35 protein-coding genes (2 of these 35 cut by a window edge) are annotated in these 57671 nt (G+C 49.6%); 12 read left to right on the forward strand and 23 right to left on the reverse strand.

The window, feature by feature from the left end:
• The 3 genes from V5J77_RS22745 to V5J77_RS22755 form a co-directional block, all read left to right on the forward strand.
• Positions 1-1155 carry the 3' portion of an HSP90 family protein gene (locus V5J77_RS22745; protein ID WP_338553117.1) on the forward strand. It extends 660 nt beyond the left edge of the window, so only the last 1155 of its 1815 coding nucleotides appear in the window; its start codon lies off the left edge, out of view; the stop codon is at positions 1153-1155.
• A gap of 29 nt (positions 1156-1184) precedes the next feature.
• Positions 1185-2240 carry a hypothetical protein gene (locus tag V5J77_RS22750; RefSeq protein ID WP_338553118.1) on the forward strand — a complete coding sequence of 352 codons (1056 nt, stop codon included), beginning with the start codon at positions 1185-1187 and terminating at the stop codon, positions 2238-2240.
• 67 nt (positions 2241-2307) lie between these two features.
• A complete protein-coding gene (locus tag V5J77_RS22755; protein WP_338553119.1) occupies positions 2308-3366 on the forward strand; it encodes a hypothetical protein in 1059 nt (352 codons plus the stop codon).
• Positions 3367-3551: 185 nt separating this feature from the next.
• Here V5J77_RS22755 and V5J77_RS22760 read toward each other — a convergent pair whose 3' ends face one another.
• Positions 3552-5171, reverse strand: a complete 1620-nt coding sequence (locus V5J77_RS22760; RefSeq protein WP_338553120.1) for a copper amine oxidase N-terminal domain-containing protein — start codon at positions 5169-5171, stop codon at positions 3552-3554.
• Positions 5172-5723: 552 nt separating this feature from the next.
• Positions 5724-12398 (reverse strand): X2-like carbohydrate binding domain-containing protein, encoded by a 6675-nt coding sequence (locus V5J77_RS22765; protein WP_338553121.1) that lies wholly within the window; start codon positions 12396-12398, stop codon positions 5724-5726.
• Between the two features lie 469 nt (positions 12399-12867).
• On the opposite strand from V5J77_RS22765, the gene V5J77_RS22770 reads away from it, so the two are divergent.
• Positions 12868-14598, forward strand: a complete 1731-nt coding sequence (locus tag V5J77_RS22770; RefSeq protein WP_338553122.1) for a methyl-accepting chemotaxis protein — start codon at positions 12868-12870, stop codon at positions 14596-14598.
• A gap of 111 nt (positions 14599-14709) precedes the next feature.
• Here the strand turns inward: V5J77_RS22770 and V5J77_RS22775 are convergent, their stop codons facing one another.
• The 13 genes from V5J77_RS22775 to V5J77_RS22835 all read right to left on the reverse strand — a co-directional run bounded on the left by V5J77_RS22775 (position 14710) and on the right by V5J77_RS22835 (position 32952).
• A complete protein-coding gene (locus V5J77_RS22775; protein ID WP_338553123.1) occupies positions 14710-18432 on the reverse strand; it encodes an S-layer homology domain-containing protein in 3723 nt (1240 codons plus the stop codon).
• A gap of 252 nt (positions 18433-18684) precedes the next feature.
• Positions 18685-19782: a Gfo/Idh/MocA family oxidoreductase gene (locus V5J77_RS22780; protein WP_338553124.1), complete on the reverse strand. Its 1098-nt coding sequence runs from the start codon at positions 19780-19782 to the stop codon at positions 18685-18687.
• Positions 19783-19890: 108 nt separating this feature from the next.
• Entirely contained in the window at positions 19891-20760 is an 870-nt protein-coding gene (locus V5J77_RS22785; protein ID WP_338553125.1) for a TIM barrel protein, read from the reverse strand.
• A gap of 24 nt (positions 20761-20784) precedes the next feature.
• On the reverse strand, positions 20785-22320 hold the full coding sequence (locus tag V5J77_RS22790) for an ABC transporter substrate-binding protein (RefSeq protein WP_338553126.1): 1536 nt from the start codon (positions 22318-22320) through the stop codon (positions 20785-20787).
• 76 nt (positions 22321-22396) lie between these two features.
• Positions 22397-23290, reverse strand: a complete 894-nt coding sequence (locus V5J77_RS22795) for a carbohydrate ABC transporter permease (RefSeq protein WP_338553127.1) — start codon at positions 23288-23290, stop codon at positions 22397-22399.
• 12 nt (positions 23291-23302) lie between these two features.
• Positions 23303-24286: an ABC transporter permease subunit gene (locus tag V5J77_RS22800; RefSeq protein ID WP_338553128.1), complete on the reverse strand. Its 984-nt coding sequence runs from the start codon at positions 24284-24286 to the stop codon at positions 23303-23305.
• A gap of 256 nt (positions 24287-24542) precedes the next feature.
• A complete protein-coding gene (locus V5J77_RS22805) occupies positions 24543-25343 on the reverse strand; it encodes an aminoglycoside phosphotransferase family protein (protein ID WP_338553129.1) in 801 nt (266 codons plus the stop codon).
• A 412-nt stretch (positions 25344-25755) separates the two neighbouring features.
• Complete coding sequence (locus tag V5J77_RS22810; protein ID WP_338553130.1) at positions 25756-26271, reverse strand: hypothetical protein; 516 nt, start codon at positions 26269-26271, stop codon at positions 25756-25758.
• 146 nt (positions 26272-26417) lie between these two features.
• A complete protein-coding gene (locus V5J77_RS22815) occupies positions 26418-26936 on the reverse strand; it encodes a hypothetical protein (protein ID WP_338553131.1) in 519 nt (172 codons plus the stop codon).
• A gap of 25 nt (positions 26937-26961) precedes the next feature.
• Entirely contained in the window at positions 26962-29112 is a 2151-nt protein-coding gene (locus tag V5J77_RS22820) for an ABC transporter transmembrane domain-containing protein (RefSeq protein WP_338553132.1), read from the reverse strand.
• Positions 29113-29294: 182 nt separating this feature from the next.
• Positions 29295-30920, reverse strand: a complete 1626-nt coding sequence (locus V5J77_RS22825; RefSeq protein WP_338553133.1) for a helix-turn-helix domain-containing protein — start codon at positions 30918-30920, stop codon at positions 29295-29297.
• Complete coding sequence (locus tag V5J77_RS22830) at positions 30917-32662, reverse strand: histidine kinase (protein WP_338553134.1); 1746 nt, start codon at positions 32660-32662, stop codon at positions 30917-30919. Before V5J77_RS22830 ends, V5J77_RS22825 begins: the two co-directional genes overlap by 4 nt.
• Before the next feature lie 65 nt (positions 32663-32727).
• Positions 32728-32952: a hypothetical protein gene (locus V5J77_RS22835; protein ID WP_338553135.1), complete on the reverse strand. Its 225-nt coding sequence runs from the start codon at positions 32950-32952 to the stop codon at positions 32728-32730.
• A 232-nt stretch (positions 32953-33184) separates the two neighbouring features.
• On the opposite strand from V5J77_RS22835, the gene V5J77_RS22840 reads away from it, so the two are divergent.
• Both V5J77_RS22840 and V5J77_RS22845 read left to right on the forward strand, forming a co-directional pair.
• On the forward strand, positions 33185-34069 hold the full coding sequence (locus V5J77_RS22840) for a YihY/virulence factor BrkB family protein (RefSeq protein WP_338553136.1): 885 nt from the start codon (positions 33185-33187) through the stop codon (positions 34067-34069).
• A 123-nt stretch (positions 34070-34192) separates the two neighbouring features.
• Positions 34193-34429 carry a hypothetical protein gene (locus V5J77_RS22845; RefSeq protein ID WP_338553137.1) on the forward strand — a complete coding sequence of 79 codons (237 nt, stop codon included), beginning with the start codon at positions 34193-34195 and terminating at the stop codon, positions 34427-34429.
• A gap of 111 nt (positions 34430-34540) precedes the next feature.
• Here the strand turns inward: V5J77_RS22845 and V5J77_RS22850 are convergent, their stop codons facing one another.
• Positions 34541-35182, reverse strand: a complete 642-nt coding sequence (locus tag V5J77_RS22850) for an NAD(P)-dependent oxidoreductase (protein ID WP_338553138.1) — start codon at positions 35180-35182, stop codon at positions 34541-34543.
• 194 nt (positions 35183-35376) lie between these two features.
• Between V5J77_RS22850 and V5J77_RS22855 the strand changes: the two genes are divergently transcribed.
• Complete coding sequence (locus V5J77_RS22855; protein WP_338553139.1) at positions 35377-35790, forward strand: chemotaxis protein CheW; 414 nt, start codon at positions 35377-35379, stop codon at positions 35788-35790.
• Positions 35791-35855: 65 nt separating this feature from the next.
• On the opposite strand, the gene V5J77_RS22860 is transcribed toward V5J77_RS22855, so the two are convergent.
• The 5 genes from V5J77_RS22860 to V5J77_RS22880 form a co-directional block, all read right to left on the reverse strand.
• Complete coding sequence (locus tag V5J77_RS22860) at positions 35856-36941, reverse strand: ABC transporter substrate-binding protein (RefSeq protein WP_338553140.1); 1086 nt, start codon at positions 36939-36941, stop codon at positions 35856-35858.
• A 158-nt stretch (positions 36942-37099) separates the two neighbouring features.
• Positions 37100-38065, reverse strand: a complete 966-nt coding sequence (yjfF, locus tag V5J77_RS22865) for a galactofuranose ABC transporter, permease protein YjfF (RefSeq protein ID WP_338553141.1) — start codon at positions 38063-38065, stop codon at positions 37100-37102.
• Entirely contained in the window at positions 38058-39086 is a 1029-nt protein-coding gene (locus tag V5J77_RS22870) for an ABC transporter permease (protein WP_338553142.1), read from the reverse strand. The genes yjfF and V5J77_RS22870 overlap by 8 nt, the downstream gene beginning before the upstream one ends.
• Positions 39087-39092: 6 nt before the next feature.
• A complete protein-coding gene (locus V5J77_RS22875; RefSeq protein ID WP_338553143.1) occupies positions 39093-40613 on the reverse strand; it encodes a sugar ABC transporter ATP-binding protein in 1521 nt (506 codons plus the stop codon).
• A gap of 113 nt (positions 40614-40726) precedes the next feature.
• Positions 40727-41770 carry an ABC transporter substrate-binding protein gene (locus tag V5J77_RS22880; protein WP_338553144.1) on the reverse strand — a complete coding sequence of 348 codons (1044 nt, stop codon included), beginning with the start codon at positions 41768-41770 and terminating at the stop codon, positions 40727-40729.
• Positions 41771-42048: 278 nt separating this feature from the next.
• Here V5J77_RS22880 and V5J77_RS22885 point away from each other — a divergent pair, with 278 nt between their 5' ends.
• From V5J77_RS22885 to ybaK, 5 genes are all read left to right on the forward strand, one after another.
• Positions 42049-43878, forward strand: coding sequence for a sensor histidine kinase (locus tag V5J77_RS22885; protein ID WP_338553145.1), 1830 nt, complete (start codon positions 42049-42051; stop codon positions 43876-43878).
• A complete protein-coding gene (locus V5J77_RS22890; protein WP_338553146.1) occupies positions 43856-45514 on the forward strand; it encodes a response regulator in 1659 nt (552 codons plus the stop codon). The genes V5J77_RS22885 and V5J77_RS22890 overlap by 23 nt, the downstream gene beginning before the upstream one ends.
• Positions 45483-46559 (forward strand): substrate-binding domain-containing protein, encoded by a 1077-nt coding sequence (locus V5J77_RS22895; protein ID WP_338553147.1) that lies wholly within the window; start codon positions 45483-45485, stop codon positions 46557-46559. Before V5J77_RS22890 ends, V5J77_RS22895 begins: the two co-directional genes overlap by 32 nt.
• Before the next feature lie 266 nt (positions 46560-46825).
• Positions 46826-49963 carry an ATP-binding protein gene (locus V5J77_RS22900; protein WP_338553148.1) on the forward strand — a complete coding sequence of 1046 codons (3138 nt, stop codon included), beginning with the start codon at positions 46826-46828 and terminating at the stop codon, positions 49961-49963.
• A 132-nt stretch (positions 49964-50095) separates the two neighbouring features.
• Positions 50096-50569, forward strand: a complete 474-nt coding sequence (gene ybaK / locus V5J77_RS22905; protein ID WP_338553149.1) for a Cys-tRNA(Pro) deacylase — start codon at positions 50096-50098, stop codon at positions 50567-50569.
• Positions 50570-50633: 64 nt separating this feature from the next.
• Here ybaK and V5J77_RS22910 read toward each other — a convergent pair whose 3' ends face one another.
• Both V5J77_RS22910 and V5J77_RS22915 read right to left on the reverse strand, forming a co-directional pair.
• Entirely contained in the window at positions 50634-51131 is a 498-nt protein-coding gene (locus V5J77_RS22910; protein WP_338553150.1) for a DinB family protein, read from the reverse strand.
• Between the two features lie 270 nt (positions 51132-51401).
• Positions 51402-57671 carry the 3' portion of an immunoglobulin-like domain-containing protein gene (locus tag V5J77_RS22915; RefSeq protein WP_338553151.1) on the reverse strand. It continues 120 nt past the right edge of the window, so 6270 of the gene's 6390 nt are visible here — the last part of the coding sequence; its start codon lies off the right edge, out of view — the gene reads right to left on this strand; it ends in the stop codon at positions 51402-51404.

Raw genomic sequence — 57671 nt, forward strand, 5'->3', positions numbered from 1 at the left:
GCGCGTGGACGCCGCCGTGAGGTGCTTGCCTTTGGCGAAAAGCTGTTAGGCGAGCCGATGCAGGATTTCATTCCGCTTCAGACAGCGAATGGCAGAACGGGCGGCATCGCTTTTATTTTGCCGCATAGCGTGAATCTGAACGCCCGCCGCACCCATAAAGTGTATTTAAAGCAAATGCTCGTGTCCGACAAAGCGGAAAATATTTTACCGGAATGGGCCTTTTTCGTCAAATGCTTGATTTGGACCGATGAGCTTCAGCCGACGGCGTCCCGCGAGCATTTTTATGAGGATGAACGGCTAGAAACGGTGCGCGAGGAGCTTGGGCAAGCGATCCGCAATGAGCTTATGCGCATAGGCGACTACGAGCCTGACCGATTGAAACGCATCATTGAGCTGCATGCTTTGTCGATGAAGGCGCTAGCTGCGCAGGATGAGGATTTTCTGCAAACGATATATCGCTGGCTAACCTTCGAAAGCACATACGGAGAACGAACATTCGGTGAGCTGCTTGCCGATAATAAAAAATTATTTTATACCGCGTCTGTTGATGAATATCGTCAAATTACCCATGTTGCCGCAGCACAATCAATGCTCGTCCTCAATGGAGGCTATATTTATAACCATGAATTGCTTGAGCGCCTGTCGATGCTTCTTCCCGAGCTGGATATGGAAAGGCTGCTGCCGGAAGATGTATCGCTGTCCTTCGAGGATTTGACAAGCGAGGAGCGCAATCAATATTATGAGCGCATTCGTCTTGCCGACGGTGCTTTGCAGCGCTTCCGCTGTCAAATTCAGCTTAAACGCTTTGCCCCGGCAGAGCTTCCGGCTCTCTATACGCTATCGAAGGAATCGTCGTCGCTGCGCTCCTTGGAGAAAGCGAAGGAGAACAGCTCTGACCTGCTCGCTTCTGTACTCGGCAATCTGGGCACAAGCTTTACGGAGTCCGCTTATTCGACGCTTTATTTTAACTTAAACAATCCGCTCGTGCACAAAATATTCAACAGTGCCGACGGCCTAATGTTCACGACCGCTGTGGAAATGCTTTATACGAACGCCTTGCTGATGGGGCACTATCCCATGACTCGCCAGGAGCTCGGCGTGCTCGGCCAAGGGATGGTTAAATTTATGGATTGGGGACTTTCCTCGAACACATAGACGCAGGATGCACAAGGAGGAATCGAAAAATGGAGCATACTTTTGAGGATTTAATGGATCAGGCCTATGGTCTGCCCCCTGGAGCCGCTAAGCTGGAGGTGCTGGAGGCAGCAGTAAGAATGGCAGATGCAGAAGGCGATATTGAAAATGCCTATGAAGCGAGAGGCGAAATTGTGGAGACCGCTATTTTTCACGGGTATCCGCTAAAAGCGATTATCGCCTTCTCTTGGCAGCTAGGGCAATGCGACCAAGATCCTGAGGATTTCGATAGCAGCGATTTGATGTGGTCCTACAAATGGATCGTCGGCAACATTTCAAACTTTCCAGAAGTACCCATGACGCAAATTCAGGAGCTTGTCGAGGATTTAGGCAAACGCTATAAGGAGCACGGCTACAGCCGCCGCACTTATTTATATTACCGCTCTCGCCTTGCCTTAAGCCATGGACGGCTGGAGGAAGCAAAGGATTTTCTTGAGCAGATGATGAAGGTAGAACGGGACTATATGACCGATTGCATCGCCTGTGAACAAAATCATATCGTCGAGCTTTATGCGCAGCTAGGCGAGGATGAGCAAGCATTAAAGGCGGCAGAGCCGATTTTATCGGGCAAAATGACTTGTGCCGAGGTGCCTCATATTACGCTGCCGCATCTGCTTTTTCCTTTGCTGCGCCAAGGCTCCCACACGGAAGCTCAAAAGCTCCATACGAAGGGCTATCGTCTGGTTAAAGGTAAGCGCGATCTGCTTGATAGCGTCGCCCAGCATATTCATTATTTGACGGAAGTAAACCCAGCGAAGGCGGTCGAGGTCGTCGAGCTGCATTTGGCATTTATTTTAGACCATGAAAATCCTTATGAGGTAATGCGGTTTAATCTATTCACAGCGCGGCTGCTCAAGAAGCTAGTTAACGAAGGCTCTGATGTGAAGCTCCGTCTGCCAGCCTCCTTCCTCGCAGCGCATGCGGATATGAGCCTCCCAGCGCTTGCTGCTCACTTTGAAGCTCTCGCCCTATCGGCGGCACAACGCTTTGATACGCGCAATGGCAATGATTATTATAGTAAAAAAGCCGCTAGCTTGCTCATTTAAACCGACTAATGGAGCCGCTCGACCGTTTAACTGAGCAGCTACTCAACTAATAGACAGAGGAGCACCAATGAAAATGGAGTTTGAGGATTTGATGAACCAGGCGTATGCGCTCCCTTCCGGTGCAGCGCAGCTGGAGGTGCTGGAGGCTGCCGCACGGCTGGCCGATGCGGAGGGCGATATCGACAATGGTTTTGATGCACGTCACCATATCGTGAGAACGGCTTGTTTTCACGGTTTTCCGCTGAAAGCGATTATCGCCTTCTCTTGGCAGCTTGGCCAATATGATCATAGCCCTGAGGAATACAATGGCAGCACCTTGTTATGGCGATATAAGTGGATCGTCAGCATCATTTCGCATTTCGCTGAAATTCCGATGTCACAAATTCAGGAGCTGCTGGAGGATTTGGGCAGGCGTTACAAAGAGCATGGCTACAGCAATCGTACTTATTTATATTTTCGCTCCCGCCTCTCAGTAGATCTTGGCAGGCTTGATGAAGCCAAAGACTATCTTCAACAGTTTATAAAGGCGGAACGGGATCATATGAGCGATTGTATTGCCTGTGAGCAGCATTATATTGTTTGGCTTTATTCAAGGCTGGGCGAGGATGAGCAAGCATTAAAGGCGGCAGAGCCCATTCTATCGGGGAAAATGCAATGTACGGAGGTACCTCATATTACACTGGCGGAGCTGCTTCTGCCTATGCAACGCCTAAATCTCCATGAGGAAGCGAAAAAAGCGCATACGAAAGGCTATCGCCTTGTCAAAGGCAAACGCGATCTGCTGGAAAGCGTCGCCCAGCATATTGAATATTTGACGTTGACCCAGCCAGTGAAGGCTGTTGAGGCTGTCGAGCTGCATTTGCCGTTCATCCTCGACCATGAGAACCCTTATGAAATGATGCTATTTCATCTAAGTACAGCGCAGCTGCTGAAGAAGCTTGTTCAAGAAGGGCGGCAGGTTCAGCTTCGGCTTCCCGCCTCCTTCCTTGCTGCTCATGAAGATACCAGCCTTCCGGCGCTCGCCGCTCATTTTGAGAGTCTTGCCCTAGCAGCGGCTCAACGTTATGATGCTCGCAACGGCAATGATTATTATAGCAGCAAGGCAGCTGATAAGCTTCTCGTATAGGAAGTCAGATGCAACGATCAGATGCAACGATCAGATGCAACGATCAGATGCAGCGATTAGATGCAATATATAAGAATGTATACGTGTGATACTTATACATTCTTATATTTTAAAAAAATCCCCGCAAGCAGACACTTTTTTCAAGTGATCGGCTTGCGGGGATTTCGATTTGCAAGTCGTTTATCTTACATTGCTTTCGTCAACGTAATGGAGTGATCGGCTTTGTCCCATTGTACATTCCAGCCAAGCAGCTCCGTAATGAAGCGAAGAGGAACGACCGTTCTGTTGTCGGAGTTGACAAATACTTTAGCGCCAACGGATTTTTTCATGCCGTTTACTTCCATGAAGTCTTTGTTGATCCAAAATTTCAGCGTGTCACTGCCTGCTTTAATCGTGACCTGCTGCGCTTTTTTATCCCATTTCACGTCAGCGCCAATACCTTCGCTCAGGTAGCGAAGCGGAATATAAGTCATGCCCTTCCAGATGAATGGCTCTGTATCCATTTTCGTAACGGTGCCGTTAATGTTCAGGACGCTGCTGCCTACTTGCATCCAAACCTTTACCATCGTTGCAGGGTCAGTTGGTGTTGTAGGTGCGGCTGCTTCTTGGAACTTGTCGTTAAATTGCGTTACAATGGCATTGCCCAGCGCTTGACCTACACCGAACATCAGCTTGTAGCCTTCCCGGTTCGTTTTGTACGAGGCGGTGTAGTCACCAGCTGCATATTGCGTAAGCACTTGCTGGACTTGATTTTCATGCGCAGATAGGGCAGCTTGACCAGCCTCTTTAGGCAGATTGCCTGCTGTTGCTGAATCAAGGAATGCCGCAAACTCAGTCGTGAAGCCCGCGATACGCGCCTCAACTGCTGCTTTCGCTGCTGCATCATTGTTTTTAACAGCCGTTACAAAATCAGCTTGGGCATTTACGTGGTTCGTTACCCAAATTTTCTCAAATGCGGCTGCACCTTCCGCACCATAAATGGATGCGATCGCTGCTTTGAAATCGGCTGTGTTCATAGCTTCTGCCCAGATCAGAGCGTCTGAAGCAGCTCTTCCATCATACTGCTCTTGCATTTGCAGAGCGGATAGGGCAAAATGCTCGCCAGCTAATTGGTTTAGCGCAGATCTCAGATCAGCTGCCTTCGTGTCTGCCTTGGTGTTTTCGAACTTTGCGGGCATTTGAGCTACAATGGCGCTCGACAATACTTTGCTGATCCCGAACATTTCGGCGTAGCCTTTACGGTAAGCCTCATATGCCCCTTTGTAATCGCCAGCTACATAATCCTCGAATACTTCTTGGACGTGATCCTCATGGCTGCGAATCGCTTGCTTCGCTGCATCCGCTGGAAGCTTGCCTTCTGTTGCAGCGCCGAGGAAATTGCCGAACTCGTCTACAAAGCCGCTTACTTTATCCTCCGCCGTTTTAATCGCTGCTGCATCCTTTTTCTTCGTTGCTTTTACGAGATCGTCTGTGTACTGATTGTGTGCGCGGAAAATTCTTTCGAATTCAGCTGCGCCAGCATCGCCGTAAAGCGAAGCTATCGCTGGCTGCATATCCAAGGCGTTCTGGTCGAGAGCTTTGTAGGCAGCATCCGCATCCTTCGTACCGTCATAGGCTTTCGTCATTGCTGTTACCGCAAGGGTGAAATGCTCGGAGAGCAAATAATCAAGCCCTGCTCTCAGCTCGGCTGCCGGTGTGTTTACCGATGCCTTTGCAGCTGTTGATGTTGGTGCTGCTGCACCCGCCATTGTCGGCATTACTAGGGTCAAGCTTAACATAGGAACGATTAATTTTTTCATCTTCATCTTGCTTCACTCCTTAGCGTCGTTTTATGTGTTTTCGTTGTCCGCTTATTCTTTACATACACTAACACGCAGCTAGATTACATTTGGATCACTATGGGATCAAAAAAAGTTTTAAAACGTTTTTTGGGCGTATTGGCGGACACAGCAGCAGCTATTTCAAAAGATTAGCGGTTTTCGCACAGGCTGCGGACTCAGGAGCCGCTAATACGCTGTAATTGACCATTTTGACGGGATACGAAGGACAATAGTGGATCTCCTGTCCGCTTACGGCCTGAAAGCACAGTAAAAGCCCAAATAGCGGAAGCTGTGTCCCAAGCAAAAACGACTTCATCGTCCTTCCATGGCGATGAAGAGCTTTGCCTTAGAAATATAAGCCCATTTATAAGTGTAAAGCTTATAAATGCTTATATTTTCAAAAAAAAGCATTCCCTCCTGCTGTTATACAGCAAGAAGGAATGCTCTAAATAAGTGCTAGGCTCTGACCTGCCGCGGTGGGCGGAACATGCCTTTAACGATATAGAAGAAAGATATGGCTTTGTAGCTCTTAAAGCTTTAGATTAAACCGGAGGTTTTCAATAGGCGCTCGATAATTACTGCTACCTCTGCGCGCGTCATATTCGCTTTTGGTGCCAGCTGCGTGTCGCTTCTGCCTGTAACGATTTCGGCTTGCAGCACATCAGCAATACCCGCAGTTGCCCAAGCGGACGTTTTTGCAGCATCCTTATAGCGGCCTAGCAACTCTCCTGACTCTACTGCCGGGAGCGTGTCCTTCAATCCTGTGATCTTCATAGCTTTAGCAATAATCGCCATCGCCTGCTCACGGGTAATTTTGTCGTTCGGACGGAAGGAGCCGTCCTCAAACCCATTAATTAAACCATAGGCGCTCGCTGTTTGAACAGCAGAACCGTACCAATCAGCCGATTGGACATCGGTAAATGAGGCCGCACTATTTTCAAGCTTAAGCCCCAGCCCCCTCACGATAATTGCTGCAAACTCTGCACGCGTAATATCTTTGTTTGGACTGAATAGCTCATTGCCTGTTCCATTGATGACAAGACGCGAGCCCATATTATTGACCGAAGCCTTGGCCCAGTGATTGGCAACATCTTTAAATTCAAGCGGATGCCATACAATCGAATAAGCACTATTGGTCAAGCTGTTGATTTGGACAAAATATTGGCCCTTATCCTCTACAACCTTAGTCGGAACATGGCGAACCGTACCGTCCGGCTCGACTACGATGCCGGTTGTAATTTGATTCGGATCAATGCCAGCCGGCAAGGCGACAGTCCGTTCTACATATACACTAAACTTAGTAATAGGGAGAATCTGATTGTTGTATACCGCACTCACTGAAAAATCCAGTGAAGGTGCTGACAACGTAAATCCACCTTTGTCTGCTGACCCCTGCACAATTTTCATCATATTATCCGTTAAAGTACCGATCTCAATTCGAAGCGTAATATCATTCAGCGATACGGCTTGACCCAACTGTTTCGAGATCGCATCCACGTTGATTTGCTGTGCAGGCACCGTATAGGTTGCCCGATCAGTTTTGAGCTCAAGCACAGCTTGCTTTTGCTCCATATTTTTAATCATTTGTCCTGTCAGCTCGCCAATAACGATGTTTGAGCTATTGCCTAGCAGCGGAATCGTAATAACCGCACCTTGACCTTCTGCGGCGAGCTTCTGCTCCAGCAAAGCTTGATCGACTGTAATCGTAGTCGTAGTGCTGCCATTTACATTCGATGTAGCTGCACTTCCGATTCTCTCCAAACGCCCATTAATCCAGATGTCTACGCCTGTACCAGATGCTCCTGAGGCTGAGGAGGACGAAGAGCCTGGCTGTGTCGTTTCACCACTGCTTGTAGGAGCTAATGGCGTAACGGTATTGGATGAAACGGATGATACACTAGAGCCCGCACCATTAATCGCTTTTACCGTGAAGGAATAGCTCGTCCCGTTCGTGAGACCTGTAACGGTGATCGGACTATCCGAACCCGTCGCTACTGTGTGTCCTTCCGCATCTAGAATCTCATAGCCAGTAATAGCACTTCCACCGTTATCGGTTGGTGCTGTGAATGCGACAGTTGCTTGACCATTTCCAGCTGTGGCGGATACCGCTGTCGGCGCATTCGCAACCGTTATCGGTGTCACGGAACGCTCATTGGAGGCATCGCTCAGGTCGCTGGCAAAAACGGCTTTTACTACAAAATAGTAGGTAGTTCCATTCGTCAATCCCGTTGCTTCATAGCTGTATACCGACTGGCCGACGCTCGTAACTTCTGTATTGTAGCCCCCCGATTGCAGAGCCATATACACGTTGTAGCCATCTGCTCCATCTACTGGATTCCATTGCAGATTTGCCTTCGCATTATCTACATTAATAGCTTGCAAGACAGGTGCCTCGTAATTTGCAGGCGTTGTGTCGCTAATGGTTATCGCTAACGTCTGCGCTGCTCCTGCACTGAAATTAAACGATAAATTCGTCGTACCAACTGGCTGTTGGGCCAAATACGATTTACTGATCGTTACTACGTTGCCTACAATCGTATAGTCAACCATTGGCATCAGAGCTGACATACCATTCGTAATACCGCCCAATGTATTGCCGTTCAACGTCAACGTTACAGCTACATCCGCTTGCGCCGATGTTTCTTTATCGAAGCTCGCCGTCGTCTGGCTCAAGCTGCTATCCTGCGCCGCTGGAGCTGTGGAGTCGCTAATTGAAACCGCCAATGTCTGCGCTGCTCCCGCACTGAAATTAAACGATAAATTCGTCGTACCAACTGGCTGTTGAGCCAAATACGATTTACTGATCGTTACTACGTTGCCTACAACCGTGTAGTCTACCATTGGTGTCAGAGCTGACATACCATTCGTGATACCGCCCAATGTATTGCCGTTCAACGTCAACGTTACAGCTACATCCGCTTGCGCTGATGCTTCTTTATCGAAGCTCGCTGTCGTCTGGCTCAATTGGCTGTTTTGCGCCGTCGTGTCGCTCACCGTTACTGCCAACGTTTGCGCTGCTCCTGCGCTGAAATTAAACGCGAGGTTCGTCACGCCTACAGACTGCTGTGTCAAATACGCTTTGCTGATCGTTACCGTGTTGCCGACCACCGTATAATCTGTTCCCGCTGTCAGCGTCGCTCCTCCATTCGTGATGCTGCTCAGCGTATTGCCGTTCAGCGTCAACGTAACGGCTACATCTGCTTGCGCCGATGCTTCTTTATCGAAGCTCGCTGTCGTCTGGCTCAATTGGCTGTTTTGCGCCGTCGTGTCGCTCACCGTTACTGCCAGGGTTTGTGCTGCTCCTGCGCTGAAATTAAACGATAGGTTTGTCGTGCCTACAGACTGCTGCGCTAAATAGGCTTTACTGATTGTCACTACGTTGCCCACAACTGTGTAGTCCGTTCCCGCTGTTAGCGTCGCTCCTCCATTCGTGATGCTGCTCAGCGTATTGCCGTTCAGCGTCAACGTAACGGCTACATCTGCTTGCGCTGATGTTTCTTTATCGAAGCTCGCCGTCGTCTGGCTCAATTGGCTGTTTTGCGCCGTCGTGTCGCTTACCGTTACTGCCAATGTTTGCGCTGCTCCTGCGCTGAAATTAAACGCGAGGTTCGTCACGCCTACAGACTGCTGTGCCAAATACGATTTACTGATCGTTACCGTGTTGCCGACCACCGTATAATCTGTTCCCGCTGTTAGCGTCGCTCCTCCATTCGTGATGCTGCTCAGCGTATTGCCGTTCAGCGTCAACGTAACGGCTACATCCGACTGTGCGGATGTTTCTTTATCGAAGCTTGCTGTCGTCTGGCTCAATTGGCTGTTTTGCGGTGTTGTGTCGCTCACCGTTACTGCCAACGTTTGTGCTGCTCCTGCGCTGAAATTAAACGCGAGGTTCGTCACGCCTACAGACTGCTGTGCCAAATACGCTTTGCTGATCGTTACCGTGTTGCCGACCACCGTATAATCTGTTCCCGCTGTTAGCGTCGCTCCTCCATTCGTGATGCTGCTCAGCGTATTCCCGTTCAGCGTCAACGTTACGGCTACATCCGACTGTGCGGATGTTTCTTTATCGAAGCTCGCTGTCGTCTGGCTCAATTGGCTGTTTTGCGGTGTTGTGTCGCTCACCGTTACTGCCAACGTTTGCGCTGCTCCTGCGCTGAAATTAAACGCGAGGTTCGTCACGCCTACAGACTGCTGTGCCAAATACGCTTTGCTGATCGTTACCGTGTTGCCGACCACCGTATAATCTGTTCCCGCTGTCAGCGTCGCTCCTCCATTCGTGATGCTGCTCAGCGTATTGCCGTTCAGCGTCAACGTTACGGCTACATCCGACTGTGCGGATGTTTCTTTATCGAAGCTCGCTGTCGTCTGGCTCAATTGGCTGTTTTGCGGTGTCGTGTCGCTCACCGTTACTGCCAACGTTTGCGCTGCTCCTGCGCTGAAATTAAACGCGAGGTTCGTCACGCCTACAGACTGCTGTGCCAAATACGATTTACTGATCGTTACCGTGTTGCCGACCACCGTATAATCTGTTCCCGCTGTTAGCGTCGCTCCTCCATTCGTGATGCTGCTCAGCGTATTCCCGTTCAGCGTCAACGTTACGGCTACATCTGCTTGCGCTGATGTTTCTTTATCGAAGCTCGCTGTCGTCTGGCTCAATTGGCTGTTTTGCGGTGTCGTGTCGCTCACCGTTACTGCCAACGTTTGCGCTGCTCCTGCGCTGAAATTAAACGCGAGGTTCGTCACGCCTACAGACTGCTGTGCCAAATAGGCTTTGCTGATCGTTACCGTGTTGCCGACCACCGTATAATCTGTTCCCGCTGTTAGCGTCGCTCCTCCATTCGTGATGCTGCTCAGCGTATTCCCGTTCAGCGTCAACGTAACGGCTACATCTGCTTGCGCTGATGTTTCTTTATCGAAGCTCGCTGTTGTCTGGCTCAATTGGCTGTTTTGCGGTGTCGTGTCGCTCACCGTTACTGCCAACGTTTGCGCTGCTCCTGCGCTGAAATTAAACGCGAGGTTCGTCACGCCTACAGACTGCTGTGCCAAATACGATTTACTGATCGTTACCGTGTTGCCGACCACCGTATAATCTGTTCCCGCTGTTAGCGTCGCTCCTCCATTCGTGATGCTGCTCAGCGTATTCCCGTTCAGCGTCAACGTTACGGCTACATCCGACTGTGCAGATGTTTCTTTATCGAAGCTCGCTGAACCTGGTGAGATCGCCGAAGAAGCTGAAACTCCTGTCATCATGACCAGCTTGTTAGGCCCGGATACAACAACTTCATTATTGAGGTTCATTAATGCAGCTGCTCTCTTTGAACTATCTAGTGTAGAGGACGCCTGCCAAGTAGCCCCATCATCATTTGAATAAAAAATGTCCTCAGATTCATAACTGCTATCTGTAAAAAGCCCATAAAGCGTATTGCCTTTCTTTTCCATAAATGTCGAACCACCATATACGAAATAACCACCTGTTAAACCAGGAGCAGACCATGTCGCAAGATCCGCACTCGTACGGGTAAACATTTCATAGGTTGATGAATCGAACCCAAGCAAAATATATTTGCTGCCATCAAAAATTATATTGGTTACGAAATCGGTTGAATTAGGATAACTGCTATCGTGATTCGTCCAATTTATTCCATCAGTTGAGGTCAGGATTGCAATCTCAGTCACATTTCCACTGTTATCATTAGCATTTCCAAGAGCAACAAATTGATTATTAATATAAGCAACCGAGGCTAAATAGTTCAACGTATTGGTAGGCAAGGTCCGCTCAGTCCACGTAACACCGTCCGACGATGTCTCAATCACTGCTCTATTGGCAGAGGATAATTGACCAGCGGTCACAAACACGCCATTTCCATAAGCAACATCAGTTAAAGTTTCATTGCCAAGCAGGCCAGCTTGCAGGCTCCAGCTTGTACCGTTGCTGGAGGTAGCAAGCATTGTTGCACCGTGATAAGGTCCGGCAACTGCCACGTACTTGCCATTTCCGTGTGCGACTGCTGTAAAAGCATCTGCAAATCCTGATACACTTTGCTGCGTCCATGCAGAAAGATCATTGGAAGTCCAAATCCCTCCTTCTCTTCCCAATATTCCAACGGCAATATATTGGGTACCGTCATATATAATTTCATTAAAAGTCCCGCCCCATTTGTAGCTCCAATTCGAGCCCGTGTCCGAGACGCTTATCCCTTCACTGCCAAACAAAAAATATTTTCCATTTATATAGGAGGCATTCTGATCAACAAACTCTCGTTCAAAAGGCTGCTGGGTCCAAGTTGTCGCATCTGTAGATGTATAAACAGCGCCATACTTGCTTCCCTCACTGCCGAACAAATAATAATGCGTGCCATCATAAAAGCCTTGTCTCATTTGGCCGGTTGCATTTACTCCATCTTGCTTAGACGGGGCACCCAGTAAGGTGAAAGTAGAGAGATTGGTAGAGGTCCAGATGTGGCCGCTAATATCAATCATAAAATAACGGTCATTCATCCATTCCATAAAATTGGCTCCATCAGCGGGGGTTGAGGCAGGAGTCATTGGCCGAACGGAAGTCCACGTCGTGCCATTAGTCGTCGAATAAATTTTGCCTTCCTGACTCGACACAGCGAGGCGCGTCCCATTTTCTCCCACTGTTACTTGAGTGATGGATTTATTTGAAGGTAATCCAGTAGGCACAACCGTAGTCCAAGTCGTACCATTAGTAGAGGTAACAAACTTCCCTAGAGAGAGTCCATAAAAAGCTCCAGCCCCATTAAACGTAAAATATTCGACATTAGTAATGGTGGAAGAAACCCCTGAGGCCTGCTGTGTCCAATTCACGCCATCCGTGGAGCTCAAAATAACCCCATCAGTACCAACGGCAACAAAGACACCATTGCCATAAGCAACGCCATAAAAACTAAAGCTTGCTGGAGCAGATACTCCAGTATAATTAGAATCCGCCCTTGTTTTTACACTTTCCCAATGATCGGCATCTGTAGATTTAATAATTGCCCCATAAGTCCCAACAGCAACGTACACTCCGTTGCCATAAGCTCCAGCTGCCATGGAATTTGCAGGCAACGCTTCCAAGCTCTTCGTCGTGAAGGTGTCCGGCGTAGTGGCTGCATAAATAGAAGGGATACAAACTTGAATCATAAGGAGTAAAGCGAGCATAAAAATTCCTATTCGCGGCCATTTCGAAGTGTAATGCCTTTTTGTCATAGCTAAATGCCTCCAGAATTTTATTAAGTTGCTGTCTATGTCTTGCAAACCCTTTCAATACCCGATACGATATATACTGGCTTTTATAACCTGTCGAACCTCCCCTTTTATGCCTCATTTACACCGCCTTAGATGACGCCCCCAATAGCTTCTGTGCCAAAACTGAGTCTGAAAATGTCTAGCTGTAAATAAATTCGACAAATTATAACATATCCCTCCAATAAAATGACGAATTTAGACCTAAATTTTCATCAAAATGTGTCGAATCCTCAATCGAGCATAAACCGTAACTGGCAAGGCTTTAACAAAGAAAAGAACCTCGCATTTTTCATTTCTTATCCACCTCTTTCACCATACCGCTTCGACATATTTTTTTAAAAACACTGTATAAAATCGTTACGGAAATCGTAATTCACACCGATATATACTACATGTTAGGTTAACTTTTTAAAAAAGAGGGCGGGATTTTATGTTAAAACTACCTTTACGCTGGCGGCTTGCTCTGCTTGCTGCAATTCCGCTTATTGCGTATGTGTTGTCGAGCTTGTATTACCTAAACGGTCAGCAGCAAATGGTTCGTACGATGACAACACAGATTTATGACACATCCACTCAGGTCAGTTCACTTATTTTGAATGCAGACCGCGACATGTATCAAGCCTATCAAGCGTATTTAAAAGTGGAGTCCGGTACGTTAAACGCGACTGAAGTGGATGAAGCACGCAAAGATCTGGCCGATAATATTGCTCAGGTAGCCGAACGTGTTGGAAAAGCAACCGTTATTATTGAAGCGCAATCTTTGCAAACATTGGCTTATGGTGAGTCTGGCCGCACGATTGAGGACATTTTGGGGCAATTCCAGCCAAAATATGAATTTTGGTCCTCTGCTGCCGTACAGGCCGCTGCCGGAGATCAGCACCAGTTCCGCAATGCCGAAATTGACGACGCTTTTAAAGACAGCCGCTCCGGTATTAACGAGATTGTAGATAGCTTAGACATGCATGCGGAGCTGACGATTGCGGCAATCAACAAGCAAGTAGATCAAAATCGACTTGTTGCATTCATAACGATTACTTTAGTTACGCTTCTTCTAGTCATTGTTGTTATCATCACCGTCCGTCAAATTATGCGGACTGTCCGCATGATCGTTGCTAAATCCAATCAAGTGGCAGCAGGAGATTTAACGGTACAGCGCGATGAAAATCCTGGGAAGGACGAGCTTGGCCGGATTTCAGCAGCCGTCGATCATATGATTGACACGATGCGCAAGCTGATTGCCGGCATTTCGGAGTCTTCCGTCGAGGTAAGCGCAGCTTCCTCCCAGCTAACGGCTGCATCGCAGGAATCGACCGAGGCCGCAGAGCATACTGCGATTCGGATTCAAGAGGTTGCTCAAAGCTCAATGGTTCAAGCTAGAACGGCGCAGGAAACATCCCGTGCAATTGAAGAAATGGCGGTTGGCATTCAGCGTATTGCCGAAAATACAACTTCCATTGCCATACATTCCTCTGAAACGTCAGAGCAAACCGAGCAAAGCCAACAGGCGCTCGCTGCGCTCATCACACAGATGGAGGATGTTCGTTCCGTCATTACGAAGCTGTCGGAAAGCATTCAGTCTCTTGAGCATCGCTCGCAGCAAATCGGCAAAATCGCTCAAAATATTACCGCATTCGCCGGTCAAACGAATATTTTGTCGCTGAATGCCTCCATTGAGGCGGCACGGGCAGGAGAACAAGGCAAAGGCTTCGCCGTAGTTGCAGAGGAAATCCGCAAGCTGGCTGCGGCTTCGCTGGAATCAGCGGAAGGCATTAATACGCTCGTAGCTGGCACTCGCAGTGAGATTGCTAGTGCAGCGGGCTTTATGGCGACAACCGTTCAAGAGGTCGCAAATGGCGGCGGCCAGCTGAAGATTGTGCAGGAGAGGCTTGATGCTATCTCTATCGCGATTGAGCAAATTGCGAATCAGCTCCATGATAATTCAGCCATTGCAGAGCAATTATCCGCAGGCTCACAGCAAATTAGCGCTTCAACAGAATCAGCTGCAGCTGGCGCTGCCTCCAATTTAGAGAAAACAGATGATGTGGCGGCGGCAACGGAGGAACAGCTGGCACAGATGGAGCATATCGCGGCATCGGCACAAGCACTGAATCGCATTGTTAGCGATTTGGAAACAGCTATTTCCGCATTTAAAGTGAGCTGACAAAGGCATCAGGTATCGCCCTCCTCTCGTCGGCAAAGCTACCGTTTCGAGGGTAAAATAAAAGAGCAAGGCTTCCAAGGCGAAGCCAGGAAGCCTTGCTCTTCTCATTTTCTACTGCTCTTGCAGAAGCTTGGCGACAATCGTCGCTATTTCAGCACGATTAATTGATTGCTCCGGCTTGATAGAACCATCCTTATAACCGCTGATCAGACCATGCTCTGCCAAAGCTTGAACCGCTTCGGCTGCCCAAGCAGAGATGCTCTCGCTATCCTTGAAGCTGCCTTCGCCACTTGCCGTGCCAGCAGCAAGCTGCCCCTTAATCGCACGGTACAAAATTACAAAAGCCTCCTCGCGGGTAATTTCCTGATTCGGCTTAAAGCTGCCGTCAGCAAATCCGCTCACAATTCCTTCATTAACCAATGCATTTACCGAGCCTGCATACCAAGCTCCTTCCGACACATCGCTAAATTTCGATGAGCCGGCAGCCGTGTCCAGCTTCAGCAGACGGAAAATAATCGTCATAAATTCGGCGCGCTTCATCTTTTTGTCCGGCTGGAACGTACCGTCTGGATATCCTTTCATAATACCCTGAGCCGTAAGCTTGCCAATTGCCGCTCCTGCCCAATGATTGCTTACATCCGGGAATGCTGGCGGATTCGTTCCTGTTCCTGGATTCGTTCCCGGTTCTGTTCCTGTTCCTGGCGTAGTTCCTGAATTCGACCCATTGCTCGATCCGCTTCCCGAGCCCGAGCCTGAATTGCTGCCAGACCCCGAGCCTGGATTCGTTCCTGGGTTTGTCCCCGTATCCGTACCGCCACCGCTGCTTGCTTTAGCAGGAACGATAACAGAACGGACAATGACAGCGCTGGACTGATCCGATAACCGCGTCACTTCAAGCTCCAATTGAACCGTTGTTGCTTGCTCTGGCGGTGTAATCGTACCATCAGTACCAACCACCGCACTGTTAGAGGATTTGATCTTCACTGTGAAGCCTTCTGGAGCTTCCGGCAGCATCAGTTGTACCGCACCTTGCGCTGGTGCCGCTATTTCGCCCAGACGATTTGCCGCCTGAGCGGCCGTTTGCTCCTTAGCGACAATCATAATCCAGCTAATTTGCGGATCAGGAGCGCCATTAACCGCCCTGCGAACCGTCAGTGCAAGCTTCCCATCAGTTACATTCACGTCTTCGTAGCCAAGCACATCACGCGCAGCACTGAATGCATAGCTATTTGTTTTAATTTCATCATTAATAATAATATGTGCTTTGCGATTGCCAGAAGTATATTGCGACCATGGGTCGTAAAGACCTACAAATACATCATATTCGCCATTTGCAATATCAAAGCGATAGGACAAATCATCGCCCGATCCAGACTTTAAGTAACGCAGCGATGCGAATAGATCGCCGCTTTCTGTGCCAGAGCTCGATGTTACATCTCCCACATAACCCCAATTTTGACCATTATCCGGATCATATTTCTGGTCGATTGCTTCTTTATTAATAAGCGTATCTTCCATGTAGGAAATCATGTCGTTATAATCGGCTGTTGCCGCTCCTCCCGCATGAACGAAATAAGCGCTGCGATCAGGAACCACATAAATTTTATGTTCAATTGTTTTGCTGCTCGCCCCGCTAAGCGTGCCCTTTAGCGTCACAATGCCAGGCTTAGCGAATAGCTCCGGCGTTGCATTCCAAGTAATTGCAGCCGTCGTTTGCAAACCGCCAGACAACGTAATTTGCACTGTATCTGGCAGTGCGGGCACTTTGCCTATCGAGGTCTGCGAAGGCAAAGGCGTATCAATCGTAATACGTCCCATAGCGTTCAGCTCATCCAGCGTCCATTCATCGCGCCAGCGAAGCGCGATTTCATCATTTTGACCAAATTCGATTGGCAGCCAAATGTAACGCGAATTTTTCAAATCATTTTTGTCCCAGCGATCGCCCATGTAGAGGAATTTACCCGCTGCTGGATCAATCGGAAGAACGTGCGTGCTTTGCGAGGCAAACGTCGTACTGCTTCCTGGTGCTACATCGCGCATTGGCTTCCATTCACCGAAAATATTATCGGCAACCGTATATTTCCCAAGGTTCGGGTCCCATCCAGTAGCGCCAGAGGTGATCATATAATATTTGCCCTGATATTTGAACAGGGCAGGCGCTTCCCGCTGTCCTCCCGGAAATACCCGAACGTAATCGACACCATATTCGGCTTTGTACACGGTATCGCGCTCGACATTGCCGTCTTTATGCCAGCCGACAATATCGGTATATTCCTCGTTTAGCTTGGAAATGTACATCGTCATATTTTCCTCACTGGAATAGACGAGGTAAGCTGTGCCGTCATCATCCTTGAACAGCGTCATATCCCGCGCCATGCCCGGCTGGTTAGGCTGTCCATTGTAGGCAGCATCCGCAGGAGCACGATCCATTCGGTGGCTTTCGCCGTAAACGAACGGTCCTGTTGGCGAATCGCTCAGCGCATAGCCTGCCTCCGCCTTCGCATAGTTGGCTGTTGACGTTTCTGATGGGCCATCCGTATGCATCCACATCACGTATTTTCCAGTAGCATCATTGTAAATAACCTTTGGACGCTCGATAATGCGATCCGTCCCAATATCGTTCAAAATGCTGGCTTGATCCGTTCTGCCTGCATAAAGCTGAGAGATGAGCGGGTCATTCGTAAAATCATCCATCGACCCAATCGCAGTCAATGCCAGACCATGATCCTCCCAATTGTATAAGTCAGTTGAGGAGTAAACCCGAACGCCGCGGGCTGGCAAGTAGCCATTGGTCTTATCCTCACCATACCAATAATATTTTTGCGTATGCTCATCATAGATAATGCCGCCGCCATGCGCCTGAATAAGCGCACCGCTCGTATCATTCCACACCTTGCCTGGCTTAAACGACGTATTCGGCACATCCAGCGATAGCTGAGCAAGCGCCGTATTAAGCAAAGCGATAGCCGAGCGAATCTGCTCCTGCACCGCCGGATCTTGAATGTCTGTGCCATTTGCAGACAGCGTATCGAATACACTCTCCGCATTCGTAATTGCATCGTTCAGCACCTGTATGCTGTAGCGTGTGTATTTCGCATCAGCCGCTTCGATTTTCGCTTCGTCCAGCTTATCTCCGAGGTCGGACAAAGGAATCGTGACATTCAGACGGATAATAATATAGCTGATCATTGGATCATTATAATTGCTTAATCCCGCAGTAGCTGGCCCTTGAACGCGAACCTGCATTTCATTTCCTGTCAGCCTTAAATTGCGGTAAGTTACTTCCTTTACGGCATCATATTCTCCAATAGCCGTTTCACCGAAGAGATTCGTCCCGTTCACAACCATATTGACGCTGCGACCGCTCCATGGATTTTTGAACCCAAACGTAATATCATAGCTGTCTTCTGGCAGCTCAAATTTGTATTCAATCGCCTTATCCCTTACTTGCGAGCCGTTATAATAACGGAGCGTACCCAGCTTCGTTGAAGCATCGCCTGTTCTCGCAGCTGATGTAGTCGTTACTAACCCCCATTTTTTTCCGGTTACCGCATCTACCCCATAAACCTGCTCAGTTACGGAGGAATACAGTCCAAACTTATCAGTGCCTTCAACTGTAGATGGGGTTGTATCCCCTGCATTCACAAAATAAAGAATATAGTCATTATCCTTCAATTCCTGCTCGGTAAAATCATCACGTACCGCTGTGCTCACACCAGTCAAATTATTTCCGTTTTGCTGATCATTAGCCGCATAGGCAGGAACAGCAGATACGAGCATGGATAGGACCAGTAGACAAGAGCATGCGGCCGAAAGCCATTTTCGCTTATTCACTGCGATAAATCCCCTCTCTGTATATAGATCACCCCAGCCATGTATGCGTTTGCAAAAAAAACACTGGAGCGTCACAATGAATTGTAACCAACGACTGGCTATCGTTCAATTGAACAATTCGGAGCAGGCTGAACCGCTGATACTCCCACAAATTGTTCACCTTGGTTTCATTTGTTCACACGATATTAAAATGCAAAAAAAGCCCGCAGCTTCGGCTAGGCCGAATATCACTGCGAGCTTCTAAATATGCTTTTACAAATAAATTTCCTTGCCAGTCGCTGCCGATTCATAGATGGCTTCCAAAATTTGCGTCACTACGAAAGCCTGCTCCGGCTTAACGAGCGGCTCCGTATCATGGATAACCGCCTCCAGCCATTGCCGCGCTTCCTTCGTACCCGGATCATTCGAGCCGGGGCCAAAATACGCGATGCCGGGACCAGCAGCCGCCTTCGTTTCCATCAGCTTGCCGAACTGAACATTGTTAAAGATCAGCTCTCCAGCATAATCTGCGCCCTGCTTCATCTCTGCTCCGCCGTTTGTGCCATAGAGTGATGCTTTCGCTTCCTTCACATCCGTCGTATTCAATGCCCATGAGCTTTCAAGGAAAATCGTGGCGCCATTTTCCATCTTAATGAGGCCGAATGCGGAATCCTCGACTTCCAGCTCCTCCGGCTTCCACGGACCGAACATATTACCCTCTGGCTTATCCCGCAGCTTGTAGAACACCGAGCCGCTAACGGACTTCGGTTTGTAATTGTCCATGAACCATAATGCCAAATCAAGCGCATGCGTGCCAATATCAATCAGGCAGCCGCCGCCCTGCTGCTCCTTGTCGGCAAATACGCCCCATGTTGGAAGCGCCCGCCTGCGGATCGCATGGGCTTTCGCCATATATACCTCGCCGAGCGCGCCTTCCCGGCAAGCTTGATACAGGGTTTGGGAATCGTCATTCCAACGGTTTTGGTAGCCGATTGTCAGCTTTCTGCCAGTCCGCTCTGCGGCATCCAGCATTTTACGCGCTTCTGCCGAATTAATTGCCATCGGCTTCTCACACATCACATGCTTGCCTGCCTCCAGCGCATCTACGGTAATAAATGAATGCTGCAGGTTTGGCGTCAGCACATGGATAATATCAATCGAGCTATCTTCTAGCATCTGCTTATAGTCGGTATACGTCTTGGCATCCTCTGTACCGAACTGCTGCGCCGCTTTCTCTGCCTGCTCCGGGAGGATATCGCAGAACGCAACCATTTCTACCAAATCGCTATTATTTTTAAGTGACGGCATATGCTTCTGAAAGGCGATGCCTCCACAGCCTATAATGCCTGCTTTCAATTTCCCCAAAGTCATTAGCCTCCTAAGGTGAAACGGCCGCAAGCCCTCCATTGGCGGCAAAGCAACCGTTTCACGATGAAATATAAGCATAGTTATAAATGTGAGCCTATAAAATATTATTTTTTAAATGAATGTGCGCAAATAGGCTAGATCGTTACGGACGCTGGCAAGCTTATCCGCTGATTTTCCTTCATTTTCAACCAACGCATATTTCACATGTCCGAGCTCCTTGATCTTTCCATACACAGAGGCAAAATCGAAGGCGCCTGTACCGAGATCCACAAAGTCCGAAGGCACGATATATTTACGGTATACATCCATTAGCCCAAGCCCTTCATCGCCGTTCGCACGCATTGACTCGAATAAATTAAGCGGGCCAGACAGCTGCTTGCTGTAATCCTTCTGATGAACCATATCACAGCGGTCCCCAACACGCTCCATTACGGCAATCGGATCAACCCCTGCCCGCATCACCCATACGAGATCCAGCTCAAATTTTAAATGCTTGGGATCGGTATGAGCGGCGAGGATATCAAATAATGTTGTATCGCCATCCGACTTGAATTCATGAGCATGATTATGGAGATAAAGCTGGAAGCCGCGCTGCGCAAGCTTGCCGCCAAGCTGCGTAAGCTGCTCAGCGAGACGCAGCGTGCTGTCACGGTCATCCATCCACACGGATGGAAGCACCAGTGACATGCAGCCTAGCTGCTCGTAATAATCCATCAGCTCATCCCAGCGATGAGCCAGCAAATCCTCGCCCGGCATCGGCCCTTCATGGGCTGCGATAGCCTTAAGGCCGGAAGCCGCCAGCTCGGCGGCAACCTCCTTGGCCGGAAATTCATCGCTGAACCGCGACATTTTCACCATATTGAAGCCTAGCATTTCTAGATGGGTATAGCCTGCTTCCGCAAGCTGGCGCAAGGTGCCGAAATAATCTTGAGCTAGCTGCTCATGGACGGAATATATGTTAATGCCTGCTTGAATACTCATGCCAGACCATCACTCCTTCGAATATTATTTATTGGCTGCAGCCCACTCATCAAGCTGCTTTTGTTTTTCGGCAACGATTTTCTCCATGCCGGCCGATTTCAGCTTCGCAATATATTCCGGCAAATATTTATCCGGGTCAAGTGTGCCATTTTCCAAACCAATCTTGAATTGCTCCTTCACATTCTGTACAGCCGCTACTTCTGTTTTCACAGGGTCCGCTGTAAAGCTGAAGCCAAGCGCGTTCGATTTAACCGCCGTTTTGTTGAACTCGTCCAGCTTCGTCCACAGATCCGCGCTGTCCCCTTCCCAAATATAGGAAAGCAATTGATTACCCCACATCCAGCCATGCGTCGGGTTGTAAGTCGAGCTAGAGGAATCTACACCAGCCGGGAATCCAACGATATTGCCTTCCTTCACTTCATAGTGCTTGCCTTTAATGCCATAGTCGATCAGGTTAATGAGCTCCGCATCCGAATAAAGCAGGTTCAGGAACATCATCGCGCGCTCAGGGTCCTCGGAGTTTCTTGCAATGCCGAACATAATGTTAGCGATTGAAGAAGTCGTCGAAATGGCTGGAGAAATACGTGCCGCAACGAGCGGCGTACCTGCAAGCAGCGACTCCTTGCTTTCATAGCCAGGCTTCATATGCGCCATGAAGGAAAACGCTTTGTTAGCTTTGATCAACTGCTCGGAAGTCGTTTGGTTCGTCGAAACATCTTTAGGGATAAAGCCTGCGTTGTACCATTCTCTTGCTTGTTTCACCAAGCTCGCATATTCAGGTGTTTCGTACCAGTTTACTACTTTCAGCTCGCCATCAAAGCCGAGCAATACGCCATTCTCGTCGCCAAGCGGGTCGATGACGCTGCCCACTATAGATTGGATAAGCGAGAAGCTTGGGCCTTCTGGCAGAACCGCCGCCATGCCCGGCTCATTCGTTTTAATCGTTTGGAAAACAGCCGTCAAGTCATCCATTGTCTTGATCGCACTGACATCAATTTTGTGTTTATCTACAATATCCTGGCGCATCACGAGGCCATAATCTGCTGCCCAGTCACGTACGCTTGGAACAGCGTAAATTTTACCATTTGAGGAGCCAGCTTTAATGACATCCTCGCCAATAACCTTCTGAATATCTTGACCGTATTTCGACAGCAGATCATCCATCTCTACCAGTTGGCCCTTAGCAGCCTGTGTGCCAAAATTAAGCCCTGTGCCGGTTACGAGAATATCCAGCGGCTCATTGCCCGCAAGCATCAGGTTCATCTGCTGCTGCCATGCTCCGATATCAATAGGCAGGAATTTTACGGTTGCATTGATTTTCGCTTTTGTAATTTTGTTGACCTCGGCTTGTACCTCAGCCAAATCCTTCGTATTGCCGATGCTTAAGAAAGCTACCGTCATTTCATAAGGCTTAAGCTCAGACGCTCCGCCTGTTTCTCCACCTGCACTGTTCGTTGCTCCGGCATTCGATGTTGAACTGCCGCTGTTACCGCCACATGCTGCAAGCACCAGCATCACCGTCAGCAGCATCGCCACTATTCCATTTGAACGTTTTCTCATCTCTGCAACCTCCCTGTATGTTCAAGCTTGTATGCTAACCGGCCAAAGGCCGTGTATAGCCGAACGTTTAACCTTATTAACCTTTAACAGCACCAATGACAAGTCCTTTGACAAAATACTTTTGGAAGAATGGATATGCGCATAACAGCGGCACTACACCGATAACCGCCATGGCCATTCTTACCGTTTCCAGAGGAATGGATGCACTAGCTACTTCCCCCGCATTCAGCGTCGAGGCGTTGTTCTGGATAAACTGAGCATTGAGCAAAATCCGATTCAGCAGGTTTTGCAAACTGAATAGCTTGCTGTCATTAATGTAGATGAGCCCGTTAAACCAGTCGTTCCAGTAGCCAATCGTCTGCATGAGACCAATCGTTGCCAGAATCGGCAGCGACAGCGGCAAAATCATTTTAAAGAAGATTCTAAACTCTCCCGCACCGTCAATAGAAGCGGATTCGATAATCGCATGCGGAATCGAATTTTGGAAGAACGTCCGCATAATGAGGACGAAGAAGCCATTCGTCAGCAGGCCTGGAATAATAAGCGCCAGCAGCGAGTTTTTCATATCAAATACTTGCGTATAAATGATGTAGGTTGGAACGAGTCCACCGTTGAACAGCATGGTGAAAAAGACGTAAAAGGCAAGCTGCTTTTTCATTGGCATATCACTGCGCGACATCGGATAAGAGAGCAGCGCCGATATGGACAAGCCGACGAAGGTTCCGATTAGGGTCACGAGTATGGTAATGCCATAGGCGCGGGTAATATTTTCAGCATCACTCCACAAAAACTTGTAAGCCTCCAGACTCCATTCGCTCGGAAATAAGGAGTAGCCTTCCTGAACAATGGACGCCTCACTCGTGAAGGAAGTCGTCAGCAGCAGCACGAATGGCATCATGCACATGAGTACAACAGCGATAAAGAATACATGAACCGCAGCTTGAAATATTTTATCCTTCGTATTTACCATGACCCTAACCTCCTAGAACAGCGCATTGTCGCGGTTTCGTTTACTTACAATGTAGTTAGACAGTATTACGAGTACAAAGCCAACAACGGATTGATACAAGCCGGCAGCAGAGGACATTCCGATATCCCCGAGATTAATAAGTGCCCGGTAAACATACGTATCTACGACGTTCGTCGTTGAGAGCAGCTCGCCCGTATTCAGCGGTACTTGATAGAATAGACCAAAATCCGAGTAGAAAATACGTCCAATTTGCAGCAATGTCATGATTGTAATAACGGGAGCGATAAGCGGAATCGTAATTTGTGTAATTTGCCGCCATTTACCAGCTCCGTCAATGGTAGCGGCTTCATAATATTCCGGATCAATGCCGATGATTGCTGCCAGATAGATAATGCAGAGGTAGCCGACATTTTTCCATATGTTAACGATGACTAGAATGAAGGGCCAATATTTAGGCTCGCTATACCAGGAAATCGGGTCAATTCCAAAGAACGGAAGAATCTGCTTATTGATGAAGCCAGTCTCGCCACTCAGCATAGCCAGTACTAAATAACCGACGATAACCATGGAGATCAGATAAGGAATGAGTACAATGCTTTGATAAAAGCGGGCAGCCACTTTTTTCTTAACCTCATTGAGCAGTATTGCAATGCCTACCGCTATAACTAAATTTAAGATGATAAAGGCTATGTTGTACAACAGCGTATTGCGGGTGATGATCCAAGCATCTTCGGTTTTGAATAAGTATTCAAAGTTTTTAAGACCGATCCAATCACTGGCGAGAATGCCTTTGGCAAAGTTAACGTCCTTGAAGGCGATAATCAAACCCAGCATCGGCAAATAGTTGTTGATGAACAAATAGATGACTCCGGGAATAATCATAATGAATAATGGTGCGTAACGCTTCAGCTTTTTCAACACGGGATTTTTCGCCCGTCTTACTTCCGTCTGCTGCTCCGCTGGTTTTGCTGTCACTGTGCTTGCCGTCGTCGCCATCGCGGTTCCCCCTTCACTTCTTGTATCCTTATCTTAGTTTTTTGCGGGCAAGCACACTACGACTAAACCGACTTCTTCGTTGTCATCTTCCGACATCTTGAAGAGGGGGACGAATAATAAGCACGAGACTGGCTCCAATATAAAAAAAACCAGCCTCATTCCTGAACTGGAAAATACGTTCAAGAATGAAGCTGGTTTATTGACATAACGCTAGCTTGATCTTGTTAGCTTGACCTTGCTAGCATACTCTTTAATGCTATAACCAATCATCGAAATGATTGGTTACAAATTGAATCTCGCTCTCATAGTGGGCCAAGTGACCTTCATCAACCATTTTCTTAAAGGCAAGATTTCCCTCGGCAGCACCCTTTCTTAATGTATCGCACATTGTCTCCAATCGTTGAATAATCCATTTGCAAAGCTCATTAGGGATGGGCGTTCCATACGAATCAAAAAACAACTGAATTCGCCGACGGCGCTCAGCCGAATGTAAATTCGATTGATACTCTACCGTCTTTCCCGAGGCATGGTCTGGTGCAAAGCTTGCAAGCGGAACGGTTGTGTAAAGAGAATACGCAATGTCCCACATGCGCGGACCGGGACCTGCCATGTCAAAATCAATCAGAGCCACAGGAGTCCCCTCCTGAAAGACCACATTGTAAAGCGCTGCGTCATTATGACAGATCACTTCGTGCTCACGCTCATCCATATAACTAAGCTGCCAGCTGCTCTTTGTTATAAGCTTGGAACCCGCAGTCGCATCATGGAAACGCCGTAAAAGACTCGCTAGACCCACAAGCGTATCATCCGACCACATGTAAGGTTCAAGTTCAGGGTAATCGTTACCTGGTGATACACCTGAAATGAATGTTAATCTTTCACGATCAAATTCGTCGATTCCGAGAAATCTTGGCGCCCCCTCAAAGCCTAACTTCTCTAAATGCTCTAGCAGTTCATGAACACGAGGACTCCAATAACCAGTAGGTCGGAGAACCATGTTTTCCTTTCGAATAATACGATTAACATTCCCGCCCTTTAATACTTCTTCCTCAGTCACGATGACCCCCTCCTCCAGATCATTAGTTATTTGGAAAAAACAAATATTCCCCATGAAGCTCAGCTCCAAGGGGAATATTGGGTGAATTCAGTTCATCATGAAGCCAGATATAAATCGAAAATTCAATTTCTAGCCTTCTCAAGCCTCTTTAGTCAAACAGGATGACAACCTTTACGCTTTTACTCCTTGTACTCTCAAGGCTTCATTTGTTTGAACGATTTTGCCGAAACCGCTGCCTTTTTTGTTCGTATCCTTGTTGCCAAATCCGATTGGTGGAATCATTTGCTCACCTCCTTTGCAGGGCAATGCGTATACAGGCACTTAATAATCCGAAGCTTGCTACTTGAAATACTAGCTGGTTGGGAAAGTTATAAATACGGATAACCATTATTTCTAAAGGTTAGGTGCGCGCCTAAGCTGCTAGTTTCTGAACGTAGCCTTCAAGCTCGCTATAGGGGATTTTGTAAAGAGTGAGCTGATTCACAGATGACCTCGATGCGCCTGGCAGCCGTGTAAATTTGGACAGCAGCCTATCAAGCTGACAATCATCCGCCCTTACCCAGAACTGCACCTGCTGAACGCCGGGGCTTGTTTTCTTCATCAATTCAATGAGCGCATTCAAGCCGTTTGCAAACAGCCTGGTACTACGATATTCCTTACGGATAAAAGCAATCTCGATCTGGCAAATATGCTGATCCTCGTAATCATGCTCGCCCGTCCCGCAGACGAAGCCCGCGGCTCCAACGATTTCGTAAGGCTCCTCACTAAAAAGCAGCAGGCCTTTGCCCAAAATAAGCGGCCCTCCCATAAAGCTTAGCTTCATCGGGAAGGCATACGGCAAATTCAGTTCAGCATGATGCTGAATCAGAAATGCAGCATACGCTTCTTCATCCATTTCAAGCGCACAGGGGCGAAAAATAAACGGCATTAGTTCGCTTGGGCTCTCAATGCTTCATTAACCTTAACAATTTTGCCAAAGCCGCTGCCTTTTTTGCTCGTATCCTTGTTGCCAAATCCGATTGGTGGAATCATTAGTCCGCCTCCATTCTTAGAACATTTTTCCTACAAAAATGATTATACTGGATTGGTTTTTCTTAGCATAGTACCAATTTTTCTAATATCGCCGCCAAAAACGGTCTCTTCTCCAAGCGCTCCCTCGCGCTTATATTTTTCCTCTATAAATTTGCCATACATCCGGCAAAGCTGTTTATTTTCCGATAAGGCTGCAAGACGCAGCTCCTTGACCTCTGGGTGGCTCGCCATCACATGATGGACTAGAAAGCCCAACCCTTCTGCAAACAAGCGGGTTCCCCGATGTATATGCTCCACAATGACCATATCAACAAAAGCAATTTCCTTATCCTGAAAATCCTGCTCCGGCGTCCCACAATAATAAGCCGTAATAGCGATAACCTGATGCTGCTCATTCAGCGCCACCACAAGCTGGCCCTCCGTTAAATAAGAATACAGCAGCGTCAACGTATCCATTGTCGTATAGGCGGGATGCAAATCGCGCCTATGCTTCAATAGAAACAAGCTGGCTTTTGCATATTCCTCATCATTTTCACACCGTTTAAAATAGGCCTTTGCCAACTCGATTCCCCTCTCCGAACATGCTCTACATTCTTTGCTCCAGTGTTTGCTCTAATGTATGCAGCAGTTGCGGATGCTCCTTCGTTAACCGTTGGAAGGCTTCGCGGCGCATCGACAGCACGACGCCGGGACCAGCCGCCTTCACCGTCGCCGTACGCGGAATGTTTCGCAGCAGCGCAATTTCACCGAAATGGTCACCATCCTGCAATACCGCCACCTTTTTATTTGCCTCACCAGCAAGCGCCTTCCAAATTTCAAAAATGCCGCGAACGATAATATAAAATTTATCGCCCTCCTCGCCTTCACGCACGACCTCCTCGCCTTCCCTGCACGCCTCGGAGGTGAATAATTCCGCCACACCTTCCAGAAGCCCAGGCTCTATGCCGGTGAAAAACGGCAGCCTCGCCAGCCATTCGCCTTTTACAGCCGCATGCCGCCCGTCTCCTGACACATAGAAGCCATGCTGCTTTTCCCACAGGCTGCTGTAAAGCCCTTGTTCCCCGAGCAGCTGCTGATGAGAACCGCTCTCTACGATTTGCCCGCCCTGAAATACATAAATCCGATCCGCATTAACGACAGAGGAGAGTCGGTGGGTAACTGAAACAATCGTTCGGCTGCCCTTTAATTGTCCAATAAGGTCGTTAATATCCGCCTCAGCTGCCGGGTCCAGCGCTGATGTTACTTCATCAAGCAGCAGCAGCTGCGGCCTGCGAAGCAGCGCACGTGCAATCGCAATACGCTGCCGCTCTCCTCCTGACAAGGAGCCGCCTTCATGATGAATCCAAGTATCATAGCCTTCCGGCCAGCTTGCTATGACCTCATGGATGCCGGCCTGCTTAGCAGCTGTGATCATGTCCGCTTCCTCAATAGCGCTGCCCAGCAGCAGGTTTTCCCGAATGCTCATATGAAATAGAAACGTATCCTGCGATACGAGCGCCGCACGCGCTCGCAGCGAGGACTCGCTAATATTTTGCAGCGGTAAATCTTGCATGAATATGCTTCCCTGCTGGGGGTCATAGAAACGCGACAGCAGCTGAAGCGCGGTGCTTTTGCCAGATCCGCTTGGGCCAACGAAAGCGACATAGCTGCCTGCTTCGACCTCTAGGCTAACGTCCTTCAGCTGCGGAGCACCCTCCTTGTAGCCGAAGGTGACCTGCTCCATACGCAGGGACAGGCTTGTTTCCGGTAAAGGCTGTGCATGCTCTGCCTCCGGCAAATCCGGTTTACACGCCAATATTTCCTCGATGCGCTGGAAGCTGACGTTCGATTCTATTAAATTCGGAATGAGAAAAGCCAAATTCGAGCCTGACTGTCCAACGCTCATAAACAAGGTAAAGAAGGCAATAAAGCCGCCGACCGTCATAGCATCGTGAAAAATCAAATAACCGCCGAAGCCCATCATAATGCCGTTAAGCAGCAGCAACGCCGTCAAAGGCAGCCGCTCCATCAAGGAATTGCTCATATGAAGCTTCATCCCGCTCGTAAACAGGGCTGTAATTTTGTTATCGCCCCGTGTTCGGAACCGGCTTTGCTGATGCAGGCCTCGAATCGTTTTCTGTCCCTTGGCCATCTCATCAATTAGATTGGAGAAGCGCTCCTGCGCCTCCTTGTACTCCCGATTTGCCTGCTCCGAGCGCTTCTGCACAAGCTGTGGCAGCACGAACATGAGCACCGAGCCCGCCAGCATCGCAAGCGTCAGCTTCCATTCCAGCGCAAACAGCATCACGAGTCCTAGCGCTACGGCGAGCAGCTCCTTGAGCAGCATCGGGCTGGAGCCTCGAATAGCCCGTTCAATGGAGCCCATATCAGCCGAGAAGCGGGTCACTAAATCGCCGACCCTATAACGCTCGTAGAAAGGCAGTGACTGCAGCTGAATTTGAGCAAACAGCTCCGTTCTCAGCTTGCGTATGACCTCTCCAGCCAGCCTGCCTAATGAATAATCCGATACCCAGCCGGCAATGACATTCAATAGCCCGCCAACAAGCAGGATAAGCAATATAATAATAAACATGTGAATATCGCGCGGCGTAAAGGCCTCGTCCACCAAATACTTTAGGCTGAGGGGGGCAGCCACTGAATAAGCTACTTCTAATAATAATGTGAATAAGAACACGCTGCCCAGCAGCTTGTATTCGGAGAATCGACGTAAGATTTTAAGCATCACCTGCAAAGCCAACCGCACCTCCGCCCTGAGTCTGATCTATTTATAGTTGAATACTGGAAAAAAAGCAATACTAGGGCATCAAAATAAGCCCTTCATTTCCGAGCGGACGGGCGATGGCCAGCTGTCTGCCAAGTCGTCTCACACTTGAGGAACTGAAGGGCTAATACGGAGGAGCAAAGCTCTGTTATACAAATTTAATTGTCCTTGGCCTGCCCGCATTGCTGAAGCTTGCGATATTCCTGCGGGCCGACTGATGTCGCTTTTTTGAACATTTTTGAAAAATGCGAATAGTTGCCGTAGCCCAGCTCGTAGGCAATGCTCGTAATCGCCAGCTCCGTCTTCGCCAGCATTTGCTTGGCGAGAGCTACCCGCTCTTGCAGCACATATTCTGAAATCGTAAGTCCCGTATCCTTCTTGAACAACCGGGCCAAATAATCCGGATGCAAGCACACATGGCCGGCAATATCCTCACGCGATAAATCCTCGCTCATATGCTTGGCAATATAATGCTTCACCTTATCTACAACGGTCTGTGTCTCGTCTACAACGTTCAGATTGCCGCTGACCTCCTTGATCAGCACCCCTACCCACTCCGACAAATCGGTGATGGAACGGGTGACGGCATCCGCTCGCTTCATCAGCACCATGGCGGAGAACACCTGATGCGCCCGCAGTCCCTTCGCATGCAGCACCTGATGCACCATTTGCAGAAAATCCTCATAGAAGCTGCGCAGCCAGCGGGCATCGGCTTGACCCGTATGCTTGACGCTGTCCAAATACTTTTCGATTTCCTCAAGCATTTCTTTTCCGCAGCCAAGCTTCAGCATCTCTGCCCAGCCGCTCATTACCGGAAGCGGCGCGACATCTGGACTAACGCTGTCATTAGTTAGGCAAAGCCGTTCATTTGAGCGGGTCACATTATGCGACTCCAGCTCGGCAAGCTGCTCGTACATCTCGCATATTTCCTCCACGGGCACCGCATTGCCCATATAACAGCACAAGTCGCAGAAAAAATAACGATTGCATGCCTCGATGTACGAATCGATCTGTTCATGCAACTGCTCGCCATCCTCCTCGCGAATAGGCAGCAGCGCAAGCAGCGCCCCGCTGCGCACTTGAATGATTCTGCCAAGCCCGGACTTCGCTAGAATCATCTCTTCAAAGGAATTACGCAGCGCATATTCCATAATCTTCTCCTCGCGCAGCGTCAGCTCCTTATGCCAGCGCTGGACGCTAATGAGCACCGGCTTATAGTGCGGCAGCTCCTCGTAGGCAATGTTATGCTTCGCCAGTGCTTCGCGAACGCCCTCCTTGGTTGAAGGAATGGAGCGGCTTAGCAGGTCCTGCCAGAAGCGTTCCATGAACATCGGCTGGTACGATTCCCATAGCCGGTAATAATACTCGTACATGTCTGCGAATTGCAGCTTCTCGCGGTCGAGATCGGCTTTCGCAAGTTTGTCCAGCGCGCGCTTGACGGTGCTCGCCAGCTCAGGGTAACGAACGGGCTTGAGCATATAGTCGCAGCTGCCAAGCTGAATCGCCTTCTGCGCATAGGAGAAATCCGCATGGCAGGTAAGGAACATCGCCTCCGTCTGGGGAAAATGAATTTTCACCCAGTCCAGCAGCTCGAAGCCGTTGCCCTGCGGCATTTCGATATCACAAATAAGCACATCTATTTTGCTGTCGCTCATAATTTCCTTGGCGGTTCGGATATTGTATGCCTCATGCACGACTGAAATGCCGAGCGACTCCCATTCGACGCCTGCTTTAATGCCCCGCACCGCATGCCGCTCATCATCGACAATTAACAGCTGTCTCATTCTCGTCGTCCCCCCGTCTCTTCTGGCTGCATCGGCAGCCACAGCTCCACGACTGCTCCAAGACCAGAGCTGCCGCTAAGCGCCATCCGGGCTGCATCATGATATAGCAGCCCCAGCCGCTGCTTCACATTCTGAATACCAATATGATCGCCCTCTTCGTTGTTCAGCTCCATATCGCGCTGGAGCAGCGCCAGCACCTGCGGCGGAAAACCTTCCCCGTTATCCTCAATGCGGACATATAGGGTATCTTCATTATGTGCTTGGGCAGTAACCCCAATGTGAACCTGAGTATCCGTATTTACCGCATGCTTAATCGTATTCTCCACGAACGTTTGAATAACTAATGGTGGAATCGGTATTTTTCCGAGACTCTCGTCCGTATGGAAAGCAAAGGTCAGATCGCCCGGAAAACGCATTTCCTGAATGCGTAAATAATTCATCGTATGGGCAAGCTCATCAGACAGAGACACGAACGAAAGGTTGCTGCGGAACATAAATCGGAAATATTGCACCAGGCAATGGGTCATTTCCTGAATGAGATGATAGTCCTTCACCTGAGCCAAATTATAAACAATGTTAAGGGAATTAAGGAAAAAATGCGGATTGATTTGCAGCTGCAAATGCTTAAGCTGCGCTTTTTTGTAATTCAGCTGCTCCTCCAGCACATTAACCTTGAGCTCCTGAATTTGCGTAATCATGCGGTTAAACGACTCGTTCATCACCTCAAATTCAAATGTCGAGGACGGCTTCGTGATCCGCATATCCATATTGCCAGCTTCGATGCGGCGCATCGCCATAATAATGCGATTGACCGGGACAAGCACCAGCTTGCGCAGCAGCAGCAGGATGATCGGCAAAATAATAATCGCCCCAAAGGAAATAAGCGAGACGATGCTGCGCAAGAAAGGAAGCTTCTCCAGCACGACGCTGTCAGGAATGAGGGCGACCAGTCCAAAGCGGCCTCGCGAGGAGCGCTCGCCGACAGCGATAAATTGGTCGTTTCTTCCCGTGAGCTGGTAGCCTTCATTGTCGCTGCTGCTTGGCTCAATAATGATTTCGCTATCCAGCGGCGTATCTATAATAGGCTTCATACGGTCATCCGTCAGAAAGGCCCGGCCCTTTTCACCCAAATCAATTAAATGCAGTGGAACCATGAGCTGATCGACGTTTCCCATTGCGCCAATATAAATGTCGCCGTACTGAATAACATTGACCAAATAATCACTATCTGCCATATGCTGAACGAACCAGTCCTTTTGCAGCGGCTTCTTAGCAAGCTTTATATTATCTACAATGTCCTTCTCCATTTCCGTACGGGTGACATAATCAGGAGCAACGCCAAAAACGCTCATTAAATCATCGTTCCTCGGCGAATAAATGAAGAACATATCCATCCACTTATAATTGGGCAATTCATTACTCAGTTGATTTCTAAGCTGGATCTTCTCGAACAAATAGCTGTCGGGATTTTGCTCGCGCGGCTGCTCCAGCACTAGCAGGCCGGTCTCCATCGCCGCAATATTAAATAGATATTTCTCCACATCCTCCAAATTGCGATCAATTTGCCCCATATAGAGGCTGATCAAATTTTTATTGGATTGGGCCACCTGATTGCGTACGACATTAATCGCATACAAGTTGTTGTAGATCATGAAGGAAACAATCGGAATGACGAGCAGCAGAAAGCCGAATAATAGTTTAAAGCGGAGCGTTCGATAAAAAAACGGATGACGAAGCCTCATGCCTTACCCCTCTCTCTTCTGCCGCTTTATCAAAGTATATTATTATTTGCAAACGTTTTCAATATTCAATGCCCCATCTGATGCACTTCCTCCGCATTATAGGACAATAAGCCGAACACGATCAGCAGCGTTGTGAATAATACAATGCTGACACCGATGCGTAGCAGCGTTTTTCGACGCTCGCTCATGTGCATATCTTGGCCACGGCGCTTCTTCGACGAAGCGATAAACAGCAGGCCGACCCCCAGCAGCAGTGCGATAACGACGCTCGCCTTCAAATAAACCTCCAAACTCTCACTTCCTTTCCATCCAATTATGCTATAGACGACAATCATTTGGAAAAAGTTGTGCCTGCTGCGAATTGAACAGCATGCGCTTCATTTCGCTTAAGCTGCCTCCTGATTGGGTAAGCATAAGCAAAGACATGGGCAACTGTGAGTGCTGCGGATGAACCTGACTAGATGGATGGCTATATATAAATAACTTAGTTGAAAAATAGTTCCTGAACGGAGGCAGCTGCTCATGGCTCCTAAATCAAAGACGATGCACTTTTTCCACGATATGTATGTCCGTTTCCGCGATGATGATGTGCCGGGTGTCGCGGCTCAGCTGACTTTTTATTTGATTTTGTCCTTTTTCCCCTTTCTGCTGTTCGTTGTCAGCCTGCTTGGCTTCGTGCAGTTATCGGGGGACAGCCTCGCGCCTGAGCTCATTCGCCTGCTCCCTGAAGAGACCGGCGCGGTGATCAGCCAGGTGCTTGAAGAAATTACGCAGGGCAGCAATGGGGCATTGCTGTCGCTTGGGATGCTCGCGACGATCTGGTCGGCATCAAGTGGCATGAATGCGATTATTAAAGCTCTGAATACCGCGTATGAGGAGCAGGAGAGCCGCCCCTTCTGGAAAATCCGCGGCATTGCGCTGATCGCCACGCTGGTGCTCGGCCTTGTCATTACGCTCGTCATGCTTATGCTTGTATTCGGCAAGACCATCAGCAGCTACTTGTTCGACCTGCTTCATGTGCCAAGTGAGAGCGAGTGGGTATGGAATTTGCTGAAATATATAATTCCGCTCACTGCTATGCTTATCGTATTTACAATGCTATATTGGATCGCTCCTAACCGCAAGCTGCGGCTGCGGGAGGTAATTCCCGGTGTGCTGTTTGCAACCTTCGGCTGGGTAGCAGCCTCGATGCTGTTCCAGTTTTATATGAATCATTTCGGCAGCTACTCCAAAACCTATGGAAGTATTGGCGGCATTATTATTTTGCTGGTCTGGTTATTCCTTACGTCTCATATCATTATATTAGGCGGGGAAATGAATGCGTCGCTGGCCCGTTCACGCCCAGCTGTGCCCGGTGTGCAAGAGCGCACGCCGCACAATCGGACAGGCTCCTTTTTCATCAAATAAAAAAGCTGTCCGTTAATCATTGAAAATCATTGCACATTATTGATGTCATTTAATGTCTGTTTCATATTTGTTTGCTCGGGTAAATACAAGTAATTCAATACACAATTCGAGGAGGAATATAGCATGGAATATATTATAAACAAACGCTTTGATGGGGAAGAAATACTTTTAGATGGCAACCACTACATCGGCTGCACCTTCAACAACTGCACCATTACCATATCGTCCCTGCATTTCAACTATGATCGCTGCACGTTCAAAGGCTCCAGCTTCAAGCTTAGCCCAAGCGTCTTTTTCCTGCAAAACGTTTATTCGCTGCTGCCTTCATCAACGAACGGCAAACGAGTTCAGCTTGCTTAGTACGTCGACAGAACACCCTACCTGCAAGCCACTAGAACGTTAACAAGGGCAAGATTCATGATGAGATGAATCTTGCCCTTGTCGGTTATTTTTGATTATATCGCCTATTGCTTACTCCGCTTCCGATACGACAGCAAAGCGCTCATTCACATGGTTCGCTTGCTCCGCCTCGTCCACAATGGCAATGGCATAGTCGGCATAGCTGATGTAGCTGTCGCCTTTTGCATTAAAGAAGAAATTGTCCTTGCCTTTCGTGTAAGAGCCTGTACGTTTGCCGTCCGGGTTGAAAAAAGCAGCCGGGCTAACAAATGTCCATTTGATGCCAGTCGAGCCTTGAAGGTCATTCAAGTTGCTGCCTTGGTTGAAGGCTGTTGCATAATATTCTTTAGGGAAATGCTCCGTTTCGAACAAACGCGTCTTCTTTGCTTCATCCACATACAGGCTGCCAGCTCCGCCAACTACGATCAAACGAGTTTCCGGTGCGCCCTGGAGCGCTTTAATCAGCACTTTGCCCAGCTCCACATGCTTCGTTTCCTCGCCTTGCGGTGCGCCGAATGCGTTGACTACGATGTCAAAGGCTTTCACATCCTCAGCTGTAAGCTTGAAGGCATCCTTCTCCAATACAGCTGCATTAGCTTGTGCAAACTTCGATGCCGTTCTGACGATGGCCGTCACCTCATGCCCTCTTGCTTCAGCCTCCTGAATAATCAAGCTACCCGCTTTACCTGTCGCGCCAATAACTGCTATTTTCATTGTCTATTCCTCCTGAGCTTAAATAAGGTTTATTAGCTAAAAAGCCATTCACTTAATGTAACTATTATAGTTACAACTAACTTGCAATGTCAAATCATTATTATGAAAGCTATATGCAGCGTGTCGAACGATATAATATAATGGAGATAGAAATTGCTCGAAGCATACCAAACACGGCAAGGAGACCATCTCTAATGAGCGACTTTATTATTTTCAACGTGGCCAACAAGCCTTTTGCTGTCCATTTTTCGGAAATTGATGAGATTCAAGCAGCCATAGAAGGAACACCGCTTCCTTTCGCCGAGCCGTGGCATGGTGGCGTGGCCAACATTCGCGGCGGCCTCTACACCATTATTAACTTGCGCAAAAAATTTAATTTGTTTGGACAAGCTCCAGACAGCTATCAAAAAATTATTTTGCTCAGGCAAGCCAAAGTAGCACTGCTGGTCGATGATATCGAAAATACGGCCTCCATTGAAGAAACAGACATTGAGCGTGTGCCGGATTCTTCAGAGAAGGACATTTTCCACCAAGCTTTCAGGCTGGATAACCGGGTTATTCCGATCCTGCATGTAACGCTGTTCCTCGCTTCTACCAAAACCATATAGTAAAACGACACAAGGCAGTTTCCATGCAGCTTCTACGCTGACGGGAACTGCCTTGTGCGGTGTATTTAGTACTTCCGAAACGGGATTTCCTTCTTCGCCATTTGCTCCGTATAGACGCTTTCCTGCGGCACAATTCGCTTCGGCAGCGTGCGCCCGGCAACGAGCTCCTGCACCGCCTGCATCATGTTCGGGCCAAGCAGCGGATTGCACTCGACAATGCAGTTGATTTTGCCCTCCGCCAGCTTCATGAACGCCCGACGCGTACCATCCACTGAAATAATGACAATATCCACGCCCGGCCGCAGTCCATATTCCTCTATCGCTTCAATTGCACCAAGAGCCATATCGTCGTTATGGGCAAACAATACGTCCATTTCGCTGCCATATTGCTTAAGGAGCTTGCCCATCACTTCCTTGCCTCGTTCAAACGTAAAATCAGCATCGACGCTGGCCAAGACTTTATAGTTCGGCTGCTTCAGCACAATATCCCGAAAGCCCTGTCCGCGCTGGATGGAGGGCGATGCGCCTTCCGTTCCTCGCAGCTCGACAATTTGGATGGTCTTCACAGCATTCCGCATTTTATCGACCAAATATTTGCCCGCCTTGCGCCCTTCCTCATATAAGTCCGCCCCAATATGCGTCACATAAAGCGAGGAATCGCCCACATCGACTGAACGATCGGCTATAATGAGTGGAATGCCCGCCTGCTTCACCTCGGTTAAAATCTCATCCCAGCCCGAATGCACAACCGGAGCGACGGCAATGACGTCAACCTTCTGCCTAATGAAAGATCGAATCGCCTCAAACTGCTTCTCCTGTGATTGCTCCGCATTATCGAACAAGAGCTCGATTCCAGCCTCTTTTGCCGCGTCTTTGACCGAATTGGTGTTGGCCATTCGCCATTCGCTCTCTGAGCCGAGCTGGGAGAAACCAAGAACGATCGGCCTCACTGGCTGCAGCAGCTCGGTTCCTGTTGCTTCGGGCAGCGTTCCGTCTCCTGCTATCATGCCCATTCCTACACCCGAATCGTTGTGCAGAGCTGGGTCTATTCCCGATGATGAAGGAGCAGAGGTGGTAAGCTGGCAACTGCTCAGCAGCATCAAGAAAGCGATTGCATAAATCATTTTTACAAATACAGCTTGTCTTCGCATAGCGCTTCCCTCCGGTTCAGCCAGTAAAAGCGTCTATGCCCTTCCAGCCTATTGATCGTATTGTAATGGATACAGGGAAAATTGTCATCGTCGTAACGACTCAGGGGGTGCCGCGAACAACGTCGAATCGTTGTGCTGCACCCCTAAGCCGCAATCTATTAAGCTTTCTGCATTTGCCGCCTTGCACTGAGCAGACGCTGCAGGACGATGAACAGCAGCAGCAGCAGGCCGATGACGATCTTAGTCCACCAGGAGCTGAGCGTGCCTTCAAAGCTAATAATGGTTTGGATAACCCCTTGAATCAATACGCCGAAAAAGGTTCCGAGAATATAGCCGACGCCGCCTGTCAGCAGTGTACCACCAATGACGACCGCGGCAATGGCATCCAGCTCCAGTCCGACCGCATGCAAGCCGTAGCCTGACAGCATATAGAACGTAAAGACGACGCCCGCAAGCGCAGAGCAAAGTCCGCTAAAGGTATAGACGAGAATTTTCGTGCGAGCGACAGGCAGTCCCATCAGCAGCGCGGAGGATTCACTGCCGCCAAGCGCATACGTGTTGCGTCCGAAGCGGGTATAATGGGCCAAATAAATCGCTGCGGCTACTACAACCAAGGCGATAATGACGCTGATGGAGATGAAAAAGCCGCCCGGCAAATTGATTTTCGTCTGCGCCATGCTCGTATAAAACGGGTGATCAATCGTAATCGTATTGATGCTAATGACGTAGCACAGCCCCCGAGCCAAAAACATGCCGGCGAGCGTGACGATGAACGGCTGGATTTTAAAATAATGGATGATCGCTCCCATGACCCAGCCGAAGGCTGCACCTAGCACGAGCACAAGCGGAATGACGACAGCAGGCGGCCAGCCTTGCTCCTGAACGAGGCTTGCCGAAATCATCGTCGTCAGCGCAATGACCGAGCCGACCGATAGGTCAATGCCGCCGGAAACGATAACGAAGGTCATGCCGACCGCGACGATAATAAGAAAGGCGTTGTCAATGAGCAGATTGAGCAGCACCTGCAGCGAGAAAAAGCCAGTGTAGCGGAACGAGCCTGCCGCGAACATCAAAGCAAGCAGCGCGGCCGTCACCACGATTGGGATATACTGCCGTTTAAGCATGGCGTTTAACCTCACTCTCTGCCGGATAGCGGCGTGTCTTAAAGCGATGTGCGAGTGTCTTGCGGAACGTCTCCGACTGAATAAGGCAGACGAGCAGTACGACGAACGCTTTAACTACGAGCGTTATTTCTGGCGGAACGCCGATCATATAGATCGTCGTCGTCAGCGTCTGAATGATGAGCGCGCCGACGACCGTGCCGAGCAAATAAAAGCGTCCGCCGTTGAGCGAGGTGCCCCCGATTACGACGGCAAGAATCGCGTCAAGCTCATACCACAGCCCGGCGTTGTTGCCGTCAGCGCTGGATACATTTGCGCTGAGCAGCAAGCCGGCGATGCCCGCACATAAGCCGCAAAACACATAAACGGCGATCATGACGACTCGCGAGCGAATGCCAGCCAGACGGCTCGCTTCCGGGTTGCAGCCAACGGACTCGATGAACAGGCCGAGGGCGGTTTTGCGCGTCAGCAGGATTGCAATCAGCAGCACTCCGCCAGCGATAAAGATGGAGAAGGGCAGCGTGAGCAGCGAGCCTGCGCCGATGAACTTATAGGAGCTGCTGGATACGGTAATAATCTGCCCGCCTGTAATGAGCTGGGCAACACCGCGCCCAGCAACCATTAGAATGAGCGTGGCAATAATCGGCTGAATACCGAACACCGCCACAAGCATGCCATTCCATAAGCCCAGCACAAGCGCCAGCACTAAGGCAATACCGATTGCGCTGAGCACGAGGCTCAGCAGGTTCTGATCCGTACCTTGGCTTAGAAACATACAGGCCATGGCGCCTGCAATAGCTACGATTGAGCCGACCGACAGGTCGATGCCCTTCGTGGCAATAACGAGCGTCATGCCGATGGCGACGAGAATAAGCGGCGCGCCAAAATTCAAAATATCAATTAAGCTGCCGTACAGCTTGCCGGCACGCATTTGAATGGAGAAAAAATCCGGCTCATAAAGCAAATTAAATAATAACAGCGCCCCCAGCATGACCAGCGGCCAAAATAAATGATGTTTCACCATGCTTGCTCACTCCCCTGCCATGGCCTGCATAAGCTGCTGCTGGCTCATTTCATCTTCTGCTATTTCCTTGACTACTACATGGTCTCGCAGCACCGCGATTCTGTCGCTAACCCGCAGCACCTCCTCCAGCTCCGAGGAGACGAACAACACCGACATGCCTTCACCCGACAGCTTCAGCACAAGCTTCTGGATTTCCGCCTTTGCGCCAACGTCAATGCCGCGCGTCGGCTCATCAAGGATGAGCAGCTTCGGCTGAGTCAGCAGCCAGCGTCCAAGAATAACCTTCTGCTGATTGCCGCCGCTAAGGTTCTTAATCAGCTGCTCCGGGTTAGGCGGATTAATATTGAGCGCCTTAATATATTCGTCAGCAAACTCATCCTGGCGCTTGCGGGGAATGGCGCGAAACCAGCCGCGCGTCGCCTGCAGGGCAAGAATCATATTTTCACGAATCGTCAGCTCGTCGATAATGCCTTCTGTTTTGCGGTTTTCCGAGCAGAAGGCAATGCCCTGATCAATCGCCTCGCGAGGAGCAGCGATGCCCTCCTTCACGCCATTCACCCGCAGCGTGCCATGATCTGGCCGATCTGCGCCAAAGAATAGCCGCGCAAGCTCCGTCCTTCCTGAGCCAAGCAAGCCAGCAAGACCAACAACCTCGCCCTTGCGAATCGTCAGGTCGAACGGCTCAATGGCCCCTTTGCGGCCCAGAGCCTTCGCGTCGATTACCAAATCCTTCGAATGCTCAGCAGCGGGTGCTGCCTCCTTCTCACGCGGCAGCGCATCGAGCTGCTCCAGCTCCTTGCCGATCATTTTCGATACGAGCTCTATCCGGGGAAGCTCCTTCGCCAAATACTCCCCTACAAATTCTCCACCACGGAGAATGGTTATTCGATCGGACACCTCATACACCTGATCCAGAAAATGCGTGACGAACAAAATGGCCAGCCCTTCAGCCTTTAGCTTGTTCATCACCTCAAACAGCTGCTTCACTTCATTGCGGTCAAGACTCGACGTCGGCTCATCCAAAATGAGCACCTTCGCCGAAATATTCAGCGCCCGCCCAATAGCAACAAGCTGCTGAATCGCAACAGAATAGGCCGATAACGGCAGCTTTACATCCAAACGAATTTGTAAGCGGGTAAACAGCAGCTCTTCGGCTGCCGCGTTCATCTCTTTCCATAAAATACGGCCAAAACGCCGCGGCTCGCGGCCGATAAAAATATTTTCAGCAACTGACAAATTCGGACATAGATTCACTTCCTGATAAACCGTACTAATGCCAGCCGTTTGCGCCGACTGAGGGCTGTCGATGGCCATACGCTGCCGCGCAAGCTCTACCGTGCCTTGATCAATGGAGTAAACACCTGTCAGCACCTTAATCAAGGTGGACTTTCCTGCCCCGTTTTCGCCCATCAGCGCATGAATCTCGCCGGGAAAGAGGCGAAAATTGACGCCGGATAAAGCTTTTACGCCCGGAAAGCCTTTATGAATATTGCTCATTTGCAGGATAGGTTCGCGTTCCCGCTCCATCTTCTTCTCCCCTTTGGTTTTGAATTTTGCCTATGCAATGAAAAAAAGGAAGCCGTCCGCCTGGTACGTCGACCAGCCTTACGCGGCTTCCTTCGCTGGCTTCTGCGCTGCTGCTAGTATTTCCGGTCAGGCAGGGCAGCCTTCGCTTGCTCTGAAGTAAAGACGCCTTCCTCTGTTACGATACGCTTCTCAATTGTTTTGCCGTCCAGCACATCCTGTACTGCCTGCATCAATTGTGGTCCGAGCAGCGGATTGCATTCTACGATAAAGTTGATTTTGCCTTCGCTTGCTGCAACAAAACCGTCTTTAACGCCATCAATGGAAATAATGATAATGTCTTCGCCCGGCTTGAGGCCAGCTGCTTCAATCGCTTGAATCGCGCCAAGCGCCATGTCATCATTATGAGCATAAAGAACGTCGATCTTTTTGTTTGCTTTCAAGAAAGATTGCATAACCTCATTGCCTTTAGCACGGGTAAAATCGCCTGTTTGCGAAGCGATAACCTTCAGGTTGGCATTGCCCTTGATGATTTCCTCGAAGCCTGTTTTGCGATCAATCGCTGGTGCCGAGCCTGTTGTGCCTTGCAGCTCGACAATGTTGATTTCTTCAGTCGAATCCTTGTATTTATCAACGAGCCATTGTCCAGCACGGCGGCCTTCTTCTACGAAGTCGGAGCCAATAAACGTTTGGTACAGCGAAGTATCTGCCGAATCAACAGCGCGGTCTGTCAAGATGACCGGAATGCCCGCATCCTTCGCTTCTTTTAATACTGTATCCCAGCCAGATTCTACGACCGGAGAAAATGCGATAACGTCTACCTTTTGCTGAATGTAGGAACGAATCGCTTTAATTTGGTTTTCTTGTTTTTGCTGAGCATCGGAAAACTTCAAATCGTAACCCGCTGCTGCTGCTGATTCCTTAATCGAGTTTGTATTCGCTGTACGCCAGCCGCTTTCCGCACCAACCTGTGCGAAGCCGAGCGTTACTTTTTTGTCTGCTGGCGCTGCTGCCGGCTCACTGCTTGCCGCTGCCGGAGCGCTTGTCCCTCCAGTATTGCCTGCACCTGCCGTTCCGCTATTGCCGCTTCCGCAAGCGGATGTGACGAGCAGCATCGTCGCCATCAGTAGCGACATGCCTAGTTTTCCTGCTTTTTTCATCTTTATATTACCTCCCCTGTCATTCACCAACTTTTGGCGTGCCCTCATTATAAAACGCTTACAAATGGTCAGGATACGGAGTCCGATAGCCGTTCGATTTGATTTTTTGGGTAATTTTCCAGCATGAGCAACAAATGGTTTGTTTTTTTGTGCGAAAGGTGGAAATTTCGCCAATCGAACATTTGTACGTAGCGAGGTTACGAGCAATTTGATATAGTGAAGGTTGGATAGTTTTGAAACCGTATTCATTTCTAAATTTGAAAGGTTCCTATAAACCTATGAAGCTGATGCGCTGGATTTTCTCAAGCCTTCGAGCCAAGCTGCTGCTGATGTTCATTATTCTGACCTCCGTTCCGCTAATCGCGGTTGGCCTCATCTCCTATCAGAAATCGTACAATGCGGTATCTGATCACAGCAAAGCAGCGACGATGCTCGTCGTAGGCCAGCTTGGCAATGACATTGATGCGCTGCTTGAGGATACGGGCAGGCTGCTGGAGCTGGAAAACAACCCGCAGGTGCTGCATTATTTATTTTCGCAAACGGATACGTATGAGGATGCTAAAGCTATTATTCAAACGATGAATTTGTACCGGGAAACGTATAAATATGAAAGCGTACTCAACATTACGGTCGTCAATCTTTATGGACGAGGCTTAAGCGAGCGCAAGGGCGTGTTCCAGCTGGACAGGAATCCGCTGCGCAACCCGCATTTTCAATATTTGCTTAACCATCCGGATGAGGTATTGAATATTCCACCGCCGGACGCCTCGCCGCTTGACCGTCTCGATGGCTTTTATTATTCACAGAATAACGTCATATCGATCATGGCAACGGTCAAGCAGCAAATTACCCACGAGGTAATCGGCTTTATCGTCATTGATTTGGATGATTCGATTATTGAGCGTTACTGTGAAAATATTACGCTTGGCAAGAGCGGCTACGTATATGTGCTCGACCAAGCAGGCAATCCCATCTTCCTCCCCTCGGCCATGACGAGCGCAGCGAAGGTACAGCCGCCTGCTGATCTCAGCTCACAGCTCGCCTTAGAGCAAAACAGCTATGTGGATTACAGCGTCGGCAGGCCGAAGTTCGTCGCCTTCACAACCTCGTCCACTACAGGCTGGAAAATCGTCGGCTCCGTGCCGCTGCAGGAAATTGTTGCCGAGGCGAATGATATTCGCCAACTGATCATTATTAGCGTGCTGCTCAGCATCGTGTTTGCGATTACGCTGCATTATTTCATTACAGCCCGCCTGACGCGGCCGATTCAGCTGCTGAAGAGCAAGATGCGGCTCGCAGCCGGCGGTTTTCTCGAGGTTAAGGTGCAGCCCAGCGGCCATGACGAAATTGCCGATTTAGGCAACAGCTTCAACATTATGCTGGAGAAAATCAAGAGGCTGCTCAAGCAAAGCATCGAGGAGCAGGAGCATCTGCAGAAGGCCGAGCTGCGGACGCTGCAAGCGCAAATTAATCCGCATTTTCTCTATAATACGCTCGATTCCATCGTTTGGATGGCCGAAGCCGGGCGCAGCGGGCAGGTTATCCAGCTGGTGCAGGCGCTGTCGCGCTTTTTCCGCATCAGCCTCAATCGAGGCAGGGACTGGATCGCCCTCAAGGATGAGCTGGAGCATGTACAAAGCTACTTGATCATTCAGCAGATGCGCTACCGCGACATATTGGACTATGAGTTGGATGTGCCGGAGGAGCTGAAGGATTTGCCGATTTTGAAAATGACGCTCCAGCCCATTGTTGAAAATGCCTTATATCACGGTATTAAAAATAAACGCGGTAAAGGTTTAATCCGCATAAATGCTTATGCCAGCCAAGATTCGGACTTATATTTAATCATTGAAGACAATGGCATCGGCATGAAGCCAGAGCGACTTGCCGAGCTGCGCGAGGCTCTCCGCATGCAGCATATACCTGAGGAAACGGGCTCGGAGGTATCCGGCGGCTTCGGCCTCCATAACGTCCAGCAGCGGCTGCGCCTCTATTACGGGGAAGCCTATACCGTTATCGTAGAAAGCGAAGACCAGCTTGGAACAAAGGTTACGATCCGCATTCCAATGGAGAGGATGAAGCCGAATGAAAAAGGTTATGCTCGTTGACGACGAGATTCTAGTCAGGGAAAGCATTCGGGACTGTATCAATTGGGAGCAAGAGGGCTTTATATTTTGCGGGGACGCCTCCGATGGCGAGCTGGCGCTGCCGCTTATTGAGCAGCGCCAGCCAGATATCCTCATCACCGATATTAAGATGCCGTTTATGGATGGATTGGAGCTGAGCGCCATCGTCCGCGAACGGATGCCGGATATCAAAATCATTATTCTAAGCGGGCATGACGAATTTGAATATGCCCGCGCGGCACTGCGAGTCGGGGTAGAAGAATATTGCCTCAAGCCGGTCAGTGCTGCCGATATCGTAAAGACGCTGCATGACGTCAGCCGCAGCATTGACCGCGAGCGCTACGAGCGCGAGCTGCTGGAGAAGAAGCAGCTCGCTCAGGGCGGAAGCGCAGAACAGCTGAGGCATAAGCTGCTCAGCGATTTATGCAGCGGCTTTATTACAACAGCGGAAGCCCTCCATCAGGCCGGCTCGCTTTCGATTGGACTGACGGCAAGCTATTACGCAGCCGCCATCTCAGACATTCGCTGCACGGAAGGCTCCGTCAGCGTTGATTTAGCGACCCAGCAGCAGACAGAGCTGCTGCTGCACGAAGCGATCGGCTCCCTCCTGCCGGGAGCGCTCTCCTATAAGCGCAGCCAGACGGAAACGATCTGGCTGCTCAAGAGCGAATCGCTGCCGCAGCTGCAAGAGGTGCTGGCGCGCTTCGCCTCCAGCTGGAAGGAGCAGGCGGAGCGGAGTGCCGGCTGCACGATAGCTGTCGGCATCGGCAGCATTCAGGATCGCCTGCAAGGTATCCACTCCTCCTTTTTGGAGGCGGAGGATGATAAGCATTGGCGCAGGCTCTCCGGACAAAACCGCAAGGCGCTGCGCGATGCCGCCTCCGGCTTATCCGAGCAATCGGTGGTCGCCCAGCGCCAGCGCTTCATTGATTTTCTCAAGCTGGGCACGCCCGCCAAGACGGAGGCTTTCATCGCCAGCTTCGCCGCTGGGTTTCAGCAGTTGGACTGGCGTGGTGCCTTTTACGGCTATTATTTGCTTAATGATCTGACGATTGAAGCTGTTCATATTGCCAAATCCATTCAGCGTAATCCAGATATGCCGAAGGAGCAACTGGATAAGCTGCAATTGGCAATGAGCGAGGTCCGCAGCCAAGAGGATGCCTGCTGCTATCTCCAAGCACTGCTGTCGCAGTTCTGGCAATGGCGCGCAGGCGCCGCGGATAAGTACGCCGAAATGCTGAACCAGGTAAAGGACTATATTTTAAAGCATTATGGCGATGATCATTTGTCGCTGAATGATGCGGCAGAGCATGTGCGCGTCAGCCCCAGCCATCTTAGCAAAGTGTTCAGCCAAGAAACGGGCCAAACCTTTATTGAATTTCTGACCCACACGCGCATCCGCAAAGCGATGGAGCTGCTACAGGCATCGAATGCAAAGTCGTATGAAATCGCCCATCAAGTCGGCTATAATGACGCGCATTATTTTTCTAATTTGTTCAAGCGGGTAACGGGCATGACAACAACGCAGTTTCGCAAGCAGCAAGAGCAAGATAGCAGCTCGCCTGCTGCAGGAGGAGTGTATCACCATGCCAGCACGAGCGGCAATGTTCTTCCATAAACGGGCCGCTCTACGACAGAGAGCTTTGCTCGCTGCTTTGCTTACAGCTCTGCTGGCGCTCACCTTGCTTATGACAGGCTGCACTAATGATCAAGCAGCGGACAATGCCCGCACCGACTCATCGAGCAGTTGGGATAGCGGCTCGCCAGCCTCCTCCCCTTATGCATCAACTGCTACAGCAGCAGCACCCAACATCGCCACCTTTGGCATTATATACCCGATGGCGCATCCGTATTATGAGACGGTGACGGAATCCGCTAAAGCAGCAGCGGCTCTGCGCGGCGTGCAGCTTATTGTGAAAGCGCCGGATGAAGCAAATTTGGAGCAGCAAATCCGCATGATGGAGACGATGATTGCCTCGCAGGTAGACGGCATAGCGCTTGATCCGATTGATGCGGAAGCGCTCGTGCCCGTCATTAACAAAGCCGTTCAGGCGGGCATTACGGTCATTTGCTTCGAATCCGATTCACCGAGCAGCAAGCGCGCTGCATTTATCGGAACAGATCATGCGGCTGCGGGCGCCCAGATGGGACATATGCTGTCCGAGCTGCTAGGCGGGCGGGGAATGGTTGTTGTCGAGAACGGGATGACGCGGATGAAAAGCTTAAGCGAGCGCCTAGACGGCATGCTAACCTATATTAACGAGCAGACCGACATTCAAGTGCTCGAAGTGCAGTATAACGAAGGCAGCGAAACCCGAGCTTTGGCGCAGCTGGAAAAAATGATTGACGACCACCCGCATTTTGACGCGCTCGTATCGATGGATGCCCTCTCCGGCTCCGCCTCGGTGCTCGTCTGGAAAGCGCAGGGTCTAAACCGTTATTCCCTAACCTTCGGCATGATGCCGGAAATCCAAGAAGCCATTCACAATGGGCAAATTACAGCGTCGCTATCGCAAAACGAACAATTGTGGGGCACACGCATTATCGAGCGGCTGCTGCAAGCATTCGCAGGCGAAACGTTGCCTCTATTTGATGATACCGGTACGCTAGAGATTACAAAGGAAGACACCGCCCTTTTAAACGCCACAGGCGGAAACAAATGAAGCCGTCCTTTGGCGGCAAAGCTGACATTTTACATTAAGATATCCTTTTCTATAATTTCAAAAAAACGCCTCCTAGAATAGAACTGGTGAGCCTTCATAGGTCATCAATGCTCATTCCAAGGGGCGTTGTTTTTTCGCACATACTGAGCTCCTCCCCCTCTTTCCTCTCTATCCTCTAGCGGCCAAGTAAGAGAACGGCGGGGGCTGTGCTATAATAATGTAAAGACTTAACAATAAAGAACGGTTAGAAGAGGTTTTATTCATTTATGACAAAATTGATGAACGTCATGCAGGCAAAATATTTAACCCGTTTTAAATATATTGCGATCATGCTATTGATTTTTGCAGTATTAGTTGGGATGAGATGGGCGTGGTCTGTCGTTTTCCCCTTAGCAGACCAGCAGCCCCATGCCGTTGGCGGCGTACTTGATCTGCGCGGCATCAATCTGGAAAACTCCCCTGTACTCTATTTAGATGGGGAATGGCAGTTTTATGCTGAACATTTTCTAACGGAGGATCAGCTTAAAGAGACGACATCGCCAGCAAGCCACGTTACCGTTCCAGGCGACTGGGGGAGCGTACTGCCGCATCATTCAAACAACTCTTATGGGTATGGAACGTATCGACTTCGTATTTTGATCGATCCGCTTCAGACACCTGTTTCGTTCTGGTTCAAACAAATTCAGGCGGCATCAGAAATTGCAATTAGCGGAAAAAGTACTGGTGGCATGGGCAAGCTTGCCGACACAGCATATGAATATACTCCGAAAAACGTCTCTTTCACCGCTACTTATGACATTGAAGGAGCGACAGAGCTTGAATTGATCATTCGTGCAGCCAATTTTGACAGCCCTTATAAGGGCGGTATTGTAATGCCGATTCGCTTTGGCACTGCGGCCACGATTGATTATGTACGCTGGTACTCGATTGGATTCCAGATGTTCATTTTTTTTATTCTGCTGCTTCACTGCTTATATGCTTGCATTCTCTACCTATTCAGTCCGCAAGAGAAAACATTGCTAATGGCAGCACTGCTAACGTTATCCGTGGGCATTACGATTCTAGTTGGTCACGATAATATACTCTTATTATGGCTGCCGATCAACTACACATGGGCAATCAAGATTAGACTGATCTCTCTGCTGTGGCAAAATGTGTTCCTGCTTCTGTTGTTCAAAAGCTTTAATGCTGCCCCGCTGCGAGAAAAATGGTTCCGGGCACATATTGCAGCGATTATTGCTATTTCCGTCATTGTTCTGTGCTCACCAGCCCATATGATTTATGCGCTTATTCATTTCAATATATTGAATATGATAAATGTCATCTCCTTCGCTTGGTTTATATACATAATTGGAACAATGATTTTGCAAAAAAATAAAGACAATGACATCATTTTCTTGTTGCTGTCCGCAGCAGGAATCCTTTCCAACCTATTATGGAGTCTTGCTGAAAATGCTAGAGATGTTACTACCGTCTTCTATCCCATCGACATTATTTTTGCCATTATCGGCTTTTCGGCCTATTGGTTTAAAAAGTATTTTCGAAATGCGATGGAAAATAGAGCTTTGAACAAGCAGCTGCAAAAATCGGATAAAATTAAAGACCAATTTTTGGCCAATACGTCTCATGAGCTCCGTACGCCGCTGCACGGTATTATGAATATTGCTTATAATGTTGTCACCAAAGAGAAGACTAGGCTTGCGAAAAGCAGTCTTGAGGATATGCAGCTCCTCATTACGATCAGCAGGCGAATGTCGCATCTGCTTGGCGATCTTCTCGATATTGCTAGGCTTCAGGAACAACGCATTGTTTTGCAGCGGGAGCCCTTGAGCATTCAGGCTATCGCACCAGGTGTTATCGCGATGCTGCAATTCATGAAGGAGCACAAGCCAATTGACCTGTACATGAATATATCCGAATCGCTACCCTTCGTTATGGCTGATGAGAAAAGGCTCGTTCAAATTTTATATAACCTGCTGCATAATGCCCTCAAGTATACCGAGGAAGGAAGCATTGTCATCTCAGCCGAAGTGAGGGACAAGCAAGCGATTATTCATATTTCCGATACAGGACTCGGTATAGATAAAGAAATGCAGGAGAAGATTTTTCTCCCTTATGAGCAAGGCTCTTTTGGAACAAGCAACGGCCAAGGGATTGGGCTGGGCTTAAGCATTTGTAAGCAGCTTGTCGAGCTGCACGGCGGAGCATTGACGGTTCGCTCTGAATTGGGCAAAGGCTCTGTATTCAGCTTTAATCTGCCGTTGGCAGATGAGGCTAAGCTTTCGCTAGCTCAGCTCCCAAAAACTACTGGACAGTCATCAGCAAGCATGGAGGAGACGCCCGCCGGCCTCCTGCTGCCCCATCATTTCCCAGGGGAAATAGAGGCTGCTGCCACACTCGCGCCGCTGCTGAAGGAAGAGTTCGCCCATATTCTTGCCGTTGACGACGATCCAATCAATCTGAATGTTCTCGCGAGCATTCTTTCGACCGAACCGTATACCATGACAACCGCCCGTTCCGGACGTGAAGCACTGGAATTGCTTGGGACAAGGCAGTGGGATTTGCTTATCGCTGACGTCATGATGCCACAAATGTCTGGCTACGAATTAACGCAGAAAGTAAGAGAGACGTATTCCATGTCGGAGCTGCCCGTATTGCTTCTAACCGCACGCAGCCAGCAAGCCGATATTTACACCGGATTTTCGGCGGGAGCAAGCGACTACGTGACGAAGCCCGTAGATGCCTTAGAGTTAAAATATCGGATCAGAGCTTTGATCGCACTGAAGCAATCCATTAATGAGCGTCTTCGTATGGAGGCCGCCTATTTGCAAGCGCAAATTCAGCCCCATTTCCTATTCAACACCCTTAATTCATTAATGGCATTAAGTGAAATGGATACGGAAAGCATGCGCAAGCTGGGTCAGGCTTTCTCGTCCTTTTTACGAATTAGCTTTGATTATCTCAATACAGGAGAATTGGTAGAGCTTTCTCATGAGCTCGCGCTCGTCGAAGCCTATCTATATATTGAAAAAACGCGATTCGGGAATCGACTGTCGATTGAATGGGAGGTGGAGCCTGACATTCGCCTGCTGCTGCCCCCGCTCTCTATTCAGCCGCTGATCGAAAATGCCGTTAAGCATGGCCTGCTCAGCCGCAACGAGGGAGGTACGATTCAGCTTTCCATCACTCGCCGGGAGGGCTTTACCCTTATTGAAGTAAAAGATAACGGCAAGGGGATGGATCAGGAGAAGGTGGCTCAATTGCAAAATGCTGCTTTGAGTGCAAAGGCTGGCATTGGCATCCCTAATACGAATCGACGATTGCAGCAGCTATACGGTCAGGGCTTGTCCATTGTGAGCAGCATGAATGAAGGAACAACGGTTTCGTTTGTTATACCGGATTGAAAGGGTTGAACATACGTCAAGCTTCCTTTTAGCTCCCACCCGGACACCTAGGCTCACTTATTCACATCATTACTCGAATTGAAACTAATAATGTTCAAAAAAAACAAACAAACAGGACAAGGGGAATACACCATGCAAATAACCAAAACGAATGCCATGCGAATGCTCGATGCCGACCATATTGCTTATGAGGTGCATACCTATGATAATGAGGATGGGAAAATACATGGTAGCGCGGTAGCTGATAAAATTGGAAAAGCTCCGGAAAGTGTGTTCAAAACGCTGGTCACGCACAGCGGAAACAGCCTCTATATTTTTGTCATTCCCGTTGGGGCTGAGCTGGATATGAAGAAAGCGGCCAAAGCGGCCGGAGAGAAGAAGCTTGAGATGCTGCCAGTGAAGGATTTGCAAAAGTGGACGGGCTACATACGAGGCGGCTGTTCTCCAATTGGCATGAAAAAACGCTATTCTACCTTTATTGATACCAGCGCGGAATTACAGGAGACAATCGTCGTCAGCGCTGGGAAGATTGGCCTGCAGTTGGAGCTTTCCCCTGCACTGCTGGCTGCTGCTGTCGCAGCATCATTTACAGAGGCTATTAAATAAGCAGCTTGGGGCTGCTAATCAAATTAGCAGCCCCTAAACAACTGTAAAAAGGTACTTTTAACCGTTACGCCGGGAAGCCGCCCCCTGGTGGCGGCCATGCACCGTAAAAGCGCCGCAGCAGCACAATTTCGCCCAGATGGTACGAGTTGTGGGATGCAATATTGCGCAGCAGGCCCGCCTTTGTCTCACCCGGAAAATAAAGCAGCGGCTCATCCAGCTGTGCGGTTTCGGCCAAAGCTACCGCTTCATCGACTCCAGCCAGAAAGGCCTGAATATCCGCCTGCCAAGATACCTCATCTTGCGGGGCGGTCTCTTCAGGCCAGCTCTCCATAACGTTTGCGGGAAGCTGCGGCTTTCGTCCTTCCAAATGCTCCAGCATAAAATGCTGCCAGTAATGCATATGCTTCAGCAGCTGGTAGATGCTGTAAGGCATATTTGGATGCACGCGCCCGGCTAACTCGGCATTAATGTCAGGTAGAGCACGGGCAATACGAATATGACCTCGTTCCCCTACCAGCGATTTGACAAGGGCTTGACCAAATAAATGATTTGCATTGGACATGTAACGTCATCCTCTCTTGTAGACCCTTTTGCCACAGGCACGAATGATCTGTATTAGATTGTACCTCTTCGTGAAAAGCGATGTCCAGTTTGCTCTCCCGTGCTAATAACCAGCTAACTCTGATTCTCCTGACACGTTCGACTAAAGCTAGTGCTGAGGAGCTTCTAGCCATACGTCTTTCTGAAAATAAAACGGCGACAGCTCCCGAGCCTAGTATCGGGAGCCGTCGCCGTATTTTTATTTCGCTGATTTTCAGCTGGTTTTTATTGCTTATTCTACGAATGCTGCCAAAATCGTTGCGACTTCAGCTCGGGTAATGCTGCCCTGTGGCTTGAGCGTACCATCGTCGTAGCCATTCAGTACATTTGCTGTGGACAAGGCAGCTATCGCCTCCTTCGCCCACTCTGAAATCGCGGCATCATCAGTGAATACAAGCTCATTACTAGCCCCACTGAGCGCAAGCTTTTCTTTCACAATGCGGTATACAAGCACAAAGGCTTCCTCTCGTGTAATGGCATCGCCAGGCCTGAACGTGCCAGAGGCATCGCCTGTAACAATTCCCGCTTCTCGCAAAGCATGAACCGCCTCGCTGTACCAAGCATCTGCCGATACATCGCTGAAGCTTGCCGTTGATCCAGCAGCAGCAGTAGAGTCGAGACCAAGCATGCGATAGACGACCGTCACAAATTCAGAACGGCTCATCGCGGCATTTGGCTTGAAGCTGCCGCCTGGGTAACCCTTCATTAATCCTTTTTCCGTCAGCTTTGTAATCGAAGCGCTTGCCCAATGGTTCGCTGTATCGTTAAAAGCGACAGTCGGCGGTGTGCTAGGCGCCACACTCGGCTTTGGACTTGGTGTTGCTGGCGCCGAACTTGGCTGGGTTCCTGTTGAACCCGAGCTTGGCGATGTCGGTGTTGGTGTTGGACTAGGAGTCGGAGTCGGTGTTGGCGTTGGCGTTGGTGTTCCACCACCGTTATCCTCCCCTGCGGTTACCGTCACTGTCGATATGCCGATAAATCCGCCATCTACCGTGGCAACGCTAATATTGGCTGTACCTTCTCCAACTGCCTGCACGTGGCCTGCTGCATCCACCACTGCTACGGCCGGATTACTGCTCGACCAAACAACCGATTTATTCGTCGCAGCCGTTGGCGCAACATTTGCTGTAAGCTGCGCTCCTTCTCCTGCTTTCAGTGCAAGCGCTGAAGGCGAAAGCTGCACACCGGTTACCTTCGTTCCTGAATCAGATTGTCCAGCCTTCGGTACACTTACAAGCAGGCGATCATATTCCGCTTGTGTTACAGGAATCACGGTACCGTGACGCGGCCTTGACGGCAGGTCATAATTCGTCGATAGCTTCCATTCCCCTGAATCGAGGTCTGTCGTCTCAAACGGCACATAGCCGCGGCCGCCAAATTCATCAATGAACATATACCATTTTTCCTCGGTATTGGACTTGAATATAGTTGGGCCTTCCCCTTGACCAATTTGTCCGCGCCCAATGCCCTCCTTGATCAGCTTAAAGTTGCTGTCAAAGACACTGCTGCCTGACTCCTGAAAAATAAACTTCCCATTCGGCGTTGCGCTGGTAGTGCTGCGCTCATCCTTTGTAAAACGATATACTTTGCCATCATGCCCAATCATCGTCGTATCAATAATCGAATAACCATCATTCATATACTCAACCGGCTTCGAGAACGTATAGAAATCACGTGTCTTAGCTACCATCATGCGCTGATGCGTCCCTACGCTATGACTCTCATCCTCATACATTTTCGATGCCCAAAATACGGCGTATTCTCCTGTCTTCTCGTCATAAAATGCTTCAGGAGCCCAAGTATTTCCGGCCTCTGGCGGCGATACCTCTACCATTCGCTGGTTCGACCAATTCACAAGATCCGTCGATTCCCAAACCATAATCGAGCGGCTTCCGGTCGTTTGGGAGGCACCCCAATCACCATTGCCGTAAATTTTCAAATCGGTTGCAATCAGATAAAACTTGTCGCCCTCTGGGGAACGAATAATAAACGGATCACGCAAACCTTTTTCGCCCAAGTTTGAAGTGATTGCTGGAAGTCCGCCATTCAGCTCCTGCCAATGCAGCGCGTCATTGCCTTTGCTTAGTGCAAAATAAATTTGCTCACCGCTTGCAGAGCCTTCACCTGTAAAATAAGTGAATGCATAGCCCTTATAATCAACTGGCGCAGGCAGCGGCTTCACCGTCGCTATAAACGCCTTCGAAATAGAGGTTGTGCCATTCGAGATGATGGCTGTCAGCTTAACGGTTACAGCCTCTGCGCCATGTGCGGGACGTGTAACCTCGCCTGTTGCCGTGATAACAGCAGGCTGCTCGCTGACCCATGCAATGGACGACCCGTTCGCTCCCTTGACAGGCAGCGTCAAATTACCGCGCACATCAGCCAGGTTATGGACCAATAGAGTTTGCGCGTCCAGCAGCGCTTTTTCCATGAGGCTCGCATCCTTCTCTACGGTAACTGTGAAGCTGCGAATCACTGATTTGGAGCCATCTGTTATTGTCGCCGTTAGCGTCACGCTCTGATTGCCCGCCTCATAGGCAGGACGAGTCACGATGCCCGTGCTTGAAATGACGCTCGGCGTGCCCGAAGCCCAAGTGATTGTCGTGCCATGTCCAGCGCTTGCTGGAAGCTTCAAATTCGTGCGAACGCTATCCTTGCTCGTATTGCCGTTCAGGAAAGCGCTGTAATCCAATTGGTTCGCCGCATATTCCAGCGTAAGTCCATCTAGTGCGGCGACCTTCGCTGCTGCCTCCTGCTGAAGCACTCCAATTTGCGCTCCGCTCAAGGCGCCATTGAACAGTTTAAAATCAGCAACCATACCGCCGAAATACGGATCTGTCGAATAAAAGGATTTACCGATATAGCCGCTGATGCCGCCTGCATTCTGAATCTGAGCCATAGTCTTGCCGCCCGTTGGTGTTGCTCCTACCATAACGCCATCAATATAGAGCGTTAGCGTCTGCTCCTCTTCAGATAAAACCACCGTGACCAGCTTCCACTGATTACTCGGCAGACCAACGGTATGCTGCGCCGCAACCTCGTTGTTCCATGAATTCGTCGCAATACCCGCACGCGCATTCGCGGATGACGTATTATAGCGCGGTGTAAAATACATATATTTGGTGCTGTTCTGCCCCAATGCGAAGGCCCATTCCGCCCCAGCCTTGCCGCTCCAGTTCATCAGCATAGATACTGTCGTATCGGTCAGGCCGTCGGTCGCTCCTCTTGGCAGTTCAATATAGGAGTTGGTTGTGCCGCCTGCGAAGCTGATGACACCATCTTGCCCCGCATGAATCCACTCTGCTTTTTGCGGGTTGACCAAAGTGCCGTTAAAGCTTCCAGCCAAATCCTTCACCGTCGTACCATCCACTTGGCCCATATCATAATGGACGATCGCCTTAGGCGCTTCCGGCTGCTCGCCGCCTCCCGGTGTTTCCGGCATGTCTGCTGCAAGCGCAGCAACCTGCTCCTTCGTCAGCGCCCGATTGTAAATGCGGAAATCATCGAGCTTGCCATCGAACAAGCTGTGACTCGCATTACGAGATTTCCCGATGTAGTTCATCGTCGTCTGCAACAGCATGCGCGGCTCTACATTGTAAGTGCTGCTGCGCGATACTTCATTCCCGTCCACATACATGACTGCCTCGAAGCCATCAATGGATACCGCCACATGATGCCAAGCATTTGCCGCTGGCTTCGCCGAGCGAAGCGCATATTTATAGCCTGCGCCAAGCAGTGTCGAGTCATTGGCAAACTTCTCTGTGAATGGTGTCACGATTGCAAACTCCATGCCTCCATTATCACCTGTCGTGCTCAAATACATCGTATTGCGATTAGCAGCTCTGCCCGTGTCTGAGGCAAAGTCAAAAATCCGCTGGTTGAGCTTGTTCTGATCCGCCCTCACCCAAGTCGCAATAGTCGTCTTCTCCAAATTCAAATCGCGAACAAGATTGTCCGGCAGCTTGACATAGCCCGTTGTCCCGTTCAGCTCCACCGAGCTGCCGGAGTCGCCGATTTTATCGGTCTCGTTTAAAGTGGCTCCGCCAACGAGCTCCGCATCATGCCCTTGACCGGACATATCCTTCACAAGCGTGCCCGTTACGCTGCTGCTGTCGAACGTATAATGCACGACAGGCTGCTCCTGTTCCACTGGGCCAGATACGCCGTATTTCGCTTGCAGCGCATCATATTCCGCCCGCGTCACCGGAATGACCGTGCCATGGCGCGGCCCTGGCGGCAGTGCATATTGATCCTCAGCGAGCAGATTATCCCTGAACTGTGCTCCGTCCTCCAGATTGTTCGAGACGCGCACATGATACGGCCAGGAATCGAGGAACATATACCATTTATTTTCCCGAATATCCTTGAATACGGTTGGCCCTTCGTTATTGCCGCCATGGCCAATTCGTCCCTGGTTGCCATTTTTCGTACCGGCAATCGCCGGGAACTGATAGCCATTGGCCGCAATGCCATCCGCATCGTCAAAGACGTTTGCTGCCTTCTCGTAATACACCTTGTAGCCGATTTCCGATTTCGTAAAACGATACAGGCTATTGCCCTCCTGCACCATCGTCGTATCAATCGTCGGGAATGCTTCATCCATATACACCTTCGGCTCGGAGAAGGTATAGAAATCCCGCGTCGTCGCGTAATACATAACATTGTATTGCCCCGATGGGCGGCCGCCCGTATACTTACCATACGTATCAGCAACTTTCATCGAGGAAGCCCAGAATACGACGTATTGCCCTGTCTTCTCGTCGTAAATCGCCTCTGGCGCCCAAGTGTTGCCGCCGTTTTTAGGCGCGATATCAACCATGCGCTGCTCGCTCCAATTGACGAGATCCTCAGATTCCCAAATCATAATGGAATGGCTCCCCGTTATTTGCGCTTGATCAAAGTTCGTGCTTTCGCCCATGCGCAAATCCGTCGCCAGCAAATAAAACTTATCGCCTTCATGGGAGCGCATAATGAATGGATCGCGCAGCCCCTTCTCGCCAAGTGTCGATTGAATAATCGACTTACCGTTATTCAGCGCCCGCCACTTGAGCGGGTCCTCAGCTGTCGCAAAGGAAATTTCTTCTCCACCCTCATATTCCCCGGTAAAATAAGCAAAGAAATACGCATCATAATCAAGGCTCGGCGGAGCCTGCTTCACCGTCAGGTGGAACAGCCGCTCCACGCTTGCACTGCCTTTTTTCACCGTGGCCTTCAGTGTAACAGCAGCATCCCTGTCCGCAGGACGCAGTACTCTCCCAAGCTGTGTCACATCGCTCGCCGCCTGTGCCGAGCCTTTCACAATTGCCGGATCATTTGATTCCCACTCGATGCTTGCGCCATTGACTCCAAGCTGCGGCAACGTCAAATTGCCCTTAACCTGATCGAGATGAGGAATATTCAGAGCGTCCGCATCTGCCTGAGCGATAGCGCTTTCAGAAAACTCCTTCAATACTTTGAAGCTCAGCACTCGCTGCACGGAAAGCCCCTGATACGTCAGGTTCGCCGTTAACTGCACCAACTTATCCGCTCCTGATGCCGCTGGACGCGTCACCTTTCCATCTGCGGCGATGACCGATGTATCGCTGGAGCTCCATGCAATCGCTACGCCATTGCGTCCAGTTGCTGGCAGCGTCAGATTTTTCGTAACCGCGTCAGCGCTCACATCGCCTGAGCCAAGCATCGTCGCTGGAGCTAATGCATCCGCTGCTGCTGTCAGCACAAGCTGCTTGAGATCCGCGATGGTGCTGGTAGTTTGCGTATACAGCTCAGACGCCTGCTGCTCATTAAACGCATAATTATAGACGCGGAAATCGCCTACCAAACCGCGATAAAAATCATCACCCGCGAAAATAGACTTGCCAATATAACCAGAATAATTGGTCCCCGTCGCTATAATATCGGCAAGCTTAATGCCCCTCGCCGAGCCGGAGGCGACCTTCGCGCCGTCCACATACAGCGTTATCGTATCTGCTGCACCTGAGAATACGACCGTAACCTGCTTCCAGACTCCAGCTGCAAGCGAGGTAGTGCCCTTCCAAATCGCTTCATTGCGCCAGCCGCTTTTCGATATGCCCGCAGCCACGTAATTGCCTGTGCTGCCATGGCGCGGCGTAGCAAACAAATATTTGTTGCCGTTCTCAGCATCGTTTGTCGTTGCTCCCAATCCGAATATCCAGCGATTTGTACCATCGTTCTCCCAATTAACGAGCGAGGAAATCGTGACATCGGTTAATCCGCTAAGCAGGTCCTCACCGCCAGCGCCTTTCGGTATTTCAATATAGCCGCTGTTTGAGGAAGCATTGCCTCCGTTAAAGCCAGCAAAACCGACAGACCCATCCAACACAAGCTGGCCGTTCGATGGATTGCGGAAAATGCCGTCATATGCACCTGTTCCGCCAGCTACATTTTTTACAATCGTCTGCCCGGCGTCGGTCGCCGTCGTTTTCATATCATAGTGTAAAATCAGGCCGGGCTCGTACACCGACGCCGCTACCGACATGCC

It is taken from the genome of Paenibacillus sp. KS-LC4, from assembly GCF_036894955.1.
In the GTDB taxonomy this organism is placed as follows: Bacteria; Bacillota; Bacilli; order Paenibacillales; family Paenibacillaceae; genus Pristimantibacillus.

Coding starts and splice junctions, on each gene's coding strand:
- V5J77_RS22750 (WP_338553118.1), top strand. CDS start 1,185: ATGGAGCATACTTTTGAGGATTTAATGGATCAGGCCTATGGTCTGCCC.
- V5J77_RS22755 (WP_338553119.1), top strand. CDS start 2,308: ATGAAAATGGAGTTTGAGGATTTGATGAACCAGGCGTATGCGCTCCCT.
- V5J77_RS22760 (WP_338553120.1), bottom strand. CDS start 5,171: ATGAAGATGAAAAAATTAATCGTTCCTATGTTAAGCTTGACCCTAGTA.
- V5J77_RS22765 (WP_338553121.1), bottom strand. CDS start 12,398: ATGACAAAAAGGCATTACACTTCGAAATGGCCGCGAATAGGAATTTTT.
- V5J77_RS22770 (WP_338553122.1), top strand. CDS start 12,868: ATGTTAAAACTACCTTTACGCTGGCGGCTTGCTCTGCTTGCTGCAATT.
- V5J77_RS22780 (WP_338553124.1), bottom strand. CDS start 19,782: ATGACTTTGGGGAAATTGAAAGCAGGCATTATAGGCTGTGGAGGCATC.
- V5J77_RS22785 (WP_338553125.1), bottom strand. CDS start 20,760: ATGAGTATTCAAGCAGGCATTAACATATATTCCGTCCATGAGCAGCTA.
- V5J77_RS22790 (WP_338553126.1), bottom strand. CDS start 22,320: ATGAGAAAACGTTCAAATGGAATAGTGGCGATGCTGCTGACGGTGATG.
- V5J77_RS22795 (WP_338553127.1), bottom strand. CDS start 23,290: ATGGTAAATACGAAGGATAAAATATTTCAAGCTGCGGTTCATGTATTC.
- V5J77_RS22800 (WP_338553128.1), bottom strand. CDS start 24,286: ATGGCGACGACGGCAAGCACAGTGACAGCAAAACCAGCGGAGCAGCAG.
- V5J77_RS22810 (WP_338553130.1), bottom strand. CDS start 26,271: ATGCCGTTTATTTTTCGCCCCTGTGCGCTTGAAATGGATGAAGAAGCG.
- V5J77_RS22825 (WP_338553133.1), bottom strand. CDS start 30,920: ATGAGACAGCTGTTAATTGTCGATGATGAGCGGCATGCGGTGCGGGGC.
- V5J77_RS22830 (WP_338553134.1), bottom strand. CDS start 32,662: ATGAGGCTTCGTCATCCGTTTTTTTATCGAACGCTCCGCTTTAAACTA.
- V5J77_RS22840 (WP_338553136.1), top strand. CDS start 33,185: ATGGCTCCTAAATCAAAGACGATGCACTTTTTCCACGATATGTATGTC.
- V5J77_RS22845 (WP_338553137.1), top strand. CDS start 34,193: ATGGAATATATTATAAACAAACGCTTTGATGGGGAAGAAATACTTTTA.
- V5J77_RS22850 (WP_338553138.1), bottom strand. CDS start 35,182: ATGAAAATAGCAGTTATTGGCGCGACAGGTAAAGCGGGTAGCTTGATT.
- V5J77_RS22855 (WP_338553139.1), top strand. CDS start 35,377: ATGAGCGACTTTATTATTTTCAACGTGGCCAACAAGCCTTTTGCTGTC.
- V5J77_RS22860 (WP_338553140.1), bottom strand. CDS start 36,941: ATGCGAAGACAAGCTGTATTTGTAAAAATGATTTATGCAATCGCTTTC.
- yjfF (WP_338553141.1), bottom strand. CDS start 38,065: ATGCTTAAACGGCAGTATATCCCAATCGTGGTGACGGCCGCGCTGCTT.
- V5J77_RS22870 (WP_338553142.1), bottom strand. CDS start 39,086: ATGGTGAAACATCATTTATTTTGGCCGCTGGTCATGCTGGGGGCGCTG.
- V5J77_RS22875 (WP_338553143.1), bottom strand. CDS start 40,613: ATGGAGCGGGAACGCGAACCTATCCTGCAAATGAGCAATATTCATAAA.
- V5J77_RS22880 (WP_338553144.1), bottom strand. CDS start 41,770: ATGAAAAAAGCAGGAAAACTAGGCATGTCGCTACTGATGGCGACGATG.
- V5J77_RS22885 (WP_338553145.1), top strand. CDS start 42,049: ATGAAGCTGATGCGCTGGATTTTCTCAAGCCTTCGAGCCAAGCTGCTG.
- V5J77_RS22890 (WP_338553146.1), top strand. CDS start 43,856: ATGAAAAAGGTTATGCTCGTTGACGACGAGATTCTAGTCAGGGAAAGC.
- V5J77_RS22895 (WP_338553147.1), top strand. CDS start 45,483: ATGCCAGCACGAGCGGCAATGTTCTTCCATAAACGGGCCGCTCTACGA.
- V5J77_RS22900 (WP_338553148.1), top strand. CDS start 46,826: ATGACAAAATTGATGAACGTCATGCAGGCAAAATATTTAACCCGTTTT.
- ybaK (WP_338553149.1), top strand. CDS start 50,096: ATGCAAATAACCAAAACGAATGCCATGCGAATGCTCGATGCCGACCAT.
- V5J77_RS22910 (WP_338553150.1), bottom strand. CDS start 51,131: ATGTCCAATGCAAATCATTTATTTGGTCAAGCCCTTGTCAAATCGCTG.